Source organism: Dyella humicola (assembly GCF_026283945.1).
Lineage (GTDB): Bacteria > Pseudomonadota > Gammaproteobacteria > Xanthomonadales > Rhodanobacteraceae > Dyella > Dyella humicola.
The window spans coordinates 57,274-113,711 of the sequence record NZ_JAPDPC010000005.1 but is presented as its reverse complement, the minus strand read 5'-3'; the positions used below and the strand labels follow the sequence as shown (position 1 = coordinate 113,711).

Annotated in this window: 53 protein-coding genes (2 of these 53 only partly in view); 36 read left to right on the top strand and 17 right to left on the bottom strand. The window is 63.0% G+C overall.

The genetic code is table 11. From position 1 onward, the window contains the following. From gyrB to OUZ30_RS19960, 6 genes are all read left to right on the top strand, one after another. Window positions 1–106, top strand: the final stretch of a protein-coding gene (gyrB, locus tag OUZ30_RS19985) for a DNA topoisomerase (ATP-hydrolyzing) subunit B (RefSeq protein WP_266184221.1). 2,309 nt of this gene lie to the left of the window's left edge; 106 of the gene's 2,415 nt are visible here — the last part of the coding sequence; its start codon lies beyond the left edge, outside the window; the stop codon is at window positions 104–106. Between the two features lie 317 nt (window positions 107–423). Continuing rightward, window positions 424–1,716 (top strand): tetratricopeptide repeat protein, encoded by a 1,293-nt coding sequence (locus tag OUZ30_RS19980; RefSeq protein ID WP_266184220.1) that lies wholly within the window; start codon window positions 424–426, stop codon window positions 1,714–1,716. A gap of 202 nt (window positions 1,717–1,918) precedes the next feature. Further along, entirely contained in the window at window positions 1,919–2,578 is a 660-nt protein-coding gene (locus tag OUZ30_RS19975; protein WP_266152018.1) for an energy transducer TonB, read from the top strand. Window positions 2,579–2,627: 49 nt separating this feature from the next. Continuing rightward, window positions 2,628–3,380 (top strand): MotA/TolQ/ExbB proton channel family protein, encoded by a 753-nt coding sequence (locus OUZ30_RS19970; protein ID WP_266184219.1) that lies wholly within the window; start codon window positions 2,628–2,630, stop codon window positions 3,378–3,380. 11 nt (window positions 3,381–3,391) lie between these two features. After that, a complete protein-coding gene (locus OUZ30_RS19965) occupies window positions 3,392–3,805 on the top strand; it encodes an ExbD/TolR family protein (RefSeq protein WP_266184217.1) in 414 nt (137 codons plus the stop codon). A gap of 5 nt (window positions 3,806–3,810) precedes the next feature. Continuing rightward, window positions 3,811–4,218 carry an ExbD/TolR family protein gene (locus OUZ30_RS19960; RefSeq protein WP_131411130.1) on the top strand — a complete coding sequence of 136 codons (408 nt, stop codon included), beginning with the start codon at window positions 3,811–3,813 and terminating at the stop codon, window positions 4,216–4,218. Window positions 4,219–4,343: 125 nt separating this feature from the next. Here OUZ30_RS19960 and OUZ30_RS19955 read toward each other — a convergent pair whose 3' ends face one another. Both OUZ30_RS19955 and OUZ30_RS19950 read right to left on the bottom strand, forming a co-directional pair. Next, window positions 4,344–5,087, bottom strand: coding sequence for a pyridoxine 5'-phosphate synthase (locus tag OUZ30_RS19955; RefSeq protein ID WP_266184216.1), 744 nt, complete (start codon window positions 5,085–5,087; stop codon window positions 4,344–4,346). Window positions 5,088–5,158: 71 nt separating this feature from the next. After that, window positions 5,159–5,803 (bottom strand): 4'-phosphopantetheinyl transferase family protein, encoded by a 645-nt coding sequence (locus tag OUZ30_RS19950; RefSeq protein ID WP_266184215.1) that lies wholly within the window; start codon window positions 5,801–5,803, stop codon window positions 5,159–5,161. A 117-nt stretch (window positions 5,804–5,920) separates the two neighbouring features. Between OUZ30_RS19950 and OUZ30_RS19945 the strand changes: the two genes are divergently transcribed. After that, window positions 5,921–9,379, top strand: a complete 3,459-nt coding sequence (locus tag OUZ30_RS19945) for a hybrid sensor histidine kinase/response regulator (protein ID WP_266184214.1) — start codon at window positions 5,921–5,923, stop codon at window positions 9,377–9,379. Between the two features lie 114 nt (window positions 9,380–9,493). Here OUZ30_RS19945 and OUZ30_RS19940 read toward each other — a convergent pair whose 3' ends face one another. Then, window positions 9,494–10,168, bottom strand: a complete 675-nt coding sequence (locus OUZ30_RS19940; RefSeq protein ID WP_266184212.1) for a response regulator transcription factor — start codon at window positions 10,166–10,168, stop codon at window positions 9,494–9,496. Between the two features lie 103 nt (window positions 10,169–10,271). Then, window positions 10,272–12,212 (bottom strand): acetate--CoA ligase, encoded by a 1,941-nt coding sequence (gene acs, locus OUZ30_RS19935; protein ID WP_266184211.1) that lies wholly within the window; start codon window positions 12,210–12,212, stop codon window positions 10,272–10,274. A gap of 215 nt (window positions 12,213–12,427) precedes the next feature. On the opposite strand from acs, the gene OUZ30_RS19930 reads away from it, so the two are divergent. Together OUZ30_RS19930 and OUZ30_RS19925 are read left to right on the top strand one after the other, a co-directional pair. Further along, window positions 12,428–13,912: a hypothetical protein gene (locus tag OUZ30_RS19930; protein ID WP_266184210.1), complete on the top strand. Its 1,485-nt coding sequence runs from the start codon at window positions 12,428–12,430 to the stop codon at window positions 13,910–13,912. A 177-nt stretch (window positions 13,913–14,089) separates the two neighbouring features. After that, window positions 14,090–15,748 carry an MFS transporter gene (locus OUZ30_RS19925; protein WP_266184209.1) on the top strand — a complete coding sequence of 553 codons (1,659 nt, stop codon included), beginning with the start codon at window positions 14,090–14,092 and terminating at the stop codon, window positions 15,746–15,748. A 61-nt stretch (window positions 15,749–15,809) separates the two neighbouring features. Here the strand turns inward: OUZ30_RS19925 and OUZ30_RS19920 are convergent, their stop codons facing one another. Next, the gene (locus OUZ30_RS19920) at window positions 15,810–16,064 is read right to left on the bottom strand and encodes a GlsB/YeaQ/YmgE family stress response membrane protein (protein WP_266184208.1); all 255 of its coding nucleotides are present in this window, start codon (window positions 16,062–16,064) and stop codon (window positions 15,810–15,812) included. 191 nt (window positions 16,065–16,255) lie between these two features. Here OUZ30_RS19920 and OUZ30_RS19915 point away from each other — a divergent pair, with 191 nt between their 5' ends. The 4 genes from OUZ30_RS19915 (at window position 16,256) to OUZ30_RS19900 (ending at window position 21,102) form a co-directional block, all read left to right on the top strand. Further along, window positions 16,256–18,478, top strand: a complete 2,223-nt coding sequence (locus OUZ30_RS19915; RefSeq protein ID WP_266184207.1) for a hypothetical protein — start codon at window positions 16,256–16,258, stop codon at window positions 18,476–18,478. Window positions 18,479–18,524: 46 nt separating this feature from the next. Next, on the top strand, window positions 18,525–19,616 hold the full coding sequence (locus tag OUZ30_RS19910; RefSeq protein WP_266184232.1) for a PA0069 family radical SAM protein: 1,092 nt from the start codon (window positions 18,525–18,527) through the stop codon (window positions 19,614–19,616). Window positions 19,617–19,764: 148 nt separating this feature from the next. Further along, a complete protein-coding gene (locus OUZ30_RS19905; protein WP_266184206.1) occupies window positions 19,765–20,430 on the top strand; it encodes a hypothetical protein in 666 nt (221 codons plus the stop codon). Between the two features lie 3 nt (window positions 20,431–20,433). Continuing rightward, window positions 20,434–21,102 (top strand): helix-turn-helix transcriptional regulator, encoded by a 669-nt coding sequence (locus OUZ30_RS19900; protein ID WP_266184205.1) that lies wholly within the window; start codon window positions 20,434–20,436, stop codon window positions 21,100–21,102. Window positions 21,103–21,175: 73 nt separating this feature from the next. Here the strand turns inward: OUZ30_RS19900 and OUZ30_RS19895 are convergent, their stop codons facing one another. The 3 genes from OUZ30_RS19895 to OUZ30_RS19885 all read right to left on the bottom strand — a co-directional run bounded on the left by OUZ30_RS19895 (window position 21,176) and on the right by OUZ30_RS19885 (window position 25,423). Beyond that, a complete protein-coding gene (locus OUZ30_RS19895; RefSeq protein ID WP_266184203.1) occupies window positions 21,176–23,206 on the bottom strand; it encodes a S9 family peptidase in 2,031 nt (676 codons plus the stop codon). Between the two features lie 66 nt (window positions 23,207–23,272). Next, window positions 23,273–24,214, bottom strand: coding sequence for a patatin-like phospholipase family protein (locus OUZ30_RS19890; protein ID WP_266184202.1), 942 nt, complete (start codon window positions 24,212–24,214; stop codon window positions 23,273–23,275). Between the two features lie 195 nt (window positions 24,215–24,409). Beyond that, window positions 24,410–25,423, bottom strand: a complete 1,014-nt coding sequence (locus OUZ30_RS19885) for a class 1 fructose-bisphosphatase (RefSeq protein ID WP_266184201.1) — start codon at window positions 25,421–25,423, stop codon at window positions 24,410–24,412. Window positions 25,424–25,584: 161 nt separating this feature from the next. Between OUZ30_RS19885 and OUZ30_RS19880 the strand changes: the two genes are divergently transcribed. The 6 genes from OUZ30_RS19880 to OUZ30_RS19855 all read left to right on the top strand — a co-directional run bounded on the left by OUZ30_RS19880 (window position 25,585) and on the right by OUZ30_RS19855 (window position 31,531). Beyond that, window positions 25,585–26,208 (top strand): DJ-1/PfpI family protein, encoded by a 624-nt coding sequence (locus OUZ30_RS19880; protein ID WP_266184200.1) that lies wholly within the window; start codon window positions 25,585–25,587, stop codon window positions 26,206–26,208. Window positions 26,209–26,218: 10 nt separating this feature from the next. Continuing rightward, the gene (locus OUZ30_RS19875; protein ID WP_266184198.1) at window positions 26,219–26,422 is read left to right on the top strand and encodes a hypothetical protein; all 204 of its coding nucleotides are present in this window, start codon (window positions 26,219–26,221) and stop codon (window positions 26,420–26,422) included. Window positions 26,423–26,498: 76 nt separating this feature from the next. Beyond that, a complete protein-coding gene (locus tag OUZ30_RS19870; protein WP_266184197.1) occupies window positions 26,499–27,128 on the top strand; it encodes a glutathione S-transferase family protein in 630 nt (209 codons plus the stop codon). Between the two features lie 170 nt (window positions 27,129–27,298). Beyond that, a complete protein-coding gene (locus OUZ30_RS19865; protein WP_266184196.1) occupies window positions 27,299–28,003 on the top strand; it encodes a helix-turn-helix transcriptional regulator in 705 nt (234 codons plus the stop codon). An 82-nt stretch (window positions 28,004–28,085) separates the two neighbouring features. After that, complete coding sequence (locus OUZ30_RS19860) at window positions 28,086–29,747, top strand: SulP family inorganic anion transporter (protein ID WP_266184195.1); 1,662 nt, start codon at window positions 28,086–28,088, stop codon at window positions 29,745–29,747. Window positions 29,748–29,764: 17 nt separating this feature from the next. Next, complete coding sequence (locus OUZ30_RS19855) at window positions 29,765–31,531, top strand: DUF885 domain-containing protein (protein ID WP_266184231.1); 1,767 nt, start codon at window positions 29,765–29,767, stop codon at window positions 31,529–31,531. Between the two features lie 138 nt (window positions 31,532–31,669). Here the strand turns inward: OUZ30_RS19855 and OUZ30_RS19850 are convergent, their stop codons facing one another. Then, a complete protein-coding gene (locus tag OUZ30_RS19850) occupies window positions 31,670–32,206 on the bottom strand; it encodes an SRPBCC family protein (protein WP_266184194.1) in 537 nt (178 codons plus the stop codon). Window positions 32,207–32,358: 152 nt separating this feature from the next. Between OUZ30_RS19850 and OUZ30_RS19845 the strand changes: the two genes are divergently transcribed. Both OUZ30_RS19845 and OUZ30_RS19840 read left to right on the top strand, forming a co-directional pair. Further along, the gene (locus OUZ30_RS19845) at window positions 32,359–32,757 is read left to right on the top strand and encodes an MbcA/ParS/Xre antitoxin family protein (protein ID WP_266184193.1); all 399 of its coding nucleotides are present in this window, start codon (window positions 32,359–32,361) and stop codon (window positions 32,755–32,757) included. Between the two features lie 103 nt (window positions 32,758–32,860). After that, window positions 32,861–33,544 carry an RES family NAD+ phosphorylase gene (locus OUZ30_RS19840; RefSeq protein WP_266184192.1) on the top strand — a complete coding sequence of 228 codons (684 nt, stop codon included), beginning with the start codon at window positions 32,861–32,863 and terminating at the stop codon, window positions 33,542–33,544. A gap of 78 nt (window positions 33,545–33,622) precedes the next feature. Here OUZ30_RS19840 and OUZ30_RS19835 read toward each other — a convergent pair whose 3' ends face one another. Then, complete coding sequence (locus OUZ30_RS19835) at window positions 33,623–34,240, bottom strand: OmpW/AlkL family protein (protein ID WP_266184191.1); 618 nt, start codon at window positions 34,238–34,240, stop codon at window positions 33,623–33,625. 174 nt (window positions 34,241–34,414) lie between these two features. After that, window positions 34,415–35,305: a phenylalanine 4-monooxygenase gene (gene phhA / locus OUZ30_RS19830; protein ID WP_266184190.1), complete on the bottom strand. Its 891-nt coding sequence runs from the start codon at window positions 35,303–35,305 to the stop codon at window positions 34,415–34,417. A 150-nt stretch (window positions 35,306–35,455) separates the two neighbouring features. Here phhA and OUZ30_RS19825 point away from each other — a divergent pair, with 150 nt between their 5' ends. The 12 genes from OUZ30_RS19825 to OUZ30_RS19770 all read left to right on the top strand — a co-directional run bounded on the left by OUZ30_RS19825 (window position 35,456) and on the right by OUZ30_RS19770 (window position 43,345). Next, the gene (locus OUZ30_RS19825) at window positions 35,456–35,932 is read left to right on the top strand and encodes an Lrp/AsnC family transcriptional regulator (RefSeq protein ID WP_266184230.1); all 477 of its coding nucleotides are present in this window, start codon (window positions 35,456–35,458) and stop codon (window positions 35,930–35,932) included. 53 nt (window positions 35,933–35,985) lie between these two features. Further along, complete coding sequence (locus OUZ30_RS19820) at window positions 35,986–36,804, top strand: lysophospholipid acyltransferase family protein (protein ID WP_266184189.1); 819 nt, start codon at window positions 35,986–35,988, stop codon at window positions 36,802–36,804. Next, window positions 36,801–37,805: a YheT family hydrolase gene (locus OUZ30_RS19815; RefSeq protein WP_266184188.1), complete on the top strand. Its 1,005-nt coding sequence runs from the start codon at window positions 36,801–36,803 to the stop codon at window positions 37,803–37,805. Before OUZ30_RS19820 ends, OUZ30_RS19815 begins: the two co-directional genes overlap by 4 nt. A gap of 129 nt (window positions 37,806–37,934) precedes the next feature. Next, window positions 37,935–38,339 carry a DUF3224 domain-containing protein gene (locus OUZ30_RS19810; protein WP_266184187.1) on the top strand — a complete coding sequence of 135 codons (405 nt, stop codon included), beginning with the start codon at window positions 37,935–37,937 and terminating at the stop codon, window positions 38,337–38,339. Window positions 38,340–38,400: 61 nt separating this feature from the next. Beyond that, on the top strand, window positions 38,401–39,495 hold the full coding sequence (locus OUZ30_RS19805; RefSeq protein WP_266184186.1) for a PQQ-dependent sugar dehydrogenase: 1,095 nt from the start codon (window positions 38,401–38,403) through the stop codon (window positions 39,493–39,495). 58 nt (window positions 39,496–39,553) lie between these two features. Beyond that, on the top strand, window positions 39,554–40,174 hold the full coding sequence (locus tag OUZ30_RS19800; protein WP_266184185.1) for a YbhB/YbcL family Raf kinase inhibitor-like protein: 621 nt from the start codon (window positions 39,554–39,556) through the stop codon (window positions 40,172–40,174). 130 nt (window positions 40,175–40,304) lie between these two features. Beyond that, window positions 40,305–40,460: a DUF1328 domain-containing protein gene (locus OUZ30_RS19795; RefSeq protein ID WP_114240942.1), complete on the top strand. Its 156-nt coding sequence runs from the start codon at window positions 40,305–40,307 to the stop codon at window positions 40,458–40,460. Between the two features lie 90 nt (window positions 40,461–40,550). After that, a complete protein-coding gene (locus tag OUZ30_RS19790; RefSeq protein ID WP_266184184.1) occupies window positions 40,551–40,916 on the top strand; it encodes an ElaB/YgaM/YqjD family protein in 366 nt (121 codons plus the stop codon). 27 nt (window positions 40,917–40,943) lie between these two features. Beyond that, window positions 40,944–41,411 (top strand): ABC transporter ATP-binding protein, encoded by a 468-nt coding sequence (locus tag OUZ30_RS19785; protein WP_266184183.1) that lies wholly within the window; start codon window positions 40,944–40,946, stop codon window positions 41,409–41,411. Then, on the top strand, window positions 41,408–41,698 hold the full coding sequence (locus OUZ30_RS19780; RefSeq protein WP_266184182.1) for a hypothetical protein: 291 nt from the start codon (window positions 41,408–41,410) through the stop codon (window positions 41,696–41,698). The genes OUZ30_RS19785 and OUZ30_RS19780 overlap by 4 nt, the downstream gene beginning before the upstream one ends. Then, entirely contained in the window at window positions 41,695–42,867 is a 1,173-nt protein-coding gene (locus OUZ30_RS19775) for an AI-2E family transporter (RefSeq protein ID WP_425601544.1), read from the top strand. Before OUZ30_RS19780 ends, OUZ30_RS19775 begins: the two co-directional genes overlap by 4 nt. A gap of 16 nt (window positions 42,868–42,883) precedes the next feature. Further along, entirely contained in the window at window positions 42,884–43,345 is a 462-nt protein-coding gene (locus tag OUZ30_RS19770) for a GNAT family N-acetyltransferase (protein ID WP_266184181.1), read from the top strand. 21 nt (window positions 43,346–43,366) lie between these two features. On the opposite strand, the gene OUZ30_RS19765 is transcribed toward OUZ30_RS19770, so the two are convergent. The 4 genes from OUZ30_RS19765 to OUZ30_RS19750 all read right to left on the bottom strand — a co-directional run bounded on the left by OUZ30_RS19765 (window position 43,367) and on the right by OUZ30_RS19750 (window position 50,191). Continuing rightward, on the bottom strand, window positions 43,367–44,131 hold the full coding sequence (locus OUZ30_RS19765) for an SDR family oxidoreductase (RefSeq protein WP_266184180.1): 765 nt from the start codon (window positions 44,129–44,131) through the stop codon (window positions 43,367–43,369). After that, complete coding sequence (locus OUZ30_RS19760) at window positions 44,128–45,552, bottom strand: efflux transporter outer membrane subunit (RefSeq protein ID WP_266184179.1); 1,425 nt, start codon at window positions 45,550–45,552, stop codon at window positions 44,128–44,130. Before OUZ30_RS19760 ends, OUZ30_RS19765 begins: the two co-directional genes overlap by 4 nt. Beyond that, a complete protein-coding gene (locus OUZ30_RS19755) occupies window positions 45,552–48,752 on the bottom strand; it encodes an efflux RND transporter permease subunit (RefSeq protein WP_266184178.1) in 3,201 nt (1,066 codons plus the stop codon). The genes OUZ30_RS19760 and OUZ30_RS19755 overlap by 1 nt, the downstream gene beginning before the upstream one ends. Before the next feature lie 239 nt (window positions 48,753–48,991). After that, entirely contained in the window at window positions 48,992–50,191 is a 1,200-nt protein-coding gene (locus OUZ30_RS19750; RefSeq protein ID WP_266184177.1) for an efflux RND transporter periplasmic adaptor subunit, read from the bottom strand. Between the two features lie 145 nt (window positions 50,192–50,336). On the opposite strand from OUZ30_RS19750, the gene OUZ30_RS19745 reads away from it, so the two are divergent. Further along, window positions 50,337–51,290, top strand: coding sequence for a LysR family transcriptional regulator (locus tag OUZ30_RS19745; protein WP_266184228.1), 954 nt, complete (start codon window positions 50,337–50,339; stop codon window positions 51,288–51,290). A gap of 33 nt (window positions 51,291–51,323) precedes the next feature. Here the strand turns inward: OUZ30_RS19745 and OUZ30_RS19740 are convergent, their stop codons facing one another. Further along, complete coding sequence (locus tag OUZ30_RS19740) at window positions 51,324–52,118, bottom strand: undecaprenyl-diphosphate phosphatase (protein WP_266184176.1); 795 nt, start codon at window positions 52,116–52,118, stop codon at window positions 51,324–51,326. Window positions 52,119–52,447: 329 nt separating this feature from the next. Between OUZ30_RS19740 and glnA the strand changes: the two genes are divergently transcribed. Further along, entirely contained in the window at window positions 52,448–53,863 is a 1,416-nt protein-coding gene (gene glnA / locus OUZ30_RS19735) for a type I glutamate--ammonia ligase (protein WP_266184175.1), read from the top strand. Between the two features lie 206 nt (window positions 53,864–54,069). Then, entirely contained in the window at window positions 54,070–54,933 is an 864-nt protein-coding gene (locus OUZ30_RS19730) for a DNA ligase (RefSeq protein ID WP_266184174.1), read from the top strand. 66 nt (window positions 54,934–54,999) lie between these two features. Here the strand turns inward: OUZ30_RS19730 and OUZ30_RS19725 are convergent, their stop codons facing one another. Continuing rightward, window positions 55,000–56,438: the 3' portion of a sensor domain-containing diguanylate cyclase gene (locus OUZ30_RS19725; RefSeq protein ID WP_266184173.1), read on the bottom strand. It continues 187 nt past the right edge of the window; the window shows 1,439 of its 1,626 coding nt (coding positions 188–1,626); its start codon lies off the right edge, out of view — the gene reads right to left on this strand; its stop codon occupies window positions 55,000–55,002.

The following is a 56,438-nucleotide window of genomic DNA, read 5'->3' as shown; positions in this document are numbered from 1 at the left end:
GTTCGCGGCCGACCAGATGTTCTCCATGCTGATGGGCGAAGCGGTCGAACCACGTCGCGAGTTCATCGAAGCCAACGCGCTGAAGGTTGCCAACCTGGATGTCTGATCCAACGATCGATGGTCGCGAAGCCCCTGGGCATCGCGGCCATCGATCGTTTTTTAAGCCAGCGTGTACTAATGCGTTAACACATTCGACTAAAGTCGAATACGACGAGGCCGATAGCGCATTTCCAGGCCAAAAAGTCATGCGCTGTATGGCTCTCGCGGAGGGGAATTACATCCAGACCGCAGCGTATGGTTCAACTTATTGATTTTTAACAATCTTTGTTGTGGCGCTGCAACTTGTTATCTGCTGCCGAGTCAGGTTACGCTCAGCGATCCCCCGCGCCGTCGGCGCGTGAATACCCAAGACTGAGGATTGCCATGAAGCGTGTGACCCTGATCAAGATGCTCGCCAGTACCGCGCTTGCGCTGGCTGTCGTGAGCAGCCCGGTCATCGCCCATGACAACACCTCGTCCAAGGACAAGAAGGAAGCGCTTTACCCGAACGCGACCCGCACTGAGCCGAAGCTGGACCTCACCAGCGAGAAGGATCAGAAGGCCATCAACGAAGGCCTGGACGCTGTCAACAATCAGGACAAGGAACAGGCCGAGAAGCTGCTGCAGCCGGTCGTCGACGGCAGCAAGAGCAAGTATGCCCAGGCGCTCGCTCTGCAAGGCCTGGCCAACGTGCACTACCAGGACGGCGACATCAAGGGCGCCATCGACCTGCTGAAGCGCGCGCTCGACAACGGCGTGCTGCCGAACGACACCTACTTCCAGCTCCAGTACATGCTGGCCCAGTTCTACCTGGCCAGTGAGCAGTACCAGCTTGCGCTCGACACCATCGCCAAGTGGCGCGCCGACGGTCGCAAGGAAACCGCCGAGTCTTATGCCCTCGAAGGCAACGCCTATTACCGCCTCGAGAAGTACCCGGAGGCGATCGCTGCGATCAAGAAGGCCCAGTCGCTGACCGACAAGCCGAATGACAGCTGGAACCAGCTCCTGCTGGCCGCCTATTCCGAGTCGGGCCAGTCGGACCAGGCCGCCGAGATCGCGCAGAAGCAGATCGCCGCCAACCCGAACGACCCGACCGCGATGAACAACGCCGTCTCGCTGCTGATGCAGCAGCAGAAGTACCCGGAGGCGATTGCGCTGATGGAGAAGGGCAAGGCCGCCGGCGCCTTCAAGGACGAAAAGCAGTACACCAACCTGGCCAAGCTGTACCTGATGACCGGCCAGCAGAGCGGCGACCAGAAGGGTCCAGCGACCAAGGCTGTGGCAACGCTCGAAGAAGGCATGAGCAAGGGCGTGGTCACCTCCAGCGCGGATAACTACACGCTGCTGGGTACGGCCGCCTATATGGCCGAGGACACCAACAAGGCGCTCGCTTCGTACCAGAAGGCGATTCCGCTGGCCAAAGACGGCGAGGCGAACATCCGCGCCGGGCAGCTGCTGCTCGAAGGCAACAAGTTCACCGAGGCGAAGAGCCTCATCCAACAGGGCATCGACAAAGGCGTGCAGCACAAGGGCACGGCCTACATGTTGCTGGCCGAAGCAAACCGCGGCTTGAAGGACAAGCCCGGTACGATCGCAGCCATGGAAAAGGCAGCACAGGATCCCGAAACCTCCGCCAAGGCCAAGGCCTGGTTGAAGGCTCAGGGAGCTAGCAAGTAAGGCGTGGCGGTATAGGGATTGCGGGGCAGATGGACGTCTATATCAATGCCTCACAAGACCTATACAAATGCCATGTGCTGTTGTACCGTTGAAATCTTTCCGTGCTCGCGTCCAGTGGCAAATGTCATCCCCTTTTGGATCGATATTGCCGCTAGGTGCCGTGACCACGTCTCACCGATCAATTAGCTTCAGATAGTGACAGATGGCCTCAAGTAACGAAGCAACCGGCTCCGTGCCGTTCAATTGGAGGCGTACCTGGGCGCTGGCAGTTGCCATCGCGCTGCATGCGTTCGCGTTCCTGTTGCTGGTGGCGCCTATGGCCCCACCGAAGCAGGCGCAGAAGGAAAAGGAACGCACTGTCCAGGTGAACTTCATCGAGCCCCCGCCGCCGCCGCCGCCACCGCCGCCGCCGCCGCCGGAGCCGCCGAAGCAGCCTCCGCCGAAAATCATCACCCAGGTGAAGCCGCCGCCGACGCCGCCGCCTCCGACACCGCCGCCGGCGGTGGAAGAAGCGTCGAACAATGCGCGTCCGTCTGCTCCGCCCGCGCCGCCTGCCCCGCCAGCTCCTCCGGCGGACATCACGGCCAGTCAGGACATCAGCTACAACAGCCGTATCCAGCCCAAGTATCCGCCGCAGGCCATTCGCCAGCGTCACGAGGGCACTGTTACGCTGATGATCCTGGTGGATGTCGACGGCACGCCTAAGGACATCAAGGTGGAATCGTCCAGCGGTTATCGCGAGCTGGATCAGGCCGCGATTGAAACGGCACGCAAGTGGCGCTTCAATCCGAACATCAGGAACGGGCAAAAGACGGAAGGTTACGTCCGTGTTCCGATCAACTTTAATCTCAATACGCTGTAACTTCGGTTACGGTTAATCAGTTCACGCTTGACTTTCCAAGGGTAGCGTTATGTTCCAACAAACTCCTTCTCCGACCCCGGGCGCGGGTGGCACCACCAACGCCGAAGCCATGAAGTCGATGGGCTTCGACCACCTTATCCACAACTTTGACTTCCTTGGCTGGATCGTCTTCGTTGTGCTGACGGTGATGTCGTTCGCCTCCTGGTACTTCATCATCGCCAACGCGATCCGCAACGCCATGGTTCGCGGCCGCGCTGACAAAGTCATCAACGGTTTCTGGGCCAATGGTTCGACCCAGGACGCCATCCGTGAGCTGGAAGCCCAGCCCAAGGGTGAACCGTTCTCCAAGATCGCCCTGGACGCCGCTTCCGCGGTGGCCCATCACCAGCAGGCTTCGGCCGGCGGCGGCCGTCTGGCTGAGTCGCTGAGCCGTTCGGAGTTCATCGACCGCGCCCTGCGTCAGGCCGTGGCTCGCGAGAGCCTGCGTCTGGAAGGCGGCTTGACCCTGCTCGCCACCGTCGGTTCCTCGGCACCGTTCATCGGTCTGCTCGGTACCGTGTGGGGCATCTACCACGCCCTGATCTCGATCTCGGCTTCTGGTAATGCATCGATGGAAGCAGTGGCAGGTCCGGTGGGTGAAGCTCTGATCATGACCGCGTTCGGTCTGTTCACCGCTATCCCGGCCGTGCTCGCCTACAACTTCTTCAACCGTTCGAATCGCCTGACCTACGCTCAGTTCGACGAGTTCGCGCACGACCTGCACGACTTCTTCGCCACCGGCGCACGCGTCGAAGGCAAGTGAGGGATTGACCCATGGCAATGAGCACCGGAGGCAATGCCGGCGGTCCGATGTCGGAGATCAACGTCACGCCACTCGTTGACGTGATGCTGGTGCTGCTGATCATCTTCATGATCACGGCTCCGCTGATGTCCCATCGAATCACGGTCGCACTGCCGACTGCCAATCCGAAAGTCGCGGATTCGGAGCCGGTGGAGCCCATGGATCTGGCCGTGAAGGCGGATGGCACGATGTACCTCAGTGACGTCGAAGTCACCGAGGCTGAACTGAAGGCCCAGTTTGCGGTTGCGGCGGCGAAAGCCCCGCAGCCGGAACTCCAGATTCGCGCGGACAAGACCACGGAATACAAGATCGTGAAGAAGGTCCTCGGCGACGCCAAGGATCAAGGCATGGTCCATGTCGGTTTCATCACGACCGGCAAGGAGTAACAGTCATGGCATTCAGTTCTGGAAGTGGCAAGGGCCCGATGGCTGACATCAACGTCACGCCGCTGGTCGACGTGATGTTGGTGCTGCTGATCATTTTCATGATCACGGCTCCGATGCTTACCCATAAGGTGAAGATCGATCTTCCGCAGCCGAACCCGAATGTGGTTCAGCCGGAAAATCCGCCGGATCCGATCCGTTTGAAGATCGACCAGTCGGGTGCGTTGTACTGGAACGATACGCCGGTCGACGAACTGGGCCTCAAGGCGCAGATCGCGGTGATCGCTTCGCAGAGCAACCAGCCTGAGCTGCAGATCAATGCGGACGATGGTGTGGCTTACGAACATGTGGCCCGCGTGTTGGCCGATGCGAAGAGCTACGGTCTGACCAAGATTGGTTTTACCGAAGGTCAGTGATTCCGCGAGGAATCACCGTAACACTACCCGGAGAACCCCCGCCTTGTGCGGGGGTTTTCTTTTGGCTTAGTGCCAGCGGTGCCGAGCGTCATTTAGACGTCTAGACGTCTGTAGTGGTGGCATGTTCAGCGCAAAATCTGCAGATATTTCCGCACGGTCGTCGACAGCCCTTCGTACAGCGCCTCGCCTATCAGCGCGTGCCCGATGGACACTTCGGCGAGACCGGGGATGGCGGCCTTGAACGTGCCCAGATTCGCCTGACTTAGATCGTGGCCGGCGTTCACGGCGAGTCCCGCATGTTGTGCGCGGCGGGCGGTGTCGGCGCAACGTTCGAGTTCTTCATGTACGTTGCCCTCGGCGAACGCGTGCGCGTAAGGGCCGGTATAGATCTCGATGCGCTGCACGCCAATGGCTACGGCCGCCTCGAAACCGGTGGCGCCGGAGTCGACGAACAGACTCACGCGGCAACCGATATCGCGCAACTCAGCGACGATCGGGCGCAGCGTGTCGATATCGCGCTCCAGATCGAAACCATGGTCCGAGGTTATCTGGCCGTCGCTGTCGGGCACCAGGGTGACCTGTGCCGGGCGTACCTCGCGAGCGAGGGCGATCAATCCCGGATAGCTGCCCCGGGCGCCAGCAAAAGGATTCCCTTCGATGTTGTACTCGACGCGGCCACGAAGCGTGGTTGCGAGGTTGCGAACGTCATCGGGTCGTACATGACGCTGGTCAGGTCGCGGGTGCACGGTAATGCCGCCGCATCCAGCATCGATGCAGGTATGCGCGGCGCGCGTGATATCGGGTTCAGTGTCGCCGCGTGAATTGCGCAGGACGGCGATCTTGTTGAGGTTGACGCTGAGCAGGGTCATGGATGAGACGGTACGTGTAGACAAGCCAATCGAGGGACCGCGTTATCGGCGGGCTGCAAACAGTGCGCCGATCAGCGTTTATCGGCAAGTGTCCACAGCCTGATGCGGCGCGGCTCGCCGTGCCATGCGAGTGAGCCCACGTGATGATCGTCGAGGGCGAGCCGGTGCAACTGCCATTGATCCGCTTCGTGGCCTTCGAGACGCCCCAGTACGGGCGCCTCCGGCGAACCGCTGATGCTTAGCCGGTGAAGGCCAAAGGCCAGGCCACGGCCGAGCGCTTTAAGCACGGCTTCCTTGGCGGTCCATAATTCGAGGAAGGCGCGGTCGCGTTGCTCGTCGGGCAGGGCTTCCAGGCCAGCCGCCTCCTCCGGGCTGAAATAGCGTCGCGCGATGGGCAAGGCGCGTGGATGCGCGCGAAGTCGCTCCAGGTCGACGCCTGGAACAATGCCCCGGGCGATCGCGATCAGGGCCTGATCGTTGCTGTGCGACCAATTGAAGGCGAAGGCGTTGGCGTGATGTGCGAGGGCGAGGAGTGGCCGGCCGTGGTCCGATTCCTCCAGCCGAATGGCCTCCGCCGGCAGCCCCAGATACGCGCCCAGCATGGCGAGCAGCGGCGCCCGCCCCTGATGGTGATCGTAGGCAAGCCGCCATACGTGTATCTCGTCATCACCCAGCCGCTCTGCTACTTTCGTTGGCGTCTGGCTGTGCGTCGTCATCATTCGTCCATGGTGCCGGGTGTGTGGTGATACTTACAAGCATGCGGCCGCGCGTTGCCGCCACGTGCCTTGGACCTTTCGCCATGGCAGGGATGCCTTCATCACGGAGTACCGAGCTTGATCGCCGGCTGGGTGTTGCTACTGGTTTCGTTGCTCTACTTAGGCCTGCTCTTCGTAGTGGCCTATGCCGGCGACCGACGGCCACTGTATCCCCGCCAGCCTCGATTGAGACCCGTGGTTTACAGCCTCGCACTGGCCGTGTACTGCTCCTCGTGGACGTTCTTCGGTGCGGTCGGTACGGCGGCGCGCGAGGGCCTGAACTACCTACCGATCTACCTGGGCCCCATCCTGCTGTTCGTCTTTGGCTTCGGACTGTTGCGCCGCCTGGTGCTGGTGGCGCGCCAGCGCAATATCACGTCGATCGCCGACTTCATCGGCGCGCGTTTTGGCAAGTCGCATGGCTTGGCAGCTCTCGTCGCCATCATCGCCGTGATCGCCGTGGTGCCTTACCTTGCGCTGCAGTTCAAGGCGGTGGCGATGTCCTATGCCGTGCTTGGTGGGCCAGGCGTGCCACAGTTCGGCGACAGTGCGTTGTGGTGCGCCATCCTGTTGGCGACGTTTGCGATCCTGTTCGGCACGCGCACCATCGACGCCACCGAGCATCATCACGGCATGATGCTGGCGATTGCCGTGGAATCGCTGATCAAGCTGATCGTCTTCATCGCGCTGGCGTGTTATGCGCTGTGGCGCGGGCCTGGACTGCAGGCCACCATGCAATTGCCACTGCAGGCGTTCTCCGAGGGTGTGTCGCCAGGCTTTCTCGCACAGACGCTGCTGGCGTTCTGCGCCATGTTCTGTCTCCCCCGGCAGTTCCAGATCGGCGTGGTGGAATGCGAAGACCCGCGCGACCTGACCCGGGCGCGCTGGTTGTTTCCCATCTACATGGCGATCGTCTGCCTTGCGGTGCTGCCCATTCTCGCTGCAGGCCTGCATCTGCCGCAGGTGCAAATGGGACTGAAGGATGCGTGGGTATTGAACCTGCCGATCGCGCACGGCGACCGCGGCATGGCGCTGCTGGCTTTCCTGGGTGGATTCTCGGCAGCCACCGGCATGGTCATCGTGTCGTGCGTGGCGCTATCGACCATGATCAGCAATGACCTGATCATGCCGATGTTGCTGCGCATCCATCGCTTCAAGCTCGACCAGCGGTCGGATCTGTCACAGCTCGTCCTTCTCGTGCGTCGCATCGCGATCATCGCGTTGGCCGCGATGGCCTATGTGTATTACCGCGTCGTGGCCGATACGACCAATCTTGCCGCTACCGGTCTGTTGGCGTTTGCGGCGGTGGCGCAATTTGCGCCGGCGATCGTGGCGGCGTTGTATTGGCGCAGCGCGAGTCGCAAAGGCGTTGCGGTGGGTCTAGCTGCGGGCTTTCTGGTTTGGGTCTACACCTTGTTGATACCAGCAATGGAGCGCACGGCGCCGTGGCTGGAGACGGGCCCCTTGGGCCTCAGCTGGTTGCAGCCGCAGGCCTTGTTCCACCTGAGCGGTTGGGACCCGGTCATGCACGGTACGTTCTGGTCGCTGCTGCTCAACGTGGCCTGCCTGATCTTCGTCTCGCTGCGTTTTCGCCCCAGCCTGGAAGAGCGCCTGCACGCGGCGATGTTTGTCGATCCCTACGCCATCGATAGCCGTGGTGCCGGTGATTGGCGCGGTCGGGTGGCGGTTGGCGATCTGCGCACGATCGCCGAGCGCATTGTTGGCGAACGCAGTAGCCAGCGTGCCTTCGAGGAGTACGCGGAACGCCGCGGCCGTCCGCTGCAACCGGGCGAAGCCGCCGATCGCGCGTTGATCCAGTACACCGAACGCCTCCTCGCATCGGCCGTCGGTGCGGCGAGCGCGCGTCGCATCCTGATGGGCGCGTTATCCGGCTCGGGCCTGGATATCGCTGAGGCGATGGCGTTGATGGATGAAGCATCGCAAGAGCTTCGCTTCAATCGCGAGCTACTTTCCACGACGTTGGAAAACGTGTCCCAGGGCATCAGCGTGGTTGACGTCGGCATGCGCCTGGTGGCGTGGAACCGCCGCTACCTGGAACTTTTCGACTATCCCGATGGCATGGTCTACGTCGGCGTGCCGGTGGCCGACCTGATCCACTGGAACGCCGAGCATGGTGAATGCGGCCCGGGCGAAGTCGAAGCGCATGTCGCCAAACGCATCGGCCATATGCATGCTGGTTCACCCCATTTGTTCCAGCGTGTTCGTCCGGACGGTACCGTGATCGAGATGCGTGGCCGCGCGCTGCCGGGAGGAGGCTATGTCACGACGTATACCGATGTCACCGCCTACGCACACGCGGAGCAGGCGTTGATCGAAGCGAATGAAACGCTGGAGCAACGCGTGGAGCAACGTACCGCGGAATTGAGCGAGGCGCTTTCCGCGACAGCCCATGCACGCCGCGAAGCGGAAACGGCCAATGCCTCGAAGACACGCTTTCTCGCCGCCGCGAGCCACGACCTGTTGCAGCCCCTCAATGCTGCGCGATTGTTCACTTCTGCCCTGCGCCAGCATCCCGGACTGGACGCCGAGGCTGGACAACTGGCCGAACGCATCGATGCATCCTTTCGTGCCGCGGAGGACTTGCTTGATGCGTTGCTGGACACGTCGCGCCTCGATGCGGGAAGTTATCGCGCCGACATCGGCAACTTCGCCCTGGCCGATGTGTTTGACTCGCTGAAAGAGCAGTTTGCCGTCATCGCGGAACAACGCGGTTTGCGCTTCCGCGTCGCGCCGACGCGCCTGGCCGTGCGTAGTGATCCGCAATTGCTGCGCCGCATTCTGCAGAACTTCATTTCCAACGCATTGCGCTATACGCGTGAGGGAGGCGTTCTGCTCGGCGCCCGTCGTATCGGCCATGAGGTACGCATCGAGGTGTGGGATACCGGACCGGGTATTGCACCGGGCCAACGCGCGCGCATTTTCGGTGAATTCCAGCGGCTGGATCGACCCTCGCCATGGGGTGAGAAAGGCTTGGGCCTGGGCTTGTCGATCTGCGATCGCATCGCTGGCATTCTCGACCATCGACTCGAGCTGGATTCGCGTGAGGGTAACGGCAGCCGTTTTGCCGTTCGCGTGCCGCGCGTAGAGGCAAGCGTGCCGCGACGGCGCACGGTCGTGCATCAGATATCCAGCGAACAATTGCCGTTGACCGTGCTGTGCCTGGACAACGACGCGTCGATCCTCGATGGTATGCGTGCACTGCTGCAGCGCTGGGGTGTCGACTGCCGCACGGCACTCGATGTGGCGCAGGCGGAACAGGAGTTGCGACGTGGCCGCATCGATCTGGTCCTGGCCGACTACCACCTGAGCGACGATATGGATGGCCTGCAGGCCCTGCAGCATCTGCATGCCACCCTTGGTGAATTGCCGCCGGTGGCGATGATTACGGCCGATGGCAGCAGCGAGTTGAAACAACGTGCCCGCGCACTTGGCTATCCGTTGCTGCACAAGCCCGTGCGCCCCGCTGCCTTGCGCGCGCTGCTGACTGCCCTGGTACGCCGGCAGACTCCGGCCTAGCTCTTTCTTACGCTCCCGCCCTGCAGCGGAGGGCGGGGGAGAGCTGCCGCTCGCCAGCGCAGGTCATCACCCCCTCTCAGCCTCCCTCTGCAAGCAGCGAAAGTAGCCAAGAGCCTAGCCCTCTTCGTCCTCGGGCATCGGCGGCATGGTCTCCTGATCCAGCGCGAGATGACTGGCGGCCAGCGCGACCTGGGTGCGGTTGTTGACGCCCAGCTTGCGCATGATCGAGGTCATGTGGGCTTTCACGGTGGCTTCGGAGACGCCCAGGTCGTAAGCGATCTGCTTGTTGAGTTGACCCTCGGCGATCATCGTGAGCACTCGGAATTGCTGCGGTGTCAGCGTGGCGACCCGTTCGGCGACCGCGGCTTCATCGGGCTTCAGTTCCGCGCCACCGCCGAGCAACTGAGGCGGCAACCAGACATCGCCATCGAGCACTTTGCGGATGGCGGTGATGATGTCCTCGCCGGCCGTCGACTTGGGGATATACGCTGATGCGCCATGCGCCACCGCGCGTCGCGCCACCGAAGCGTCCTCATGGCCGGATACCACGATCGTCGGCAAACCAGGAAACTGCCCCCGGATATGCACCAGCGCGGAATAACCGCGTGCGCCAGGCATATGCAGATCCAGCAAGAGCAATTCAGCGTCAGGGAATTGGTCGATCAGGCCGAGCAGGTTGTACACGCTGTCGGCGCTGTGCACCCGTGCATCAGGCACGGCGGCAAGCACCGCGCGTTGCAGCGCGTCGCGGAACAGCGGATGGTCGTCGGCGATCAGTACGTCAGGCATGACCCGTTGGTGTCTTTGCAGGAGCGCATCCTGTGCGCGATTGGCATGGCGGCGAGACCGCTTCGTGGGCGCTCGCGTACGGGCTGAGCTCCTACATCATGAATCATTTGATCAAGCGCTCCTCGACCAGGCTCTTCACCACGCCAGGATCGGCCAGCGTGGAGATGTCGCCGAGCTGATCGGGCAGGTTCTCGCCGATCTTGCGCAGGATGCGGCGCATGATTTTCCCGGAGCGCGTCTTCGGCAGGCTCGGCGCCCACTGCAGATAATCCGGCGTGGCGATCGGGCCAATCTCCTTGCGCACCCAGGCGATGAGTTCCTTGCGCAGCTCGTCCGTGCCGGTCTCGCCAGCGATCAGCGTGACATACGCATAGATGCCCTGGCCCTTGATCTCGTGTGGACAACCCACCACGGCCGCTTCGGCCACCTTGGGATGCGACACGAGGGCGCTTTCCACTTCGGCGGTGCCGATGCGGTGGCCGCTCACGTTGATGACGTCATCAACGCGGCCGGTGATCCAGTAGTAGCCGTCTTCGTCGCGGCGCACACCGTCGCCGGTGAAATAGTTGCCTGGATAGGCGCTGAAATAGGTGTCGATGAAGCGCTGGTGATCGCCATAGACCGTACGCATCTGGCCCGGCCAGGAATCGGTGATGACCAGGTTGCCTTCCGTGGCGCCCTTGAGCACGTTGCCGCCGGCGTCGACCACGGCCGGGACGATGCCGAAGAACGGCAAGGTGGCCGAACCCGGCTTGGCGTCGATGGCGCCCGGCAGCGGCGTAATCAGGATGCCGCCGGTTTCGGTCTGCCACCAGGTATCCACGATCGGGCAACGCTCGTCGCCAACCACGCGGTAGTACCACTCCCAGGCTTCCGGGTTGATCGGTTCGCCCACCGAGCCGAGTACACGCAGCGACGCGCGCGAAGCCTTTTTCACCGGCGCTTCGCCTTCTCGCATCAGTGCGCGGATCGCGGTGGGCGCGGTGTAGAACAAGGTGACCTTGTGCTTGTCCACCACGTTCCAGAAGCGGCTGGTATCGGGGTAGTTCGGCACGCCGTCGAACATCAGCGTGGTCGCGCCGTTGGCCAGCGGCCCATACACCACGTAGCTGTGTCCGGTGACCCAGCCTACGTCGGCGGTGCACCAGTACACGTCGTCTTCACGCAGGTCGAACACCAGTTCGTGGGTATAGCTGGCAAATACCAGGTAGCCGCCCGAGGTGTGCAGCACGCCCTTCGGTTTGCCGGTGGAACCGGAGGTATAAAGGATGAACAGCGGGTGCTCGGCATCGACCGGCGCGGGCGGGCAGTCGGCGGACTGACCCTCCATCAGCGTGTGGTAATAGCGGTCACGCGGCGACTGCATCGGCACGGCAGAGCCGGTGCGGCGGACCACGATGACGGTTTCCACGCTGTTGGTGCCGGGTCGCTCCAGCGCCGCGTCGACGTTGGTCTTGAGCGGAATATGCTTGCCGCCGCGCAAGCCTTCATCAGCGGTGACCACCACCTTGGCGGTGGAGTCAGCGATCCGCCCGGCCAGTGAATCGGGCGAGAAACCGCCAAAGACCACCGAGTGGATGGCGCCGATGCGCGCACAGGCCAGCATGGCCACCGCGGCTTCCGGGATCATCGGCAGATAGATGGCTACACGATCGCCCTTGGTAACGCCAAGGTGCTTGAGCGTGTTGGCGAACTTGCACACTTCTTCATGCAACTGGCGGTAGCTGATGTGGCGCGATTCGTTCGGGTCGTCACCTTCGAAGATGATGGCGGTCTTGTCGCCGCGCTCGGCCAGGTGACGGTCGAGGCAGTTGGCGGATACGTTGAGCTCGCCGTCCTCATACCAGCGGATATGCAGGTTGTTCGGGTCGTAGGAGACGTTCTTGATCCGGGTGGGTGCCTTGCTCCACGCCAGCCGCTGACCCACCTTGCCCCAGAAGCCCTCTGGATCGCGGATGGATTCGTCGTACATCCGTTCGTAATCCTCCTTGCGAATCCGCGCCTTGGCGGCGAAATCGGGCTTGACGGGGTAGAGCTTGGTCATCGTGAGGCTCCTGCGGCCGGCGCTACCGGCTGCCATGTCGGTGGGGGACCGCTGCAGCAACCTTGCCGGCGGTGGCGGTCGAGTGTAGCCGTTGCCCAGTGATCCGGATGTTGCTGCCGCATGTCGACTTTGGTCGAGTTTCGACCAATGGGGAATAGGCGTCCGCGATGCAGCATGGACATGCTCGGCTGGTCATCGACCTGGGGAGGCACGCCATGACATCACCGACCACCGTACGCCGCAGCCGGATACTCGCGCTGAGCATTGCCTGCGCGCTGGGCTTACCGCTAGGGGTACATGCGCAAAGCACCAGTCACGAGAAGCAGCTTGAACAGCGGGTCAACCAGTTGGAGAAGGAACTGGCCGAACTCAAGGCCATGATCCAGGAGCAGAAGGCGGCGACCACGCAGGCCACGCAGACGGCCCAGGCGGCACAGGCCACGGCCGAGCAGGCCAACACCACCGCGACCAAGGTCGCGGCGGCACCCGCCGAGAAGCCGCAATTCACCACCGCGCCAGGCCTCTCGGTGGCCTTGCATGGTTTCATCAACGCGACGACGTTTGGGCAGGACAAGACCTTCATCAACTATGGCAACGGCCAGAACGCCATGATTCCGGCCCCGCAAACACCTGCCAACAAGGCGCTTGGCTATAACGGATCGCTCAGTGGCGTGGACGTGCGCAACACGCGCTTCTGGCTCGACTTCACCGGCGCCAAGTTCAATGAAAACTGGAACGGCAGCGGCCGCCTGGAAATGGACTTCTTCGGTGGCTTCAACGGCACCGGTGCCTATTCCCAGCAGCAGCCGGTACCGCGGCTGCGCCAAGCGTATATGGATATCAGCAATCCGAGCATCGGCAGCACCGTCCGCATCGGCCAGATGTGGGACCTGCTGTTCCCCTTGGAAAACACCCCCACGTCGTTGTCGCATATCGCCTTTCCGCTCGGTTACGGCGCCGGCATCATCGGCTGGCGTTATCCCGGAGCGATCTGGATGCAGGATCTCAACCACGGCACCACCGGCGTGAAGTGGCGCGTTGACCTGGCCGTGTTGGAGGGCAACTGGAACGGTCCACAGCCGCCGGCGCCGGCCGCGGCCAACAACAACATCAACTACCTGACCGCAGGCAACGCGAACTTCAGGCCACAGGTGGAAGCACGCCTGCATGCGCAGGGCAGCAACTGGCTCGGCTACTTTACGGCGCACTACTCCGAAATCGACCTGAGGGGCGTCGGCAACACCGTCGAGCATCCCATCAGGGACAGCCTCAATAGCATTGCCTATGAATTGGGCGGCCAATGGAAGCCCGATGTGTGGACCCTCAAGGGGCTGGTTTATACCGGCCGGGCATTGGGCCAGTTGTTTGGCGCCATGTCGCAGTTCGGCGACATCAAGGAAACGGGCGGCTTTGTGCAGGTGGGCTACAACTTCACTCCGAAGTGGAGCGTCAACGGCTTCTACGCGGCGGCCCGGCCAGACCAGGACGATGTCGTCCGCTGGACCACCACCAGCCACACCGCCGGCCAGGCCCTGCTAAGGAACGACCAGTCTGCACTGAGTCTGCAGTACGCCTCGGGCAACTACGAGCTCGGCGTCGAGTGGATCTACGACACCGTGCGCTATCAGCTGGGCTCGGAAGGCGCGCGCAAGAATACCAGCGGCAATCAGGTCAGCCTGAGTGCCTTGTATCGCTTCTGATCACCATGGCAGCGGCGCAGGACCTGCCGCTGCCTTTTCAACCGGGAAGCGGCCGTGGAACGAGCCTCGACCCCGCAACGGCGAGAGAGACCCAGGGTGGCCAGGCCGCCCGAGCCACTTGCAGCCTGACATTTGATCTACCTTTTCGACCGGGCAGTTCACACGAGGGGAAACAGCATGGCAACGACTGCATACGATGCGCCGGGGGCGCTCAACACCGGTCACCGACGAGTGATCCTGGCGTCAAGCCTGGGCACGGTGTTCGAATGGTATGACTTCTATCTTTATGGATCGCTCGCCGCGCTGATTGGCAAGCATTTCTTCACCGGCCTCAACGAGACGAGCCAGTTCATCTTTGCGCTGCTCGCGTTCGCCGCCGGTTTCGCGGTGCGCCCGTTCGGCGCCATCGTGTTCGGTCGCCTCGGCGACATGATCGGACGCAAACACACCTTCCTCATCACCATCATCATCATGGGTTCGTCGACGTTTCTTGTCGGCGCATTGCCCGGTTACAACACGATCGGCGTTGCCGCTCCGGTCATCCTGATTGCACTGCGCCTGTTGCAAGGCCTTGCACTCGGTGGCGAGTACGGTGGCGCCGCTACGTATGTCGCCGAGCATGCGCCACAGGGCAAGCGCGGCCTCTACACGAGTTTTATCCAGATCACCGCAACCTTCGGACTGTTCCTGTCGTTGCTGGTGATCCTGGGTACGCGTCTTGGCCTGGGCACAGAGACGTTTGATAGCGTGGGCTGGCGCATCCCGTTCCTGCTCTCGGCGATCTTGCTGATTGTGTCGGTGTATATCCGACTGCAGTTGGCCGAATCGCCGGTGTTCCAGCAGATGAAGGCCGAGGGCAAGCACTCCAAGGCGCCGCTGACGGAAGCGTTTGGACAATGGAAGAATTTGAAGCTGGTGATCCTGGCCTTGCTCGGCGCCACGGCGGGCCAGGCGGTGGTTTGGTACACAGGCCAGTTCTACGCGCTGTATTTCCTCACCCAGAGCCTGAAGATCGACGGCACCACCGCTAACCTGCTGATCGCCGCGGCACTTGCCATCGGCACGCCGTTCTTCGTGTTCTTCGGCTGGCTGTCCGATCGCATCGGCCGCAAGAGCATCGTCCTGGCGGGCTGCTTGCTGGCGGCGCTGACCTATTTTCCGATCTTCAGGGGCTTGACCCACTTCGGCAATCCGGCGATCGAGCAGGCGGCTGCCACCTCGCCCGTCAAGGTTGTGGCCGATCCCAGGGCATGTCGTTTTCAGTTCGACCCGGTGGGCAAGGCCCGTTTCACCAGCTCGTGCGATGTCGCCAAGAGCGCGCTGGCGAAGCGGGGTATCCCCTATTCGAATGTCGCGGGTGAGCCCGGCAGCGTGGCCGAGGTGAAGATTGGCGATGTCACCCTCAGCTCGTTTGAAGGCGGTGCCTTGGACAACAAGGCTTTTGCCGAACAGAGCAAGGCATTCGGTACACAGCTGGGTGCCGCGCTGAAGGCGGCCGGCTATCCGGAAAAGGCCGATCCATCACAAACCAATAACGGCATGTTGATCGTGTTGCTGGCGATCCTGGTGTTCTACGTCACCATGGTCTACGGACCGATCGCAGCGTGGCTGGTGGAAATGTTCCCCACGCGCATCCGCTACACCTCGATGAGTCTGCCGTATCACATCGGCAACGGCTGGTTCGGCGGCTTTGTGCCCACCATCGGCTTCATGCTGGTGGCATGGAAGGGCGATATCTACTACGGCCTGTGGTATCCGATCATTGTCGCCATCGGCACCTTCTTCATCGGTCTGCTGTTCTTGCGTGAGACCAAGGACGTCGATATCCGCCACTGAGACATCGCGAGGCAAAAGAAAGGCGCGGCGGTTTACCGCCGCGCCTTTTCATTTTCGAGCCTCATGCTCTTTTGAACACACCGATGATGGCCAGCAGGATGATCGCGCCGATCATGGCGTAGACAATGCTGGTGACCAGGGGACTGATCAGCACGAAGCTCACGCCAAGGCGGGGCAATAGCCAACCCGCCAGCAATGCGCCGATGATGCCGACCACGATATTGCCGATCAGACCGAAGCCGAAGCCACGGACGATCAAACCGGCCAGCCAACCGGCAATCGCACCCACGAGTAGGAAAATCAGCAAACCAGTCATCTTGCGCTCCTTCCAGGTTGTGGAGAAACATGGTCAGCCGTGCACTTCAGTATTCGAGCGATGGTGTGGTGGCTTTGTGACGTAGGGGTGATCGGTCCCGCTGTTCATTCAGCTGATGCGTCGTGCACCTGGGCACCGACAACGCTCTAAGATGGCCGCGCCGTGGGGAAGCGGCCTCGAAGGGGAAGGGCATGCCGACCACAGAGCAGGTAACGGGTAAGCGCAAGCGGCACCTTCGTCGCCACTGGCGGCGCATGATCGGATGGACCGCGCTGCTGCTCGATCACCTCAAGCCCGTGCGCGTCTCGCTGCTGGTGCTGGCCATCGCCATCGGGGTGACGTTTGGCGTGGATCAGGCGGCCGAGCTGTTCCTGATCGCGCTGTGGACGGATCCAAGTGGCGCTCGCTACGTAGGCTTGCTGCTCGCCAGCGCGCTGGCTGGCCTTTCCATCTGGTACGCGGGACGCAACGCGTATCGCTTGCGCTACCCACGTTGGCCCGCGTTGCAGGAACGACGCGCCGCGCGACTGCGCGACTGGCTGCCGCGGCTCCTCGGTGCTGCGGTGCCGATTCTTGTATCTCTTGGCTACGTGCTGGCGCTAGTCAGATTGCCGCACGGTCCATGTGGCATCACCGGTCACTGCGAGCAGCGCAGTTGGCGGGCGATCGGCTTGTTGCTTGAGTCCATGGCGATGGTGGTGTTCTTCGTCACGCGTCGTCGTCTGTGGAACGCACTGTCGCGTCGCAAGCCTTCCTTGGTGCCGTTAAGCAGTGATCCATCGCACGAACAGCGTGTGTGGCGTGTGCGCGATCTTGGCGCGGCTCCCTGCACTTTCTTTGTCGTCGTGGTGCTGCTCAACATCATCGCGACCATCGTGATCGCGTTTCGACCGGAAGCGCTGGATGGCATCGGCCCGCTCGCCATCATGCTGATCGCCCAGGCGTTCCTGTGTGCCAGCGGAAGCCTGCTTTGCATGATCGGCGACCGGCGCGGGGTGCCCTTGCTAAGCATGATGTTGTTGTTGAGTGCCTCGCTGCATTGGATGCACCTCAACGACAACCACAAGGTGCGTCAGTACCCTTCCATGAGCACGCACCAGCAACCCACGCCGCCGCCCCCCGAGACGCGCCCGAGCTTCGATGCGTACGCGAATGCATGGCTGGACGATCGATGCGCCAGCCGCACGCCATGCCCGGTCATCCTGGTCTCGGCGGAAGGTGGCGGTATTCGTGGTGCAGCATGGACGGCCATGGTGCTGAGTCGTCTGACTGCCGAAATGGACGCCGACCGGCCATCGAGCCATGGTCCGCTGTTTGCCCGTTATCTGTTTGCCGCCAGCGGCGTTTCGGGAGGCAGCCTTGGCCTGGCTACGTACGTGAGCATGCTTCATCAGCCCGCATCGGGCGGTGCCGCTGCCCTGGTCTCACGTGCGCAAGTGATGCTCGGCCACGACTTTCTCGCACCCACGCTGGCCAATACGTTCTTCGTCGATTTCACGCAACGCTGGCTGCCTGGTGCCTGGTTGAATGATCGCGCCCGCGCGCTGACTCGCGCGTGGGAATCGGCGGCACGCAAGCAAGGCCTGGAATCGTTCGCTCAGCCGTTTAGCATGCTCTACCAAAAGCCGGGTGGCGACGTCTCGGTGTCGTTGCCAGCGCTCTTTCTCAACAGCACCACGGTGGTCGAAGGGCGGCGTTTCGTGCAGCATCCCTTCCAGCCCATAGCCACGCCGGAACGGCAACCGTGGACGGCGGGCCTCGATGGCTCAAGCTGGCTGGATCCGCGCGTGCCACTGAGCGAAGTCGTGCTCAATAGCGCACGCTTCACCTATATCAGCCCGGCAGGAACCTTGGACACAGCCTCTGCCAACCCTCCCGTACCTGACCGCCTCCAGTTGGTCGACGGTGGCTACTTCGAAAATTCCGGCACGACCACCTTGCTGGAACTCATGCGCCTGTTGCGCGCCAAGGCGACGCAGCGCGGGCAGTTGCTGCGCTTCATCGTTATCCATATCAGCAACGACCCGCTGATGAGCGACTTCGTCGATCAACACGATCCGCGACATCCGTTGCCGCTCTATTCCGCAACCTGCCCCTCGGTGCCCGGTCGACTGCGCGACAGCGTGCGCGGCGAAGTGACGGCACCGTTCAACGCGTTGCTTGCCACACGCGGCGCACGGGGCGAATACGCACGCGTGCAGTTGCTACGATCGCTGGATCTGGATGCTGCCGATCCTTCGCACGGCGACATGCTCTGGCATTTTCGCCTCTGCCCCGGCGACTATCCCATTCCGTTGGGCTGGACGATCTCCACGCCCGTCTTCGCCGAGCTCGGCCATCAGCTCGACCAGCATTACCCGCTCGCCGCCATGACCAGAGCGCTCGAACAGCAACTCCCGCCGAACCCGCCCTAGGCAAGGTGTCGCGGTGGTTGAGACGTGGCCGGTGCAGACTTCGTCGATGGACGAGCCCTTTCTCCCTCTCAAGGCCCTGAAGGGTCGCGGCGCCGCTTCCAACCCGGAGGGGCGCTTCGAATCGATTCGCCATCACGCCGAGGACGACGGTTGGCAAAGCCTGTTGCTGGACGAACAGGCGCCTCGCCCGCGCACGGAAGTCACCGAGGAACGTGCGCGCAGCGTCATCACGCGCAACGACTCACCAGACATCCATTTCACCCAGGCGTTGAATCCCTATCGTGGTTGCGAACACGGATGCATCTATTGTTTCGCACGCCCATCGCACAGCTATATCAATCTGTCACCCGGTCTCGATTTCGAAACCAAGCTTCGGGCCAAGAGCAATCTTGCCGAGGTGTTGCGGCTTGAGCTGTCTCGCCCCGGCTATGCTGTCAGCCCCATCAATATTGGCAGCAATACCGATCCGTACCAGCCGATCGAGCGGCGTTGGCGTTTGACGCGTGCCGCGCTGGAGCTACTCGTCGAATGCCATCACCCATGCACCATCGTCACCAAGAACGCCATGGTCGAACGCGACCTGGACATCCTGGTGCCGATGGCACGCGAGCGATTGGTGCAGGTGTTTGTATCGGTCAATTCGCTGGACAATCATCTCGCCGCGAAACTTGAGCCTCGGGCGAGCGCACCGCACCGACGCATCAAGGCCATTCGCACACTTGCCGAAGCCGGCGTGCCGGTGGGCGTGCTGGTGGCGCCAATCATTCCCGCACTAAACGACAGCGATATGGAAGCGGTGTTGGAGCAGGCAGCAGATGCCGGTGCACGCTGCGCCGGCTACACCACCTTGCGCCTGCCGTATGAATTGAAAGCGCTATTCCGTGAATGGCTGGCCTTGCATGCGCCCCAGCGCGCTGCGCATGTGATGAGTCTGGTGCAGCAAATGCATGGCGGCCGAGACTACGACAGCGATTTCACCACGCGCATGCGCGGACAAGGCGTATTCGCCGAACTCATTCGCCGTCGCTTCGATGTGGCGTGTCGCAAGCACGGCTTCGGCCGCGCGCGTGAGTTATGGCTGGACACCACGCGTTTTATGCCACCGCGCAAACAGTCGCCGCAGGGCGAGCTATTTTGAGGCTGACCAGCGGTATGGGCCGCACCGTTGCTCCCGTGGTGGCGTGTAAAGCTTTGGTGTATGGGCTTTACACATAGATCTATTGCGCGAAAATGGGGGGTGCCCAGACTGTCCGGAGTCGCTCTTGGCGACCTACCGGAGATACCCCATGAAGACTCGAACCTTGTTGTTTACCCTCGCCGGCGTGTGCTGCGCCAGCGCAGGTCTGGTGCAGGCGGCGCCGTTGTCGTATGACATGGCTGCCATGACCCAGGAAGCCCCGGCCGCCACGCCGGTGGCCGCACCGAAATTGCAGGCGGCCATGCGTTCGCTATGGCATGGCCATGTGGTGCACACGCGCGAATACGCCATGGCCGTACATGCGCACGATGCGGCCAAAGCGAAGGCGGCCGCGGACGCTGTCGTCGCCAACGCCAAACAGATTGCCGATGCGGTGGCTGGCTTCTATGGCAAGCCAGCGGGCGATCAGACCCTGCAATTGCTCGCCGGCCACTGGGGTGGCGTGAAGGCACTGACGGACGCAAGCGCTGCCAACGACAGCGCGGCCGAACAAAAGGCCATGGTCGATCTCAATGCCAATGTCACCGCCATTGCCAAGTTCTTTTCCAGCGCGAATCCCAACTTGCCAGAGAACGCCGTACAAAGCCTGTTTGCCGCGCACGTGGCGCATCACGCCAGCCAGATCCAGCAAATCATGAGTGGCAACGGCAAGGACGAGCAGGCCACCTGGACCGCGATGCAGGTGCACATGAACGCCATTGCCGATGCGTTGGCCGGCGGTATCGCCAAGCAGTTTCCGGACAAGGCGAGCTGAGCGATGGCTGCGCTCGGTCAACTCGGGGCCACCCAGCAGCGCCTTTTACGGCAACTGCTGTTGGCCAGCGCGGGCGGTACGGTGGAGACGTTATGCGCGCAGTTGGGTATCAGCCATAACGCCGTGCGCCAGCACCTGAGCGCCTTGATCGCACGCGGCTACGTGGAACGGACACAGTCACGCCCAAGCGGAGGCCGACCGTTGGCCTGCTACCGTCTCACCGAGGCGGGGCAGGCCTTGTTTCCGCGCAACTACGGCACCATCGCCACCGCCTTGCTGACGCAACTGAGCGCCCGTTTCGGCGCCACCGAGGTCGAGCATCTCTTGCGCGATCTCGGCCATGGCCTCGGCAGTCGTGAGGTGGCACCGGCTGCGGCCACACCCGTGGTGGAGGTCGTACAGGGTCTGGCCCAGAAGCTTGACGCCATGGGTTACGAAGCGATCGCCGCACGGCATGGCGAGGAGTGGCAGGTCGAGGCCTTCAACTGCGTCTTCCACGCGCTCGCCCAGCAGCATCCGCAGGTGTGCAAGTTCGACCTGGCCTTCATGGAAGCCGCCAGCGGGCGCCGTATCCATCACATGGAATGCATCGTGCGCGGCGGACATGCGTGCCGCTTCCGCGTCGGCGCGCTGCTGTCATCGGAGGAGCCACAGGACGACCCCAAGATCTAACCGCGAGCCGAACTAAAAGGCCGCCGATGAATCCATCGGCGGCCCAGGGTCGCGGTGGATGGAACGAAGGCGTTTAGCCGGCTGGCGGCAAATACCTTTCAAACCACATCAACGCACGCTGCAGCACATCACGCTGATGGTCGGGATCGACGAAGTGATGGCCTTCGTTCGGATACACCACCAGCGAAGTCGGCACGCCTTGCGCGCGCAGCGCATGCCAGTACTCGAATGACTGGGGCGCCGGGCATTCGGCATCGCGATCGCCGACCACGACCAAGGTGGGCGTCTTCACCTGCTTGATGAAGTTGATCGCCGAGCTCTTTGCATAGGCTGCCGGGTCGTCATAAACAGACGCACCGAAGAACGGAACCATCCACTGGTCGATCAGGTTCTGGCCGTAGTAGCTCTGCCAGTTGGCGATGCCGGCACCCGCCACCACGGCGCGGAAGCGCTGGGTCTGGGTGGGGACGAACATGCTCATGAAGCCACCGTAGCTCCAGCCGGTCAGGCCAAGGCGCTTGTCGTCCACCGGCAGTTTCTTTTCGATGGTGTCGATACCAGCGAGGATGTCGCGCAAGTCACCGTGGCCGAAGTCCTTGCGATTGGCCTGCACATAAGCTTCGCCCTGGCCAAAGCTGCCGCGCGGGTTTGGCATGAAGACGAAATAGCCGAGCGAGGAGAACGGTGAGCCGCCGAAGCCCACACTCGGCCAGTGGGGAATCACGGCGCTGGACGGACCGCCGTGCACGGTGACGATCATCGGATACGCCTTCTTGGCGTCGTAATTGGCCGGATACAGCAGCCAACCCTGTACATGGCGACCCTCGTTATCCCACTCCACCGACTCGGCCTTGCCCCAGCCGGGCTTCAGGCCTGCATTGATGGTGGTCACCGCAGCGGGGGCGGTTTCGCCCAGCGTACCCGCGTGAACTTCGGGCGCGTTGGCATAGGAGCTCTGCACAAACGCGACGCGCGTGTGGTCGCCGGACAGGGACAGCGCCATCTCGGCGCTGCCATCGCTGATTTCGGCGGGCAGCGAGAACAACGTGCGATCCAGGCTGGCCTTATCCGCGGTCACCGAGTACTCGGCGACCTGACTCTGGCCATTGCTGACCTGGGCGACGAGCAGTTGCTGTGGACTGTTCCAGGCCAGCCACGACGGCGTGACTTGGATGCCCGGCGTGAGATTGATCGGTTCGCCGCCCTTGGATGGCACCGCATAGATATCACCGCCGGTGGCACCCTGGTCGCTCATCAGGCCGCCGATGAAGGCAATCCGCTCGCCATCGGGTGACCATCGCGGCAGCGCCATCTGCAAGCCGTGCAGCGAACCCGTGACGGTCGATGGATCGAGCACGACTTGAGCGGAAGCACCCGGCTGTGCGTTTTGCACGTAGAGCTTGGCCAGCCACCAGTTGTTGTCGCCCGGCGGCAGCGCAGCCGTGTAGGTAATCCGCTTGCCGTCCGGCGACCAGGCAAATTCGTAGGCATAGGTTTCGGCCGGGGTAAGCAGTTGCACGGCGCCGCCGGTGGCATCGACAGCGGCGACGCGCTGTACTTCCATCCCGTCCACGCCGATCTCACCGGCTGCCGGCTTGGCCGCAAATACTGCGCTGGCGCGGCGCGTGCCATTGGGTACGTAGAGGAAGCCGAGCGTCTTGCCGTCCGCCGACCAGCTCAGGCCTTGCGCCACACCGGTCAGTGCCGCCAGCTTCTTCGGCGCTGCCTTCGACTGGGTGTCGACGAGGAACAGTTCTTTCTGATTGCCGCCGGTGGCGCAATCGGAGAGGAAGGCGAGGTGATGCGAGTCCGGCGCCCAGGCAACATCGCTCTCGCTGCACTTACCGGGTTTTTCGGTACCGATACGATGCGCGCCGCTGCCATCTGCCTTGGCGACTTCAACGCTGTCCTTGCCCTGCGTGCGGACTACCCAGGCCAGCTGGCTACCGTCAGGCGACAGCTGTACGGCTTCGATCTGGCGAACCTTGCCCAGCTCGCCGAGCAGTTTCTCGATGCGCGGATCGACGCTGGCGGACGTGGCGAAGCAGGCAGGTACGAAGGCTGCTGCGACTAAGGGCAGCAACAGGCGAGCAGGGCGGGTCATCACAAAGCCTAATCAGGGCGGAAAGACCGCACGCTATCAGGCCCCACGGTCACTCGCCAACAGGCCCTAGTGAGCGGCGATCGCCGCCGCGGCTGGAGCGACCGCTTGCCGGGACGCTTGCAGCGCCGCGATCTTCGCCTTGATCGTCGGGATCGCCGCCAGCGCCGCGCGCTCGCCTTCGAGGATGGCCTGGTTTTTCTGTTCGAAATCCGCCGCACCGATCTGGCCGACCTTCGGACGGATCACGATGTCGGCGCGCGCCAGCTCCTGCTCGCCGAGTTTCTGGCCCATGATGCTGATCGACTGGCCGACGATATTGATCATGCCGACCGGATTGGTGCCGCTGGCCTTGGTCGAGATATCCACCGCGATCACCACGTCGGCACCGAGCTGGCGCGCCGCGTCGACCGGCACCGGGCTCACTACGCCGCCGTCGACATAGTGCTTGCCGTTGATCTCCACCGGCTCGAACACGCCCGGAATGCTGCTCGACGCTCGTACCGCTTGGCCGGTATTGCCGCGCACGAAGACCGTGCGCTGGCCGGTTTCCAGCTGGGTCGACACCGCCGCAAACGGAATCTTCATCTGATCCAGCGGGCGATTGGCGACCAGCTGATTCACGTAGTCCTGCAGCTTCTGGCCCTGCACCACGCCGCCGGAAAACAACCGCACATCGCGGATGCGGGTTTCATCCAGTGAGAACGCCGTTTCCTGCAGCTGGAACGGATCCATGCCGCTCGCATACAGCGCGCCGACCACGCTGCCGGCACTGGTGCCGGCGACCACGTCGGGATGGATGCCGTTGGCTTCCAGCATCTTGATCACGCCGATATGCGCAAAGCCCTTCGCGGCACCGCCACCCAGCGCCAGGCCGATGCGCAGCTTCGCCGGTGCCGGTGGCACGACGACAACAGGTGGCGGCGTGGGCTTGCTGTTACCGAAGCAGGCGCAAAGCATCGCGCTGGCGAGCAGTGGCAGGAGCGGTCGGAAACGGCGGAAGGAGGGCATGTGGGCGGCAGCTGAGGGTTAGGGTGTCGCCATGCGCGGTTCGCGCGGTGGTGACTGGCGAGCGAGTGTAAGGCCGCCGCGGGGCGCCGCGATGTCGGAACAAGGCGCTTGGTTGGGCAGCGGTCAGGTCATCCCGGCGTTTGCCGGGACAACATGGAGGGAAAGGAATCCCCGGCTTCGAATGGAACCGAGGCCTTAAACCGCCGCGTCCGCCTCGACGTGGTAGTGCGTCGCCACTTCCACTTCCTTCTTCGAGCCGAGGAACACCGGCACGCGCTGGTGCAGGCCGGTGGGCTGCAGGCCCATGATGGGTTCGCGACCGGTGGTGGCGGCACCGCCGGCCTGCTCGATGATGAAGGCCATCGGGTTGGCCTCGTACATCAGGCGCAGCTTGCCGCCCTTGGACTTGATTTTGGCGTCCAGCGGATAGAAGAACACACCGCCGCGGGTGATGATGCGATGCACGTCGGCCACCATCGAGGCGACCCAGCGCATGTTGAAGTCCTTGCCGCGCGGACCGTCCTTGCCGGCCAGCAGCTCGCCGATATAGCGCTGCATCGGCGCTTCCCAGTGGCGCTGGTTGGACATGTTGATGGCGAACTCGGCGGTCTCTTCCGGGATGCGGATGTCGCGGCGGCTGAGGACGAAGCTGCCGACTTCGCGGTCCAGCGTGAATTCGTGCGTGCCATGGCCGAAGGTCAGCACCAACACGGTGGCCGGGCCGTACACCACGTAACCGGCGGCCAGCTGGGTGGTGCCCGGCTGCAGGAAATGCTCGGCCTTCGGTTCGGTGACGTCGTCCGGGCAGCGCAGCACCGAGAAGATCGTGCCGACCGAGATGTTCACGTCGATGTTCGAGCTGCCGTCCAGGGGATCAAACAGCAACAGGTGATGGCCCTTCGGGTACATGTCGGGGATCGGCTGCGGATCTTCCATTTCCTCCGACGCGCATGCGGCGAGCTGGCCACCCCAGGCATTCGCCTCCAGCAGGATCTCGTTGGAGATCACGTCCAGCTTCTTCTGAGCCTCGCCCTGGATGTTGCCGGTGCCGGCCTCACCCAGCACGCCACCCAGCGCGCCCTTGTTGGTCGCCACGGCGATGCGCTTGCAGGCGCGCGCAACGACCTCGATCAGCAGGGAGAGCTCCGCGTTCATGCGGCCGGCGCGGCGTTCCTCGATGAGGAACTGGATGAGCGAGATGGACTTCATGACAAACCCAGGGAAAAAGGTGTGTCCATTGTCCCGGCTCGGGCCTGGCGGCGCCAGCGGCTTGCCTGACTGCCGGTTCATGCTGATCGGGGCAGGGCTGCTGACAACACGTTGGCAGTAGGGGGCCTGCAGACTGGGGTTCATCACAAGGAGGGATGCTCATGCGCGATACGGTGTATTTCCTGGCGTTCGATGGCTTTGCCGACTGGCACGCGGCGCAAGCCCTGTGCGAAATCCGCCGCCCAGGCGATTGGCGGCTGCAGACCGTCGGGTTCTCGTTACAGCCCGTGCTGTCGATGGGCGGTTTGCGGGTGTTGCCCGAACTGACCCTGGCTGACATGGATCTAGATCGCGCGGCGCTGCTGATCGTGCCCGGCGGCTATGCATGGGAGCGCGGAGAGGGCGAAGAGGTCGTGGAAGCTGCGCGTCGCGTCTATACGGCCGGCGCTCCGGTGGCTGCCGTCGATAGCGGTGTACTGGTGTTGGCCCGGGCCGGTCTGCTGGATGCCTGCCGTCATACCGGCAGCTGGCCTGGCCACATCGGTACGCATGTGCCCACGTACACCGGCGCCGATCAGTTCGACGCCAGCGTGCTGGCGGTCAGCGATGGCGGTGTGATCACCGCCAGCCAGCTGGGCAGCGTGGAATTCGCGCGCGAGGTGATTCGCACGCTGGATCTCTACAGCCCCAGCGACCGCGAGCACTGGTTCCGCCTGTTCAAGCACGCCCTGCCGCCGCCTTGGTGTGCAGCCGCGATGGCCACTGTTGCGGCCGAAGCCGCATGAGGAGGATGTCATGCCCTTCCCGCTCGAGCGGATTCTCATGGCCTACCGGCCGCTGTACTTGCGCGGCCTGCTGATGGATGGCCAATACAAGCTGCCCGCACGTCCGGCGCCTGCACCTGCACCTGCCAACGAATCGATATCCACCAGCACCGAGGTCGTTGCCGAGCGCATGCCCGCCGTAGCCCGCAAAGCACTTCACGGAACGGCCACATGAGCAGGATTTATGTCGCTTGCCTGGGCGACCACGCTGGGTGGCCGTCGCCTCCCTCCAGAGCTACGAGGTAGCCATCATGTCCACGCCACGCGTCACCTTCTATCACGCACCCAACAGTCGCTCCGGTGGCACGCGCGCGCTGCTCGAGGAACTGGGCGTCGATTACGACATGCACGTGCTCAACTTCAGCAAGAACGAACAGCGCCAGCCGGAGTACATGGCCGTCAATCCGATGGGCAAGGTGCCGGCGATCTGGCACCGGGGTGAACTGGTCACCGAGCAGCCGGCGGTCTTCATCTACCTCGCCGATCTCTATCCAGAGAAAGGACTGGCACCGGGTCTCGATGATCCGCTGCGCGGGCCGTATCTGCGTTGGATGGTGTTCTACGGTTCGTGTTTCGAGCCGGCCTTGGTCGACCGTTCGATGCAGCGTGATCCGCCCAAGCCGTCGACTTGTCCTTACGGTGATTTCGACACCATGTACAACACGCTGGTGTCGCAGCTGGAGCGCGGCCCCTACATGCTGGGAGAGCGCTTCAGCGCGCTCGACGTGCTGTGGGGCAATGCGCTGTACTGGATGACCATGTTCAAGCTGGCGCCGGAGTTGCCGGTGATCCGCGCCTATATCGACCGGGTCATCTCGCGCCCCGCCATGCAACGCGCGGCGGCGAAAGACGCCGAGCTGGCGGCGGCGCTGGCGGCGTGAGGCGGCCATTGCCAGCAACTCCCCTCATCGTCATCCCAGCTTGACCAGCTTTCGGCTGTTGAAAGCCGCTGGGATGACGGACAAGAGCTAGCGGCGGTACCCGGCACCATGACCTCTAACCGTGACTACCGACGCTGGCCCCACCTCGACGAGTCGGCCATCATTGGCCGATGCGTCGCGCCGACCGGCTCTTTCTCATCATTCATGCCCTGCGCGGCCGCCGAACGGCGCTGCAGGCGCGTCAGCTGGCGGGCACGCTGGGTGTCTCGCTGCGGACGGTCTACCGTGACGTGGCCGATCTGCAGCTGTCCGGCGTCCCGATCGAAGGCGAGGCCGGCGTCGGTTACGTCCTGCGCAAAGGCTCGGATATCCCGCCGCTGATGTTCACGGCCGACGAGCTCGAATCGCTGGTGGTCGGTACGCGTTTCGTGCGCGCCTTCGCCGGGCAGAAGCTGGCGGAAAGCGCCCAGGCCGCCTTGCTGAAGATCGAGGCTGTGCTGCCCCCGGAATTGCGCGAGCGCGCGGCACGCACGCGTATCTATGCACCGATCTGGCGCGACCAGAGCAAGACCGATTTCTCCGCGCTGATCGATCGACTCAATGCGTCGATCACCGACGGCCAGGTCCTGCGACTTGAATACAGCGACGAGGCGGGCCGCACCAGCACGCGTGAGGTCGAGCCGCTATGCCTGTCGTTCTGGGGTGGGGCGTGGACGCTAGGCACCTGGTGCCGGCTGCGCGTCGGCTTCCGCAATTTCCGTCCGGACCGCATCGCCAGTTGCACGATTACCGGCGAACGCTTTGGCGAAACGGAAGGCCGTGACCTGAAGGCCTATCTGCAGGCCATGCGTGGCTATTACGAAGGCATGGAGTAGGGGCCAGCCAGGCCTGACGGGGGCGCCCTGGCCGCGTCGATTCCGCTACCCTCGGGCATACCTCTCGCCGAAGGAGTCGCCGATGTCCGTGCCAGCGAACGCCGTCTTGGCTCGAAGCACGACGGGCACCGACGTCCTGGCTGGGCTATCCATTGCCGGCCTGTTGCTGCCAGAGGCCGTCGCGTACTCCGGCATTGCCGGCTTGCCTCCGCAGGCAGGCGTCATCGCCTTGTTTGTTGGCCTGGCCTGTTATGGCCTGCTCGGGCGCAGTCGCTTTGCCATCGTGTCGGCCACCTCGTCATCGGCGGCGGTGTTGGCTGCCGGCACCCTGGCACTGGCGGGTGGCGACCAGGTTTCGCGCGCGGCGATAGCGGCCACGCTGGTGTTGCTTACCGGCGGCTGCTTTCTGGTCGCCAGCATCGCTCGCCTGGGTGGACTCTCGCAACTCATCGCACGGCCCGTGTTGCGTGGCTACACCTTTGGCCTGGCCTGCGTGATCGCGCTGAAGCAGCTGCCGCACCTGTTTGGCGTGCCGGAATTGCATGGCGATTTCGTCCCCCTGTTGCTGGCCAGGCTGTTGCGCGACCTGACCCAATTGCATGGGGTAACGCTTGGCTGTGGTCTCACGGCGCTGGCGTTGTTGTTCATCAGCGAACGCCTGCGGCGCGTGCCGGGCAGCCTGGTGGTCATCGCGCTGGGTGTCGCGGTAGCGGGCTGGCTCGTGCAGCGCGGCGTTCCACTCACCGGCGAAATCCTGCTGACGCCGCAGTGGGCGTTGCCCACCTGGCCAAGCAGCGGGCAATGGCTGCCCAGCATCGAGCTGGCGGCGGCTCTCCTGCTGATTCTTTATGCCGAGTCGTACAGTTCCATCCGCGGCTTCGCCCTCAAGCATGGCGACAGCGTGAACCCGAACCGCGATCTCGCCGTACTGGGCCTCGCGAATGCGATCTCGGGCCTGCTGCATGGCATGCCGGTGGGCGCGGGCTACTCAGGCACGTCGGCCAACGAGGCGGCAGGCGCCCGGTCGCGCCTCTCCGGCCTGGTCGCCGCAGCTACCGTGTTGCTGATGGTGTGCCTGCTTTTGCGCTGGATCGAGCGGATTCCCCAACCGGTACTCGCCGCGATCGTGATCCATGCGGTGAGCAAATCGCTGCGCCTGTCGACCTTCACGCCCTACCTGCGCTGGCACCGGGATCGCCTGGTGGCGCTGGCTTCGGTGCTGGCGGTTTTGTCACTGGGCATCCTCAATGGCTTGCTGTTCGCCATTGCCTTCAGCCTGATCATGCTGTTGCGCCAACTGGCCACGCCGCGCGTGAGCGTGCTTGGCCGCCTGGCGGAGGGTCACGATTTCGTGGACATCGCGCAGCACCCCGAAGCCGTGCCGCCGCCCGGGATGTTGATCGTACGGCCGGAGGAGCCCCTGTTCTTCGTCAACGCCGAAGCGGTGCTCGCCCAGGCGCGACACCGGGTCGACGCAGGCCAGGGTCTGCGCAGGCTGATTCTGAGCCTGGAAGAGTCGCCGGACCTCGACGGCACGGCACTCGAGGCGCTCGGCGATTTCGCCGCGTGGCTTAGCGCTCGTGGCATCGAGCTGCGCGTGGCACGATTGAAGGACGCTGCCCGCGACGCACTGTCGCGTCTGGCGATACCCCAGCTTTCGCCACAGGCGCTGAACTACTGGAGCGTGGAGGATGCTGTTCTGGCGACGTCACCCACCTCAACTTCGGCCAAGGGAAATCCTTAGTGAACAAAGCAATGCGCATGACCTGGCTGGCTGCTGCCGCTCTTACGCTGACCGCACCGGTCTGGGCCGATCAAACTACCGACGCCCGCTTCAAGCAGATCTACGATCAGGAATGGGCCTGGCGCAATGGACAATCCGGCATCAACACGTCGGGCGAGGCGCAGCCCAACGGTTCGCGCCTGGACAACGTGGATGCGGCCAACCAGCAGAAGCGGCTCGATTACTGGCAGAAGGTGCTGACCAGCCTTGACGGCGTCGACCCCAAGCAGCTGTCGGCCGAAGAACAGGTCAATTACGCGATCTATCGCGCGCAGATCCAGAACCTGCTCGCCGCCCAACAGTTCAAGCAATGGCAGATGCCGTTCAACAGCGACTCGGCGTTCTGGAGCGATCTCAACTACGTGCTCGAGGGCGACAACCTGCGTACGGAGAAGGACTATCGCCGTTACCTCGATCGCCTCGGCCAGGTCCCTTCCTATTTCCAGCAGCAGATCGCCAATATGCGCGATGGCCTGGCACGTGGCTTTACCGTGCCTCGCGCGGTCCTGGACGGCCGTGATGTATCGATTGCCTCCGTCGCCGAGCTGAAAGACCCCACGCAGAGCAGCTTCTACAAGCCGTTCGAAAAGATGCCGACCTCGATCGCACCTGCGGATGCGGCGAAGATGCAGGAAGAAGCGCGCCAGGCCATTGCCAGCAAGGTGATTCCCGCCTACGGCAACCTGCTGACCTTCTTCCGCAACGAATATATGCCCAAGGCACGCACGACGCTGGCGGCGGAAGCGATGCCGGATGGCAAGGCCTGGTATCACCAGCAGATCGTCGAATACACCACGCTCGACCTCAGCCCCGACCAGATCCACCAGATTGGCCTCGACCAGGTGGCGAAGATCCACGCCGAGATGGTCAAGACGATGCAGGAGACCGGCTTCAAGGGCAGCTTTGCCGACTTCCTGCATTTCCTGCGCACCGACCCCCAGTTCTACGCCAAGACCCCCGATGAACTGCTGATGCGCACCGCCTGGGTCGCCAAGCAGGTCGACGCGCAGCTGGGCAAGGAATTCGGCCGCCTGCCGCGCCAGCGCTTCGCCATCGTGCCGGTATCGCCTGATATCGCGCCTTACTACACCTCCGGCCGTGGCGGCGCGAACAGCTACCTGGTCAACACCTACGACCTGCCGTCGCGTCCGCTCTACAACATGCCGGCCTTGACCCTGCACGAGTCGGCTCCCGGTCACTCCCTGCAGTTGGCCCTGGCGGCCGAGCAGAAGGGCCAGCCAGCGTTCCGTCGGGAGGGCTACATCTCCGCCTACGGCGAAGGTTGGGGGCTTTATTCCGAGTATCTCGGCAACGAGATGGGCATCTACAAGACGCCGTACGACCGCTTTGGCTATCTCACCTATCAGATGTGGCGTGCGGCTCGCCTGGTGGTCGATACCGGCATCCACCATCTGGGTTGGACGCGCCAGCAGTCCATCGACTTCATGACCCAAAACACCGCGCTGTCCGACCGTGAAATCGCCAACGAAGTGGATCGTTACATCAGCTGGCCGGGTCAGGCGCTGTCGTACGAGCTGGGTTACCTGAAGATCCTCGAACTGCGCCAGAAAGCCGAGCAGGCGCTGGGCAGCAAGTTCGACATCCGCCACTTCCACGACACCGTGCTGCAGATCGGCTCGGTGCCGCTGCCCGTACTCGAACAGCGCATCGATCGATTCATTGCCGAGGGCGGTCCGGAGCCGGATTTCGGCGGCGACTGTGCGAAGCAAACCAAGGCACCGTAACCCACTTTGCTCCCTCTCCCCAATGGGGAGAGGGTTAGGGTGAGGGGTCAATCTTGCGGTGGAGTTGCTTCCAGGCGAGTTCTCGGTGAGCTTCAGAGCGACACACTGCGGTGTGCCAAGAGGGACAAGTAGGCAGAATTACGGTTTAACCGCATCCGCCTTGCCCGTCTCCGCATAACGCTGCAGCCGCTGCAGCTGCTCCATCATCACGCCATCGATATCGGGTGCGAGCTTGTCCAGGCCGCTTTGACTGGCTCCGTTGACCCGATATTCGAATTGCAGCGTGGTGCCATCGGCGGCCGGCTTGAGCGCAAACGTCATCACACCTTGTACGGCCATGTTCTGCAGCGGACCAAGCGCCGTATCCAGGCGCAGCAGATGGCTCGGGTTGGCCCAGATCACGTGGCCGTGTGCGACGCTTTGATCGTTCCAACGCTCGCAGAAGCAACCACCGGCCTCGGCCTGGAGACTCAGGTGCCCGGCCTCGCCGGAGAAGGTGTGCTTGCTGCTCCACCAATGCCCGACGTCGACAAGCGCTGCATAGAGCTTGGCAGGCGGTGCATGCACCACGCGGCTGTCCTGCAGCAGCAGGTGATCGGCGTTGGTTTCCTTCACTTCGGCATGGGTGGCGCAAGAGAGCCCCATAAGCAGGGCCACGATGACGCTGATGCGCATGGCGATTCCTCCTTCGGACGTGCGCGGAGTATGCGACCAGGCCGGCGCTTATGGCATGGGCCGGATGGTTGATGGGGCGTCGAAGTTCGTCGCTGGCAATATATGCACCAGTAAAGTACAATTGGCCCGCACTTCACTGGGAGAGTCAAGCCATGGCAGCTCATCTCCAGCCTGAAACCATCCCTGCCGCCGATCTGGGCGGTCCTGCGCTGCGGGCTTTCTTCAACCTCGCGGAACGCTGGGACCTGCGCATTGCAGATCAGCGACGCCTGCTCGGTGATCCACCCGAGTCCACGTTCTACAAGTGGAAGCGCCTGCAGAGCGGTACGCTCAGCCGCGACGTACTTGAGCGCATCAGCTATCTGCTGGGCATCTTCAAGAACCTGCAGATCCTGTTTCCCGACCCGCAGCAAGCCGATAGCTGGGTGCACCGGGCTAACCAGTCGCCGTTGTTCGGTGGACAGTCCGCGTTGCAGCGCATGTTGTCGGGCAACGTGGCCGACCTGTATGTGGTCCGCCAATACCTGGATGCCCAGCGCGGCTGGAACTGAAGCTTGCCGCCCCTAATGACGTGTTGCGGGACACGTCGCAGCTGGCGATACGCCGGTCCTGCATACTCATCTCTCCAGCCGATCGCCTGGGACACGACACGTCATGGCCGACATTCCCCCGCTCAAACGCATCCGCTGGAGCCAGGCCTATCGCATCGTGCCCAGTCGGTTTCCACCGGTGGGTGTATTCGATCGGATTGCCGAGCCGGGCGATCTCGACGCGCTCTACGCGATTGAAGCGATGACCAATCCGCGCTTGCGCGACGAGCTCGGCGAGCTGCGTCTGGTGCCCTCGGAACGGCGCATCAGCGGACCGGGCACCACGCCGGTGATGGCCGCATTCACGCATCTCAATCCGGAAGGAAGCCGTTTTTCGGACGGTACCTGGGGCGTGTTCTACGCCGCGCACAGCGTGGCGACTGCGGTCGAGGAAACGGTGTATCACCGCGAACTGTTTCTTGCCGCCACCTCGGAGCCGGCATGCGATATCGAAATGCGCTGCTATCGCACCAGCATCCAGGCCAGGTTGCATGATCTGCGTGGCGGCTGGAAAGCCGAGCACGCTCCTGATAGCTACGCTGCCGGCATCACATTGGCGCGTCGGCTGCGCAGCCAGGGTTCCGATGGCCTGGTCTACGACAGCGTGCGTCATCAAGGCGGCGAATGCGTTGCTGTGTTCTATCCGGACCGGGTGGCGCCTTGCGTGCAGACGCAGCACCTGATGTATCGCTGGGATGGCAAGCGTATCGCCCAGGTACTCACGGTCGACGAATGGAAGCGCAGTTGATGCGGCCACTTCTCCCAAAGAACACGGGCCTCCCGTGGGGGAGACCCGTCTGGCATCCATGCCACCAAACGTTTGCCATCAGAAGCGATAGCCGAGGCTGATGCCGTAGACCATCGGATTGATCGTGGCCGTGCCGACCTTGGTGCCCCCCACTTTGACGTCGCTCTTGATGTTTATCCAGCGAAGGTCGGCCGTGACGATCCACTTGGGATTGATGGTGACGTCGATACCCGCGTGCGCGGCCACACCCCAGCTGTTGGCAATGCTGACGCTGCTGCCCTGCAGCGCACCGGCCCCCTTGGTGTCGAAGAAGTTGGTGTAGTTCACGCCGAGGCCCAGGAACGGCGACCAGGTGTTGTTCGGCATGAAGTGATAATTCAGACCAACGGTTGGCGGCAGCTGCTTGGTCTGCGCGACTTTGCCGAGACCGGACAGTCGCACATCGTGCTCGAACGGCCACGCAGCGAGCACGTCCACACCCAGGTTCGGGGTAATCATGTATTCGAGGCTGGCGCTGGGGCGCACGCTGCTGTCGACGCTGGCACGTGCACCGGCGAGCGTGCCGTTGTTGCTCTTGGGATCGACCACGTGGGCGCCGAAGCGTACGACCCAGTTGTCATTGGTATCTGCGTGAGCGGCGGGTGCGGCGACGGCGCCCAAAGCTGTGGCGATGAACAGGGGAAGTAGTGCTTTCATGGGGAATTCCGCTCTTTTGTCTATCGGGACGGATCCATGGTCGTTAGGATCACGTTGAGCGGTTCTGACCTAGGTCATGCCGACCTGGGGCATACGGACGCAGCTGGCGAAAACCAAAAAACGAAGCGGCCCGCCAAGAGGCGGGCCGCTTTTAGCCGTCCATCCGTGCAGCGATCAGGTATCGGCGTCGGTCGCCCAGCCTTCACGATTGCCGCGCGTGAATACACGGTCGCCGTACAGAACCTCGCCAGCAGCGTGGGCCGGCTGCTCCCGCAGCTTGGCGTAGATCGGCGTGAAATCCGGTCGCGTGGCTTCGAACAGCTGCTCGAAGCTGTCGATGACGAAATAGGTCTGCTGGTAGGTGTCGATGCGGTAACGCGCGCTCATCACGCGCTCCAAGCCGAAGCCGATGCGATTGGGCGAAGGCGAGTCCAGCGAGTAGATCGACTCACCCTTGGAGCTGACGATGCCGGCACCGTAGATGCGCATGCCGTCCTTGGTGTTGATCAGGCCGAATTCGACCGTGTACCAATACAGGCGCGTGAGGTTCATCAACGCTTCGGGACCGATCGCGAATGCCTTCATGCCACCCCGGCCGTAGGCCTCCATGTAGTCGGCGAAGACCGGATTGAGCAACAGCGGCACATGGCCGAACAGGTCGTGGAACAGATCGGGTTCGCTGAGATAGTCGAGCTGGTCCGGTTTGCGGATCCACCAGCTGACCGGGAAGCGGCGATGAGCCAGATGGTCGAAGAACACCTCGTCAGGCAGCAGTCCCTCAACCGCCACCAGCTCCCAGCCAGTGGCCGCACCCAGCACCTTGTTCAAGTCGGCGAATTTCGGGATACCGCCGTCGCCAAGGCCGAAGCGGGCCACGCCGTCCATGAATTCCTGGCAGGCGCGTCCCGGCAACAAGTCGCGCTGGCGTTGGTACAGGGTGTCCCAGACCTCATGGTCGGTGCGGGAATAGTCCGCCCAGGGCTGCTCCACGACGCCGGTGGCGTATACCGGCACATAGCCCCGGTCGGTCTGCTGGTGTTCGACACGGCGTGGCGCGGTGTTCATGGAGCGGCTCCGGATGGCGCTGGCCATCATGTTTCGGGGATGGCACAGCATATGGCCGAAACCGCGCACGATGATTGTTTTATTGCTTCAATTCAGCTTGTTTGCACAATAATCGGCACGCCCATCGGGGCATTGCGGGATTTTATTGCCATGACGACCCTGGATCGCACCGATCTGCGCATTCTCGCCGTGTTGCAGGGCGAAGGGCGCATTACCAATGCCGAGCTCGCTGAACGAGTCAGCCTGTCGCCATCGGCCTGCCTGCGCCGTCTTCAGCGCCTCGAGGCGGAGGGCATTCTCACCGGTTACACCGCACAGGTTGACCCGCAGGCGATCGGGCTCGGCCTGCAGGCCTTCGTGCGCGTTCAACTGACCAAGCATGAAAGCGCGGCAGTGGAGCACTTCGTGGGGCTGGTGAATGGCTGGGATGAAGTCGTGGCGTGTTACGCGCTGACTGGCGACATGGACTATCTGCTGCACGTCTACGTGACCGATCTCCAGGACTTCTCACGCTTCCTGCTCGACCGTTTGCTGAACGCCGCCGGGGTCGCTGATGTCAATTCGAGTTTCGTCCTTCGCACAGTCAAGCGATCGGCGGCTTTACCCTTGGCCCAACTTGAGCATTGAAGATGCCGGAGTAGGTCGCAGGGGCTTCAACTAACGGTAAACTAACCAGACTGATGAACACCGACACCGTTTCCGCCCCGGATCGCCGCGACCTGATTCGACCCCTGCGTTACGCCTGGCGCGTACCGTTGTTGCTGCTGCACGCGATCCTGGGCGTCCTGCTGTGTTCGTTCGTGCTCAGCTGGGGCCGCAACGCGGTGATGAAAAACGGCCGCGAACCGTTCCCGCACCGCACCATCCGCTGGTGGTCCACGGCGCTATTGCGCATTTTCGGCTTGCGCTCGGTACGCGTGGGCAAGCCGCTCGCCGATCCGGTGCTGTTCGTGGCCAACCACACCTCCTGGCTCGACATCGAGCTGCTGCACAGCCAGCGTGCGGCCTGCTTCGTCGCCAAGGCGGAGATCGCCCGCTGGCCACTGGTGGGCTGGATGGCGGCCGCGGGCGGCACGATCTTTCACCGCCGCGGTAGCAACCATTCGCTGGCGGCCGTGATGCAGGTGATGGTGGACCGCTTGCGTGGCGGTCGTTCGGTGGCGGCATTCCCCGAGGGCGGCACTGGCCATAACGGCGTACTACGGGTGTTCCACGCGCGCATTTTCCAGGCCGCGCTCGATGCCGAGGTTCCCGTACAGCCCGTTGCGCTGCGTTTTGCGCGTGACGGCCGCCGGGTGATCGAAGCCGGCTTTCGCGAACACGAGAATTTCTTGCAGAACTTCCTGCGTTTGCTCGGCGACGCGCCGCTCGATGTCGAGGTGCATTTCCTCGAGCCCGTGCCGGCCACGCCGGATGCACGTCGCCGCATGGCCGAGCTGTCGCGTGAGCGCATCGCGCTGGCGCTGGAAGACAAGTCGACCCACGATAGCCGCGCATGAGCCTGCCGAAAGGAAAGGATTTCCTGCCGCCGTGGCCGCTACGCAGCGGCCACATCCAGACCATGCTGTCGTCAAGCGGCGTGCGTCGCGTGCTGTTGCCCAGGGCCGCGCAGACCGTGTTGAACGGTGCCGAGCAGGTGACGGTGGACGGTGGCGACGGCGTAAGACTGACCGGCGCGTACACAGCCCAGAACACGCAGGCAAAATCACGTGGCCTGGCGGTGCTGTTCCACGGCTGGGAAGGCAGCGTCGATTCCACCTATGTGCTGCAGACGGGCAGTCGCCTGCTGGCGGAAGGCTGGGACATTTTCCGCCTCAATTTTCGCGATCACGGCGATAGCCACAACCTCAACGAAGCGCTGTTCCATTCGTGTCGCATCGATGAGGTGGTCAACGCGCTGCTGGACATCGCGCGGCGTTACCCGAACCGGCCGATGGCGCTCGCGGGCTTCTCGCTCGGTGGCAATTTCGCCCTGCGCGCGGCCTTGCGCGCGCCTGCCGTGGGCTTGCCGCTGAGTTATGCGCTAGCGGTTTGTCCCATCATCGATCCCAGCGAAGGCCTGTTTTCGCTGGAGGAAGCCGCGCCGTGGTTTTACCAGGCGTATTTCATGCACAAATGGCGGCGCTCCCTGCAGGCCAAGCAGGCCGCGTTCCCGCACCGGGAATACTTCGAGCTGTCCGAGCTGAAGCAGAGCCTGCGCGGACTGACTGCCTCGCTGGTGATGCGGCACACCGATTTCGATACGCTCGAAGCCTATTTGGATGGCTATTCGGTCGCGGGCCAGGCACTTGCAGACCTGCATGTGCCGGCAACCATCCTCACGGCGCGCGACGATCCGGTGATTCCGGTGGACGCGTTCGAGAAGTTGCGGCTATCGGCCAATGTCGAGCTGGATATCTCCCCCTATGGCGGGCATTGCGGCTTTATCCGTGGCTGGGACATGACCAGTTTCACCGACGACTACATCGCCGCGCGTTTCAACGCGATCGCGGCGGCCTGAGCACGGCCAGCTACTGACACTGTTGGTGGAACATCGTTGACACTCCATAGGGTGGGTACGACGATGTTGCCTCGTGCGCCAAAGGAGGGTCGGTGGGGGCGCCTTCGGCAACTACGAGAGGACACGACCATGAGCAGGCACGCCAAAGGGACCTTCGACGTCAAAATGTCGCCGCAAACCGAACAAGAAGGTGTTGGTGATCCCAGCGTCGGGCGACTGGCCCTCCTCAAGCAATACCACGGCGACCTGGAAGGCTCCGGCAAGGGCCAGATGCTTGCCGTCGGCACGCCGATCGATGGTTCCGCCGGCTATGTGGCCATGGAACGCATCAGCGCGACGTTGCACGGGCGCAGCGGCAGTTTCGCGTTACAGCACACCGGTACCATGAATCGTGGAACGCCGCAGCTGTCGATCACGGTGGTGCCGGACTCGGGTACCGAGGCGCTGGGCGGGATCAGCGGCAAGCTCGATATCACCATGGCGAGCGGCGTGCACTCTTACGATTTCGAGTACTCGCTACCCGACGTGCCCTGAGCACTCACGGGTAGCCCTCGCCGGGTATACGCTTTCGATTTGCCGCCGCGGAGTTTCAACCATGCGCAACTTGATTTTCGCCCTGTTCGGGCTGTTGGCTACTCCTGCGATCCTTGCGGCCCCGTCCCTGGACAAGCTCACGCTTCCCAAGGGCTTCCACATCGCCGTGTATTCGGACGAAGTGCCCAATGCGCGTGAGATGGCATTGGGCGCCAAGGGCACCGTGTTTGTCGGTTCGAACGATGCGGGCAAGGTCTACGCGCTCACCGACAGCAAGGGTGATGGTCACGCCGACAAGGTACGTGTTGTTGCCAGTGGCCTGCAGTTGCCGGTGGGTGTGGCGTTCAAGAACGGCGACCTGTACATCTCGGCGGTGAGCAAGATCCTGGTGCTGCGCGATATCGAGAATCACCTCGATAATCCGCCGGCGCCTGAAGTCGTCTCCGACAAATTTCCCACCGATACCCACCACGGCTGGAAATTCATTGCGTTTGGCCCCGACAACAAGCTCTACGTGCCGATCGGCGCGCCATGCAACATCTGCGACAAGGGCCATGCCTACGCCAAGCTCACGCGCATGAACGCCGATGGCAGCGGCCTTGAGGATGTCGCTTATGGCATTCGCAATACGGTGGGCTTTACCTGGCGGCCTGGTTCCGGCCAGCTGTGGTTCACCGACAATGGCCGCGACCTGATGGGCGACGATATGCCCAGCGACGAACTCAACAAGCTCAGTCATGTCGGCGAGCACTTCGGTTATCCCTATTGTCACCAGGGCGACACGCTCGACCCGGAGTTCGGCCAGGGCAAGAACTGCAAGGACTACACGCCACCCGTGTTGAAGCTGGGAGCGCACGTGGCTTCGCTGGGTCTTCGTTTCTATGAAGGCAAGCAGTTCCCGGCCGACTACAAGGGAGCCCTGTTCATCGCCGAACACGGTTCGTGGAATCGCACGAAGAAATCCGGCTATCGCGTGATGACGGTGCGCCTCAACGGCGATAAGGTCGTGTCTTATGAGCCGCTGATCGAAGGGTTCCAGCAGGACGAAAAGGCGTGGGGTCGACCGGTCGACGTACAACCGCTGCCGGATGGCAGTCTGCTGGTGAGCGACGACCTCGCTGGCGCGGTCTATCGTGTGACCTACGAAAAGCCCTAAGGCCACACCGCCATGGCGGTGATGCATGAAACCCGATCAACGTTCCAGGAGAACAGCCTTGCAACTGCGCAGTGACAATTTCGAACATAGTCAGTCAATTCCGCCCAGACTCGCCTTTGGCAAGCGCGCAGCGCCGGTGGCGCTATCGGACAACCTGAGCCCTCATCTGGCCTGGAAGGAGGCGCCGCTGGCTACGCGCTCATTCGTGCTTACGTGCATCGACTTCGATGTGCCAAGCAAGCCCGATGACGTCAACAAGGAAGGTCATACCGTGCCGGCGGACCTGCCGCGGGTGGAGTTCGTGCATTGGCTGATGGCGAATATCCCGGTCGAATGCGGCGAGTTGGGGGAAGGTGCGTGTAGTGAGGGCATTGTGGCGCACGGCAAGCGTGCTCCCTACGGCCCGCCGGGCAGCGTCCAGGGCATCAATGACTACACCGGATGGTTCTCGGGCGATCCGGACATGCGTGGTGAATACCTCGGCTACGACGGCCCATGCCCGCCATGGAACGACTCGCTGGTGCATCACTATCACTTCCGCCTTTACGCCCTCGACGTGGAGCATCTCAAGCTCGCCGACGGCTTCACTGTCAGCGAGCTGCGTGCGGCGATGGACGGCCATGTGCTGGCCGAGGCGGAGTTGATGGGTACCTATTCCCTCAATCCGGCACTGGACTGATCGCAAGGCGAAGAAATCGTGAACGGGGCCCAACGTGATGACAGGATGGCGCCCTCTTCACGCGCGCAAGGCATGCGCTGTGGGTGAATGATGAAGGGGTTATCGGCTGCCCCGTCATGAGGAACGCCCCATGCTGCACTACGCCCTGGTCTTTCTGGTCATCGCCATCATCGCAGCTTTGTTCGGGTTTACCGGCATTGCTGGTACCGCTGCCGGTATCGCGAAGATCCTGTTCATCATTTTCCTGATCCTCGCGGTTATCGCCTTCTTTCGCCGCGCCAGCTGAGCGGCAGCACATCGGGCCGATCCGAACCCGGCGTGCGCCCGGCTCGCACCCGTGGGTTACAGTGAAACCACCGCCTCATCGGAGAAAGTTATGAACAAGCAAGTCCAGGCGCCCGAGGAACCCGGCGCGGCCGAGCGCATCGAGGAGCGCGCCGAGCGTGTCAAGCAGGCGACATCCAGCGCCGTTGCGGGTGCCAAGGAAGCCGTCGGCCGCGCCGCCGATCACGTCGAAGAGACCTTGCATCACGCCACCGATAAAGCGGCCGACGCCGCCACGCGCGCCAATGCCAAGGCCGGCGAATACCGTGAACGTGGCCGCGAGGCCTATGGAGAAGCGGTGGATCGTGCCGACGAATGGCTAGAGAAGGCTCGCGACTATGTGCGCGAGAAACCCGTGCAATCGGTGGCCATCGCCCTTGGCGCTGGCTGGCTGCTAGGCCGCATACTGCGACGCTAATACCAGGCAAGCCGACGAGGGCAGCGGATGGACCAGACCGGACGCGATGACGCGCCCGCCACACCCGATGAGGCGCCGGCACCGTCAGCACCGCCTGGCCTGCTGGACGATATCGGCCGCCTCGGGCGGGCGTTCCATCGATTGTTCGGCGCGCAGCTGCGATTGCTGGCCGCAGAACTCGGCCTCGCGCGCAGCGCCGTGCACTGGATACTTGCAGCGGCCCTGGTCGCCACCGTCGCCGGGGTGGGCCTTGGGTTGACCTTGCTGGGTTTGACCGGTTGGCTGCTGGCGCTGTGGTTCGGCTCGTGGACCTGGGCGTTGGTGGCGCTGGCCCTGTTGGAACTGGCTTTCCTGGTGGGCGCGGTGCTCCTGGTTCGCCGTTGCATGCACTGGATGAGCCTGCCCGCGACGCGGGGCGAGTGGAATGCGATGATGCGCGATGCCCTGCGTCGTCCCGACCCACAGGGTGAGTCTCGCCCAGAGGACGCACCATGAGCATCTTCAAACAGCTGCATGCCGTTCGTGTAGCGCAGGCGAGTTCGCGAGAGGCACGCCACGAATTGGCCGTACCCGCCCAAGCGCTGTTGTCGCGTGGGCAGCACTATCCGCTCACCACGGTGGGCGTGGCCGCTGGCGCTGGCTTCGTCTTGGGGCAGCTCAATGTGCATCCTTTGCGCGTGCCCGGACTGGGTGCGTTGCTCAGCGGCACGGTGGCTGAAGTCGTCGCCCAGGCGGCGCGGCTGATTGCCGAATTCACCCAAGGCGGCTTTGATCCCTCATGAACCGGCCCGAGCCGCCCGCCGCGCCAGCGTCCTTGGGTGACGTGGCGGGCACACCGATTCCCAGCGTACCGATGATGTCGTACCAGGAGCCGCGCGTGGTCGCGCATCGCCTGGCGCGGGCGCGCAACGCGCGTCGTCACCTGCGCGGCATTCGCGTCGCCCTCAACCTGCTGTTGCTGCTGGCCTTGATGTACACCATCACGCTGACCAAGGGGCTGTTGATTCCCCTGGTACTGGCGGCTTTCATCGGCTTGGCGCTGAACCCAATCGTGGCCAGCGGTGCGCGCCTGGGCTTGCCGCGCTGGCTGTGCGCCAGCGTGCTGATGATCGCGCTGATCGCCGGCATCGTCAGCGGCCTCGGCATGCTGACGACGCCGGCCTTGGGCTGGTTTCACGAGGCGCCCGCCGCGATCCGAAGCTTTGTGCCCAAGCTCAAGTCGATCATCCAACCCCTGGAAGCGGCCAATCGAGCCACCCAAAGCCTGGTCACCGGGCAGGCCTCACGCGCACCGGCATCATCGCAGGCCTCGCTGGCGTTCAATGCGTGGGATGTGGTCGCCACCACGCCCAAGGTGCTCGCGGCGATACTGACCGTGGTGCTGCTGGTATTTTTCTTCCTGGTGTATGGCGACCTGCTGTTGCGCCGGCTGGTGGAGGCGGCGCCAAGCTTCAGTTACAAGCGCCACGCGGTGCGGATCGTGCGCAGCATTCAGACCGAAGTGTCGCGCTACATCCTCACCACTACGTTGATCAACTTCATGCTGGGCACCATCACCGCGGGTATGCTGTGGCTGTATCACATGCCCGATCCGCTGCTGTGGGGCGCGGTCGCCATGTTGGCCAATTTCATTCCCTACGTCGGCGCCATCACGACGACGACGGTGCTGGCTCTGGTTGGCCTGATGAACTTCAACGATGCCGGCTCGGCCCTGTTGCCTGCACTGACCTTTGCGGGCATTACGGCGGTCGAAGGCAACCTGATAACGCCGATGATCCAGGGTCGCCGCATGCGCTTGAGTCCCGTCGCCATCCTGCTATGGCTGCTGATATGGGGCTGGCTGTGGGGCATTCCTGGAGCCTTGCTCGCCGTGCCCATGCTCACCAGCACCAAACTCGTGGCCGAACGGATTCGTAGTTGGCGCTGGTTTGCCTTGATGGTCCAGCGTTGATGCGTCAGAGGGGCGCGTGAGGGCTCCGTTCGCGATCAGGCCGGTGATAGATCAGGACTACGCCGCCTGGAAGCCGCTGTGGGACGGCTATAACGCGTTTTACGGCCGCAGCGGAGCGACCGCGCTAGCGGAAGCGATCACTTGCTCGACATGGCGGCGTTTTCTCGATCGTGACGAACCCGTGCACGCACTCATCGCCGAGCGCGATGGCGAACTGCTGGGCCTGGTGCACTACCTGTTCCATCGCAGTACGACCAGCGCAGGCAATAGTTGCTATCTGCAGGATCTGTTTACGGTGGAGGCGGCGCGCGGTATCGGCGTCGGGCGTGCGCTGATCGAAGCCGTCTATCTGCAGGCGCACCAGGCGGGCTCGCCGCGCGTCCACTGGCAGACCCACGAAAGCAACGCGACCGCGATGCGGCTCTACGACAAAGTGGCCGAGAAATCCGGCTTTGTCGTGTATCGCAAAATGCTGTGACTGCGTTCTCCGCGTCGGCGATTACCAATCGATGCGCATGCGATCGCGAAAGAAGCCGCCATTGAGCGCAGGTCGCGAGGGAAGTGTGGCCGCCCACACGATGCCGGCGGCGCCTTCGGCAACGGGGCGTCCTCCATGGCCACCCATGTCGGTGGCGACCCAGCCGGGGCAAACGGCGTTGACCAGGATGCCGCTGCCGCCCAGCTCCATCGCCAGCATGCGCGTATGGCTGTTCAAGGCAGCCTTGGACACGCGATAGGCCGGGCTGCTCGCACACTCGCTGTCGATGGCGCCGCAGCCGCTGGACACGTTGACGATGCGGCCATAGTCGTGGCGCCGCATCAGCGGAAGCATCGCCTCGGTGAGCTGCCAGGCGCCGAGCAAATTGATCTCCAACGCCTGCCGCACGATCGTCATGTCGACGGAGGACGCTTCGTTGCCGGCATCGAAACAGGCACCGGCGTTGTTCACCAGGATATCCAGGCGTCCGTAGTCGCGTTCGATACGCTTGGCGAGCGCGTAAACGTCGGCGGGCGACGTCACATCCAGCGGCGCCACGAAAACGTTGCCCCCTTCGCTACGAAGCTGCCGCGCAGCTCGTTCACCCGCTGATGCGTCCCGCGAGCCCAGCAGCACGGTCATGCCGCTGGCCGCCAGCTGCCGCGTCACCTCGAGTCCCAGGCCGCGGTTTGCACCGCTGACTAGGGCGACGCGCTGCGCCAGTTCGGGCTCGACCAGCGTCGATGGCCGCCGCGTCCACCTCGCGGGAAACGCCACGGTGTTCATGGAGCGGCGGCCAACTGATCGCAACGCTCGTTGGCGCAGGCCTGCCAGCCACCACCCAGCGCCTTGTACACCGAGACGGCGCGCAGATTGATCGATGCCTGCGCATCCGCCAGCGCATCTTCCGCCGCCAGCTGGGTGCGCTCGGCATCCAGCAACTGCAGGAAGTCGGCCGCGCCTTCGTCGTAACGCACGCGGGCCAGTTCCGCCGCGCGTCGGCTCTGCGCCACTTGATCGATCAATTTCTGCACGCGGTCGCGCTGCAGGTTGTAGCTGACGAGTGAGTTGTCCACGTCTTCCAGGGCCTGCAACACGGTGCGCTGATAATTCGCCAGCGCGGCGTCGGCACGTGCCTCGTTGGCCTTCACGTTGGAGCGTACGCGCTGCACGTTGAGGCCAGACCACGAGATGCTCGGTGCGAGCGACCAGGCACGCGTCGAAGGGCCGCCAAAATTGTTGCTGCGGCCAGACAGGAAACCGAGGAAACCACCCAACGTGATATGCGGGTAGTAATCGGCCTTGGCGACGCCAATGCGGGCATTGGCGGCGGCCAGCTCGCGTTCCGCGATACGGATATCCGGGCGGCGCGTGAGCACGTCGCCGGCGTTGCCGATCGGTAGCGCGACGTCGATCGGTTGGAACTTCTGCAGCGAGAGATCGATGTCCAGTTCACCGGGGCGCTCGCCCAGCAGCACGGCCAGATGCGACGTATCGGTCTGCGCCAGCGTCTGCAATACCGGCAACTGTGCTTCCACCGAACTGAGACGAGCGCTGGCGCTGGCGACGTCCTGCTCCTGGCCTGTGCCGATATCGGCACGAGCGCGGATCAGCCGCAGCGACTCGCGCTGGTTCTCGATATCGCGGTTCGCTACATCGATGCGCAGCTGCGCGCCGCGCAGATCGAAGTAAAAGCGCGCCACTTCGGCGAACAGCGTGACCTGTGCGTCCTGCAACGATGCCTCGCTGGCGCCGGCGTCTGCGCGCGCCGCCTCCACCGAGCGGCGCACGCCGCCAAACAGATCGATCTCCCAGCTGGCATCGAAGCCCGCCTGATAGCTGGTGACCGTGGTGCGCTGATCGGTGAAGCCCGGCTGCTGCCCGCGGCTACGCGAATAGTTCGCCACCGTTTCCACGTCGGGGATCTGTTGTGACTTGGCCACGCCGAGCAAGGCGCGTGATTCACGCAGGCGGGCGAACGCGATCTTCAGATCCGGGCTGTTCAGCGCGGCGCGCTGAATCAGCGCGTCGAGCGTCGGGTCGTTGAACTGCTTCCACCAGTTCGCCTGGAAATCCTGGGTCAATTCCCGCTGGCCATCCACACCCTGCACGGCGACCGGCTTTTCCACGGGCGCATGGTAGTCGGGCCCCACGCTGGCGCAGCCGGCCAGGATCAACGAGGCGGCAAGTGCGGTGAGCATTTTCATCAGTGATTCTCCAGGGCAGGTGCCGGCTGGCTCGCGTGAGCGGCCTTGCGGGCGCGGCGGCGTTCGCTCATGCGTTCGCTCCAGCCACGTACCAGCACATAGAACAAGGGGGTGAAGATCAGGCCGAAGAAGGTGACGCCCAACATGCCGGCGAACACCGCCACACCCATGGCATGGCGCATCTCCGCACCGGCGCCGTGGGAAGTGACCAGCGGCACCACGCCCATGATGAAAGCGAACGACGTCATCAGGATCGGACGCAGTCGCAAGCGAGCAGCCTCCAGCACGGCCTGGGTGCGATCCATCCCCTCGATGATCTGTGCTTCGCGAGCAAACTCCACGATCAGGATCGCGTTCTTGCAAGCCAGGCCAACCAGTACGATCAGGCCGATCTGGGTGAAGATGTTGTTGTCGCCCCCGGACAGCCACACGCCGGAGATGGCGGACAGCAGCACCATCGGCACGATCAGGATCACCGCCAGCGGCAGCAACAGGCTTTCATACAGCGAGGCCAGCACCAGGAACACCAGCAACACGCACAACGGGAACACCAGGATCGCGGTGTTGCCGGCGAGGATTTGCTGATAGGTCAGCTCGGTCCACTCGAAGGTCATGCCGTTGGGCAGGTTCTCGCGCGCGAGTTTCTCAATGGCAGCTTGTGCCTGACCGCTGCTGAAGCCTGGTGCCGGTCCACCGTTGATCTCGGCAGTTGGGTAACCGTTGTAATGCTGCACGCGATCGGGACCGACACTCTGGCGAATGGTCACGAACGAACCCAGTGGAATCGCCTCGCCCGTGGCGCTGCGCGTCTTCAGGCGCAGGATGTCTTCCGGCTCATGACGGAAGCTGGGCTCGGCGGACACATTCACCTGATAGGTGCGACCAAAGCGGTTGAAGTCGTTGACGTAGAGCGAGCCCAAGTAGGCCTGCATGGTCTGGTACACATCGGCCAGATCCACACCTTCGGCCTTCGCCTTTTCGCGATCCACGTCAGCATCGATTTGCGGCACGCTGACCTGATAGCTGGAGAACAGGCCGGCCAGGGTCGGCACTTTCGCGCTCGCCTGGATCAAGCCTTGAGTCTGCTTGTACAGCTCTTCGAAGCCGGCATCGGAACGGTCCTCCACCTGCAAGCGGAAACCACCAATCGTGCCCAGGCCCATCACCGGTGGCGGCGGGAACACGGCGATATACGCATCCTGGATCGCCGCGTATTTCTGGTTGAGCGCGCCGGCGATGGCACCCGCCGACAGCGACGCGTCGCGCCGCTCCTCGAACGGCTTGAGCGTGACGAACACGATGCCCGAGTTGGTGCTGTTGGTGAAGCCGTTGATCGACAGGCCCGGGAACGCCACCGCGCTTTCCACGCCCGGCTGCTTAAGCGCGATGTCGCTCATGCGACGAATCACGTCTTCGGAACGATCCAGTGAGGCGGCGTCCGGCAACTGCGCGAACGACACCAGGTACTGCTTGTCCTGCGCCGGCACGAAACCGGTCGGCACATGGGCAAAGCCGAACAGACCCAGCAGCACCAGGCCGCCATAGATCACCAGCGCGATGGAACCCGAACGCAGGATGCGCTTCACGCCACCCACATAGCGGTTTGCGCTGGATTCGAACAGGCGATTGAACGGGCGGAACAGCCAGCCGAACGCACGATCGATGAAGAGGCTGAGCTTGTCCTTCGGTGCACCGCGTTCCTGCAGCAGCAGGGCGGCGAGCGCAGGGCTGAGGGTGAGCGAGTTGAACGCCGAGATCACCGTGGAGATCGCGATGGTCAGCGCGAACTGGCGATAGAACTGACCCGTAAGGCCGCTGATGAACGCAGCCGGCACAAACACCGCACACAGCACCAGCGCCGTAGCCACGATGGGCCCGGTCACTTCGTTCATCGCCTTGCGGGTCGCTTCCTTGGGCGACAAACCATGCTCGATGTGCCGCTCGACGTTCTCCACCACCACGATGGCGTCATCCACCACGATGCCAATCGCCAGCACCAGGCCAAACAGCGACAGCGCGTTGAGCGAAAAGCCCACCAGCAACATCACTGCGAAGGTGCCGATCAACGAGACCGGGACCGCCACCAACGGAATGATCGATGCGCGCCATGTCTGCAGGAACAGGATCACCACCAGCACGACCAGCGCGATCGCCTCGAACAGGGTATGCACCACGGCTTCGATCGAGCCACGCACAAACACGGTCGGGTCGTAGACGATCTGATAGTCCACGCCCTGCGGGAAATCCTTCTTGAGGTCTGCCATCTGCTTGCGGACTTCGTCGGAGATCTGGATCGCATTGGAGCCAGGGCGAGCAAAGATCGGCAGTGCTACCGCGGGTTGGTTGTTGAGCAGGCTGCGCAGGGCGTAGTTGTTCGAGCCCAGTTCCACGCGCGCCACGTCGCGCAGGTGGGTCACGCCGCCGTTGGCATCGGTGCGCACGATGATGTTGAGGAAGTCTTCCTCGTTGATCAGACGTCCTTGTGTGTTGATATTGAGCTGAAACGCGGCGCTGTTCGGACCTGGCGGTGCATTCAGCGCACCGGCCGCCACGGCTACGTTCTGCTCTTCGATCGCATGCACCACGTCACCGGTGGTGAGCTGACGCACGGCCAGGCGCTGCGGATCCAGCCACACGCGCATGCTGTATTCGCCCGCGCCGAAGATCTGGACATCGCCGACGCCATCGAGACGGGCCAGCTGGTCCTTGATGTGCAGGCGCGCGTAGTTCGACAGGTAGAGCATGTCGTAGCGCTGATCCGGCGAGGTCAGATGCACCACCATGGTCAGGTCGGGCGAACTCTTCTGCGTGGTCACGCCAAGTCGCTGCACTTCCTGCGGCAGGCGCGGTTGCGCCTGCGCCACGCGGTTCTGCACCTGCACCTGGGCGTTGTCCAGATCGGTGCCCAGTGCGAACGTGACGGTCAGCGTCATCGCGCCATCACTGGTCGACTGCGAACTGGTGTAGAGCATGCCTTCCACGCCGTTGATCTGTTCTTCCAGCGGCGTGGCGACGGTTTCGGCGATCACCTTGGGGTTGGCGCCGGGATAGCTGGCGCGCACGACCACGGTGGGTGGCACTACTTCGGGGTATTCGCTGATCGGCAGCCGGAAAAGCGCGATGCCGCCGGCGATCACGATCAGCACCGAAAGGACGCCGGCCAGAATCGGCCTGTCCACGAAAAATTGGGCGATTTTCATTGCATTCGTCCTGGTTGCTCTGGGCACCATTCCCGCGTCGGGCGGGGACATTGAGTGCTTCGTTTCCGATGTGCGGAGACAAACCGTCCCCGGCCTTCTGCAAAAAGACAGAAGGCTTTCACTCATCGCTCATCACTTTCCTGAGCCGTCATCCCTGCGAAGGCAGGGATCCAGCGACTTTGTTTTCCGCGTTCAAGTCACTGGATTCCTGCCTTCGCAGGAATGACGAGCCATTGGCCCTACTTCTGCTGCGCGGCGTTCTGACCCGAACCGGCACCGGCCATCGCCAGCTGCTTGTTTGGATCAAGGCTGCGTGTCTCCATGGCCACCTTGGTCGGATTCACTTCCACGCCGGGACGCACGTGCTGAAGGCCGTTGACGATCACTACGTCCTTGGCATCGAGGCCTTCCGTGACCACACGCAGACCATCGAGCAGCGGGCCGGTAACCACGCGTCGGTATTCGACCTTGCGATCCTTGTCGATCACGTAGACGAACTTGTTGCCGAGGTCCGTAGCGACGGCGCGGTCGTCGACCAGTGCGCGCGGCTCGCGACGGTCGCTGCGCAATTGGATGCGTACATAGAGGCCGGGGGTGTAGCGAGCGTCGGCGTTGTCGAACACGGCGCGCAAGCGGATCGTGCCGCTAGCAGCGCGCAGCTGGTTGTCGACGAAATCGACTCGGCCCGTATGCGGAAACCCCTTCTCGTCGGCCAACGCCATGGTGATCTGCGGCGAGCTGCCATGTTCGCGGCGCTCGCGATCGAACTTCAGGTAGCTGTGTTCGTCCACATCGAAGTAGGCGTAGATCGGGTCGATGCTCACCACGCTGGTCAGCACATCGCTACTGGTGACGAGGTTGCCGGGTGTCACCAAGGCATTGCTCACGCGCCCATCGATCGGTGCGCGCACTTCGGTGAAGCCGAGATTGAGGCGGGCGGCATCCAGCGCGGCCGTGGTCGAGGCGACCTGGGCCTTGGCGCTTTCGGAGGCGGTAACCAGGCGATCGGCCTCTTCACGGGCGACGGCGTGCTGCTCCAGCAGTCGGCGTCCACGTTCCGCATTGGCCTGGGCGAGCACCTGTTCCGAGCGCGCCTGGCTCAGGTTTGCGCTGAGTCGATCCACTTCGGCCTGGTAAGGACGCGGATCGATACGGAACAGCAGCTGGCCCTTGCGCACGGCGGTACCTTCCTGGAAGTGCACCGAATCGACGTAACCACCGACGCGCGGGCGCAACTGAATGGTGTCGACCGCCTGCAGTCGACCGGTGAACTCGTCGGCGTCATCGACAGGACGAACCAGCACCTGGGATACCGTGACCGGCGGCGGCGCCCCGGCTGCTGCGGTTTGCGCCTGGGTGTCGCCGCTATGGCCCAGCAGGGCCCAGCTGCCGCCCACCACGGCCAGGGCAAGAATGGCGAGGATCCATCGTTTCTTCATGTCGCGCTCCCAGAATGATCTCGTCGGGGCAGGGGCACGCCGACGAACAGGGGCGAGAGATTAGGTGTACCATCTGGTTCAATAAATACCTCTTTGTGCAATGCAATAGTGACTGCCAGTCACGAATAGGGTGAAAATCGAAGCTATGGAAGACTTTGCCGCAATCTCCGCCTTTGTCCGCGTCGTCGAGGCCAAGAGCTTTGCCGCCGCTGCCGCCCAACTGGGCATGACGCCATCCGGGGTCAGTCGCGCCGTCTCGCGCCTGGAGGAGCAGCTGGGTGCACGGCTGTTGTTCCGTTCCACGCGATCGCTGCGATTGACCGACGATGGGGCCTCGTTCCATGCACGTTGCAAGGAGATCCTCGCCGATCTCACCGAGGCCACCGAGGCGCTCGGCTACGCCAGCCGCAAGCCCAGCGGCAAGCTGCGCATTGGTGCACCGGCTGCCGTGGGTCGTACCGTCATCATCCCCAGGCTGGCCGAATTCGAGCAGCGCTATCCGGATATTCGACTTGAGCTGTCGATGTGTGACTACGCCTACGACCTCAATGAGGAAGGCATCGACTGCGCCATCCGGGTCGGGCCGCTGGAGGATTCCAGCCTGATCGCCCGCAAGATCGGCTACCTGCGCAACGTCATGCTCGCCTCGCCGGATTATCTGGCGAAGTACGGGGCGCCGCAGAGCATCGAGGATCTGAAGGACCACCGCTGCATCAACTACGTCCAGCCCAACGGCCGCCCGCGCCAGTGGCAGTTCGACACGCCAAGCGGGCAGGTGGGGGTCGACATTGATGGACACCTGCTGATCAACGACGCCGAATCGGTGATCCAGGCCGTGGTCGCGGGGCTAGGCATCACCCAGGCGCCGCACGTCATTGCCGCCTGCATGCTCGACTTCGGCAAGCTCGAACTGGTGATGACGGACACCATCTCCACCGGCAAGCCGGTCTGGATCGTCTACCCGCAGAAGAAACACCTGTCTGCCCGCGTGCAGGCCTTCATCGAATGGGTACGCGAGGTGTTCGAGCAGAGCAACGAACCGGGTAAGCACAAGAAGCCCGTGGCGGTGCCAGCGCAGCCCGAGCGCATCCGCGCGTGACGAAAAGGGGCGCCAGGGCGCCCCTCAAAAGGTCTAGCCGCCCGCCGGCACCAGCAGCAACAAGGCAATGCCCAGCGCGATGCGGTAAATCGCGAACGGAGTAAAGCGATGGCTGCGGATATAGCCGAGCAGCCACTTCACCGCGATGAAGCCCACCACGCCGGAGACGATGAAGCCGACGATCAGCGCGGTCCAGTCCTCGTGCACGCCGCCTTCCTTGACCACCTTCAGCAACTCATAGCCGCTGGCGGCGTACATGGTGGGAATGCCGACCAGGAAGGCGAATTCGGTGGCCGCCGCGCGGTTGCTGGTGCCCGCCAGCATGGCGGTGAAGATCGTGGCCGCCGAGCGCGAGGTGCCCGGGAAGATGCCCGCCACCATCTGCGCGATGCCGACCAGGATGGCCACGCGCCAGGTTACGGTGGTGCGATCCGGCTGCCGAGCAGCCAGCCGTTCCGCCGCGAGCATCCAGACGCCGCCGATCACCAGCGCCCAGGCCACCGGCGTCACCGCCTCGGGCAGCTTGAAGCCGCGATTGACTGCAATGAAGCCCAGTACCGAAGTGATGAGGAACGCCACCAGCAATTTCGCTAGGTAATCGCGGTTGGCCGGCACACGCCATTGCGTGAACAGCTGCCAGATGCGGCTCCAGTAAATGAAGGTCACCGCCAGAATGGCGCCGGCCTGGATGCCGACGTTGAACAGGTCCGAGCGTTCGCCCAGGCCAAACTTCTCGGCAATCAGCAGATGTCCCGTGCTCGAGATCGGCAGGAACTCGGTGATGCCCTCGATGATGCCGAGCAGGATGACGTTGATCAGGTCACTCACGGAAAACGCACTCCGGACGGGTTGGGCGGGCGTCGGCGGCATGCCGGCGCAAAGCGGCATAGCTTACGGGAATGAGATGGGCTGGCGGTCGGGCGAAAGGGGGTGCAAGCTAGTTCGCTTGAGCCGGGCGCTTCACTTGCCGAGAGGGCACGCCCAAGGAAGTATTGCACCAGTATGGTGCGAGCTTGCGTTTCATTATTGTGCAACGTGATGGCGTCAAGATCGTTCGTATTGACCTAAGGCATTGATAAGCTTAGAACCAACGGCTTGGCACAAGCCTTGCTCAAGACACTGTCGTTTTCTTCACCTTTAGCCCGCCGAGGTTGTCCATGTCGTCCGCCGCCCAGAAAGTTCTCGATCTGATCCAGGAACACGAAGTCGAATTCGTCGACTTCCGCTTTGCCGACATGCTCGGCAAGCACCATCACGTCACGTTCCCGGCCCATGCCATCGACGAAGGCACCTTCGAGGACGGCAAGATGTTCGACGGCTCGTCGATCAGCGGCTGGAAGGGCATCAACGAGTCCGACATGATCCTGCTGCCGGATCCGGATACCGCCTATATCGATCCGTTCAGCGCGCACACCCAGATGGTCTTGCATTGCGACGTGCTCGAGCCGTCGACCATGCAGGCGTACGGTCGTGACCCCCGCTCCATCGCCAAGCGCGGCGAGGCGTACCTCAAGTCCACCGGCATCGCCGACACGGCCTTCTTCGGTCCGGAGCCGGAGTTCTTCATTTTCGATTCCGTGCGCTGGCAGAACGACATGGGCCGCGTGTTCTACGAAATCGGCTCGGAAGAGGCTGCATGGAGCTCGCGCTACAAGTACGAGGACAACAACACCGGTCATCGCCCGGGCGTGAAGGGTGGCTACTTCCCGGTCAGCCCAGTCGACTCGTTGGGTGACCTGCGCGCCGACATGTGCAAGGTGCTCGAGTCGCTGGGCCAGGTCGTCGAAGTGCATCACCACGAAGTGGCCAATGCCGGCCAGTGCGAGATCGGCGTGAGGTTCAACACGCTGGTGCAGAAGGCCGACGAGCTGATGACGATGAAGTACGTCATCAAGAACGTCGCCCACCAGAATGGCAAGACCGTCACCTTCATGCCCAAGCCGATCGTTGGCGACAACGGTAGCGGCATGCACGTGCACCAGTCGCTGTCCAAGGACGGCAACAACCTGTTCGCGGGTGATCTGTACGGCGGCCTGTCGCAGACCGCGCTGTGGTACATCGGCGGCATCTTCAAGCATGCCAAGGCCATCAACGCGTTCGCCAACTCCACCACCAACAGCTACAAGCGCCTGGTGCCGGGCTACGAAGCGCCGGTGATGCTGGCCTACTCGGCCCGCAACCGTTCGGCCAGCTGCCGCATTCCGTACGTGTCCAGCCCGAAGGGCCGTCGCATCGAAGTGCGCTTCCCCGACCCGATGAACTCCGGCTACCTGGTGTTCACCGCGCTGATGATGGCCGGCCTCGACGGCATCATCAACAAGATCGACCCGGGCGCGCCGGCCGACAAGGATCTGTACGACCTGCCGCCGGAAGAAGAGAAGAACATCCCGCAGGTATGCTCCAGCCTCGACCAGGCGCTGGAAGCGCTCGACAAGGACCGTGACTTCCTCAAGGCCGGTGGCGTGTTCACCGACGACTTCATCGACGCCTACATCGGCGTGAAGATGCAGGAAGTGACCCGCTACCGCGCCAGCACGCATCCGCTGGAGTTCCAGATGTACTACGCGCTCTGATCGCGTAGCGCTGAGAGTGGAAAGAAAAACGGGCGCTTCGGCGCCCGTTTTATTTCAGGGCGGAAAGCGCTCGGTCGTAGTGAACCGTGTTTCCTGGGCGCAGATTCCCGGAGAAAGGCGACATCATCGTGGGCAATGCACTGGCTCCCTCCTGCTAGCCCGAGGCTTACCTTCTGCATCTGGAACCGGGTGCACAAGGAAGCGTCATGCGACGAGATGCTCGCTCACGTAACCGCCTCAGCGCGTTATTCGTTTTGATCGGTCTTGTCGCTAGCTCGCCCGTCATGGCCGTGGAAATCGCGTCGCCCATCATGTTGGCGAACGTCTATCACTCCGGCATCGCGCTTGATGATTATTGGGTCAGCGAAAAATACGACGGCGTGCGCGGATATTGGGATGGCGAGAAGCTCCTCACGCGCAGTGGAGCCACCATCCATGCACCCATCTGGTTCACCGCCCGCTGGCCGAAGACGCCAATGGATGGCGAGCTTTGGGTAGGACGGGGGGAATTCGAGGTGGCGGCGGCCACCATTCGCCAACTGCCGGCCGATGATGCCGCGTGGCGCCGCGTTTATTACATGGTATTCGATCTGCCGGCGCATCCCGGTCCGTTTACCGAACGCATTCCGGCGTTGCAGCGGGTAGTGACCGCGCTGAACGTTCCCTGGGTGCAGCCCGTGCTGCAATACAAGGTAGCCAACGAATCCGTGCTCGAGGTGCAACTCGAGCGCGTGATTAAACAAGGCGGTGAAGGCTTGATGCTCCACCGCGGCGCATCGCTATACCGCGCTGGGCGCAACGACGATTTGTTAAAGCTCAAGCCTTATGACGACGCGGAGGCACGGGTGATCGCGCATCTCCCAGGCAAGGGTAAATACACCGGCATGCTGGGTGCATTGCTGGTCGAAACGCCGGACGGCATGCGCTTTCGCCTGGGCTCGGGTTTCACCGACGCGCAGCGCCGCAACCCACCAGCCATCGGGAGTCTGGTGACTTATCGATATCGCAGCCTGACCTCAAACGGCAAACCGCGATTTGCCACCTTCATGCGGGTTCGTGAAGAAGGGTGAGCACGACACCGCGAAGCGAGCGCGCTGATGCAACGGCCTCTATCGCCCTATCGCCGTTCACTTGGGTCACTGCAAAAAAGATAACGGCGTGGACAGACTGTTGTTCCCGATATCAGCCATGACGCGATTGCGCCCGGCGTGCTTGGCCCGATAAAGCGCTGCATCCGCTTCCATGTAAAGCCGCTGCAAGCCGTAGCCGGACGTATCGGTGCAGGCCAGGCCAAAGCTGGCGGAGAACGATACGACCGTACCGTCTCTATCCACTTCGGTAGCACCAATGGCCGTCCGAATGCGATCGGCGATAGCCATGCCCTGGTCGCGAGAGCAGTCGAGCAGCAGGATGCCGAACTCCTCGCCGCCCAGCCGTCCGAACAAGTCGACCGGGCGCAATTGCTGTTGGCAGATGGCAACGGTGCGTCTCAGCACGGCGTCGCCCATCGCATGCCCGTGGGTGTCGTTGACCTGCTTGAAATGATCCAGGTCGAGAGAGATCAGGCAGGCAGAGCCAAGTTTTCTCTCCAGCAGGTGCAGCGCGCGTTCGGCCTCACTGACAAAATGCTGGTGGTTGAAAATGCCGGTAAGACCGTCGTGGTTGGACAGCTTCTTGAAACGAAGTTGCGAGCGCTTGAGCCGGAACAGCCAGAAGGTGACGGATACCAGTACCAAGAGCAACAACAGGATATAGAGCCGGCTGTTCTCGACCGCCTTGGTGTCAAGTGTCTGTTGCAAGCGCAGGATGTCGTTCTGCTTGCTTAGCCCTTCCGTTTCGAGCTGTTGGACAAGCATGCGTTGCTGGGCCAATTCATAGGCCTGCGTCCTGGCACTGATGTCATTCAGATTGCCCTTGTCCTGGGCGACATAGTGCTCGTAGTTCGACAGTGCGGCGGCAGTGTTGCCCTGCTCTTTCTCGACCTTGTAGAGCACCTCGTAGGCATCCCGCAGCCACTCGCTGATGTCGCCCGGGTTGGCCATGGCCACGGCAGCAAGCGCAGCCTTTTTGGCCTCACTGGCGTTGCCCAGTTTCTCGTAGGCCTGTGCCCGCATGACCTGTCCCGACAACTTGTGCGGGTAGTAATGGTTGGTACGGATGCTGGAATCGATCCGGTCAAGCAGGGCTATAGCTTTGCGCGGTTGATCTTCATCCACGTAGAGACTGCCCAGGACGAGCCACATGGTGTTGGAGACGACCGGTTGCCGGGCGGCTATGCAGGTATCGATGGCCCGTTGCAGTTCCGGGCTGGACGAGCTCAGGCGTTTGCCGTTGTAGAGCGCAGCGGTTTGCAGGGAAAGGGGATAGCACAGGCTCTCCCCAGCAGCGGTCGCGCTGTCCAGCATGCCTGCGTACTTGATGGCCAAATCGGTTTGGCCGGCCAAATTCAGCATCTGCGACAGATTCATCAGGACCATGAAGCGGGCTAGTGGGTCCTTGACCTGGGGCAGGTCGGTGGTCAGCCGGTTCGCCAGCGCGAACGCCTCCTCGTAGCGTCGATTGATGCCCAGGTTGC

What these genes read in the sequence shown, in the direction of transcription:
- OUZ30_RS19930 (WP_266184210.1), top strand. Translation starts at nt 12,428, where the DNA reads ATGACATCACCGACCACCGTACGCCGCAGCCGGATACTCGCGCTGAGC.
- acs (WP_266184211.1), bottom strand. Translation starts at nt 12,212, where the DNA reads ATGACCAAGCTCTACCCCGTCAAGCCCGATTTCGCCGCCAAGGCGCGG.
- OUZ30_RS19795 (WP_114240942.1), top strand. Translation starts at nt 40,305, where the DNA reads ATGCTGCACTACGCCCTGGTCTTTCTGGTCATCGCCATCATCGCAGCT.
- OUZ30_RS19915 (WP_266184207.1), top strand. Translation starts at nt 16,256, where the DNA reads ATGCCGACCACAGAGCAGGTAACGGGTAAGCGCAAGCGGCACCTTCGT.
- OUZ30_RS19980 (WP_266184220.1), top strand. Translation starts at nt 424, where the DNA reads ATGAAGCGTGTGACCCTGATCAAGATGCTCGCCAGTACCGCGCTTGCG.
- OUZ30_RS19925 (WP_266184209.1), top strand. Translation starts at nt 14,090, where the DNA reads ATGGCAACGACTGCATACGATGCGCCGGGGGCGCTCAACACCGGTCAC.
- OUZ30_RS19760 (WP_266184179.1), bottom strand. Translation starts at nt 45,552, where the DNA reads ATGAAAATGCTCACCGCACTTGCCGCCTCGTTGATCCTGGCCGGCTGC.
- OUZ30_RS19895 (WP_266184203.1), bottom strand. Translation starts at nt 23,206, where the DNA reads ATGACCCGCCCTGCTCGCCTGTTGCTGCCCTTAGTCGCAGCAGCCTTC.
- OUZ30_RS19745 (WP_266184228.1), top strand. Translation starts at nt 50,337, where the DNA reads ATGGAAGACTTTGCCGCAATCTCCGCCTTTGTCCGCGTCGTCGAGGCC.
- OUZ30_RS19965 (WP_266184217.1), top strand. Translation starts at nt 3,392, where the DNA reads ATGGCAATGAGCACCGGAGGCAATGCCGGCGGTCCGATGTCGGAGATC.
- OUZ30_RS19840 (WP_266184192.1), top strand. Translation starts at nt 32,861, where the DNA reads ATGGCCGACATTCCCCCGCTCAAACGCATCCGCTGGAGCCAGGCCTAT.
- OUZ30_RS19880 (WP_266184200.1), top strand. Translation starts at nt 25,585, where the DNA reads ATGCGCGATACGGTGTATTTCCTGGCGTTCGATGGCTTTGCCGACTGG.
- OUZ30_RS19845 (WP_266184193.1), top strand. Translation starts at nt 32,359, where the DNA reads ATGGCAGCTCATCTCCAGCCTGAAACCATCCCTGCCGCCGATCTGGGC.
- OUZ30_RS19970 (WP_266184219.1), top strand. Translation starts at nt 2,628, where the DNA reads ATGTTCCAACAAACTCCTTCTCCGACCCCGGGCGCGGGTGGCACCACC.
- OUZ30_RS19815 (WP_266184188.1), top strand. Translation starts at nt 36,801, where the DNA reads ATGAGCCTGCCGAAAGGAAAGGATTTCCTGCCGCCGTGGCCGCTACGC.
- OUZ30_RS19960 (WP_131411130.1), top strand. Translation starts at nt 3,811, where the DNA reads ATGGCATTCAGTTCTGGAAGTGGCAAGGGCCCGATGGCTGACATCAAC.
- OUZ30_RS19870 (WP_266184197.1), top strand. Translation starts at nt 26,499, where the DNA reads ATGTCCACGCCACGCGTCACCTTCTATCACGCACCCAACAGTCGCTCC.
- OUZ30_RS19755 (WP_266184178.1), bottom strand. Translation starts at nt 48,752, where the DNA reads ATGAAAATCGCCCAATTTTTCGTGGACAGGCCGATTCTGGCCGGCGTC.
- OUZ30_RS19780 (WP_266184182.1), top strand. Translation starts at nt 41,408, where the DNA reads ATGAGCATCTTCAAACAGCTGCATGCCGTTCGTGTAGCGCAGGCGAGT.
- OUZ30_RS19955 (WP_266184216.1), bottom strand. Translation starts at nt 5,087, where the DNA reads ATGACCCTGCTCAGCGTCAACCTCAACAAGATCGCCGTCCTGCGCAAT.
- OUZ30_RS19820 (WP_266184189.1), top strand. Translation starts at nt 35,986, where the DNA reads ATGAACACCGACACCGTTTCCGCCCCGGATCGCCGCGACCTGATTCGA.
- OUZ30_RS19750 (WP_266184177.1), bottom strand. Translation starts at nt 50,191, where the DNA reads ATGAAGAAACGATGGATCCTCGCCATTCTTGCCCTGGCCGTGGTGGGC.
- OUZ30_RS19885 (WP_266184201.1), bottom strand. Translation starts at nt 25,423, where the DNA reads ATGAAGTCCATCTCGCTCATCCAGTTCCTCATCGAGGAACGCCGCGCC.
- phhA (WP_266184190.1), bottom strand. Translation starts at nt 35,305, where the DNA reads ATGAACACCGCGCCACGCCGTGTCGAACACCAGCAGACCGACCGGGGC.
- OUZ30_RS19765 (WP_266184180.1), bottom strand. Translation starts at nt 44,131, where the DNA reads ATGAACACCGTGGCGTTTCCCGCGAGGTGGACGCGGCGGCCATCGACG.
- OUZ30_RS19825 (WP_266184230.1), top strand. Translation starts at nt 35,456, where the DNA reads ATGACGACCCTGGATCGCACCGATCTGCGCATTCTCGCCGTGTTGCAG.
- OUZ30_RS19835 (WP_266184191.1), bottom strand. Translation starts at nt 34,240, where the DNA reads ATGAAAGCACTACTTCCCCTGTTCATCGCCACAGCTTTGGGCGCCGTC.
- OUZ30_RS19775 (WP_425601544.1), top strand. Translation starts at nt 41,695, where the DNA reads ATGAACCGGCCCGAGCCGCCCGCCGCGCCAGCGTCCTTGGGTGACGTG.
- OUZ30_RS19950 (WP_266184215.1), bottom strand. Translation starts at nt 5,803, where the DNA reads ATGACGACGCACAGCCAGACGCCAACGAAAGTAGCAGAGCGGCTGGGT.
- OUZ30_RS19865 (WP_266184196.1), top strand. Translation starts at nt 27,299, where the DNA reads ATGCGTCGCGCCGACCGGCTCTTTCTCATCATTCATGCCCTGCGCGGC.
- OUZ30_RS19940 (WP_266184212.1), bottom strand. Translation starts at nt 10,168, where the DNA reads ATGCCTGACGTACTGATCGCCGACGACCATCCGCTGTTCCGCGACGCG.
- OUZ30_RS19810 (WP_266184187.1), top strand. Translation starts at nt 37,935, where the DNA reads ATGAGCAGGCACGCCAAAGGGACCTTCGACGTCAAAATGTCGCCGCAA.
- OUZ30_RS19905 (WP_266184206.1), top strand. Translation starts at nt 19,765, where the DNA reads ATGAAGACTCGAACCTTGTTGTTTACCCTCGCCGGCGTGTGCTGCGCC.
- OUZ30_RS19855 (WP_266184231.1), top strand. Translation starts at nt 29,765, where the DNA reads ATGACCTGGCTGGCTGCTGCCGCTCTTACGCTGACCGCACCGGTCTGG.
- OUZ30_RS19975 (WP_266152018.1), top strand. Translation starts at nt 1,919, where the DNA reads ATGGCCTCAAGTAACGAAGCAACCGGCTCCGTGCCGTTCAATTGGAGG.
- OUZ30_RS19875 (WP_266184198.1), top strand. Translation starts at nt 26,219, where the DNA reads ATGCCCTTCCCGCTCGAGCGGATTCTCATGGCCTACCGGCCGCTGTAC.
- OUZ30_RS19790 (WP_266184184.1), top strand. Translation starts at nt 40,551, where the DNA reads ATGAACAAGCAAGTCCAGGCGCCCGAGGAACCCGGCGCGGCCGAGCGC.
- OUZ30_RS19890 (WP_266184202.1), bottom strand. Translation starts at nt 24,214, where the DNA reads ATGCCCTCCTTCCGCCGTTTCCGACCGCTCCTGCCACTGCTCGCCAGC.
- OUZ30_RS19860 (WP_266184195.1), top strand. Translation starts at nt 28,086, where the DNA reads ATGTCCGTGCCAGCGAACGCCGTCTTGGCTCGAAGCACGACGGGCACC.
- OUZ30_RS19910 (WP_266184232.1), top strand. Translation starts at nt 18,525, where the DNA reads ATGGACGAGCCCTTTCTCCCTCTCAAGGCCCTGAAGGGTCGCGGCGCC.
- OUZ30_RS19730 (WP_266184174.1), top strand. Translation starts at nt 54,070, where the DNA reads ATGCGACGAGATGCTCGCTCACGTAACCGCCTCAGCGCGTTATTCGTT.
- OUZ30_RS19785 (WP_266184183.1), top strand. Translation starts at nt 40,944, where the DNA reads ATGGACCAGACCGGACGCGATGACGCGCCCGCCACACCCGATGAGGCG.
- OUZ30_RS19900 (WP_266184205.1), top strand. Translation starts at nt 20,434, where the DNA reads ATGGCTGCGCTCGGTCAACTCGGGGCCACCCAGCAGCGCCTTTTACGG.
- OUZ30_RS19850 (WP_266184194.1), bottom strand. Translation starts at nt 32,206, where the DNA reads ATGCGCATCAGCGTCATCGTGGCCCTGCTTATGGGGCTCTCTTGCGCC.
- OUZ30_RS19805 (WP_266184186.1), top strand. Translation starts at nt 38,401, where the DNA reads ATGCGCAACTTGATTTTCGCCCTGTTCGGGCTGTTGGCTACTCCTGCG.
- OUZ30_RS19920 (WP_266184208.1), bottom strand. Translation starts at nt 16,064, where the DNA reads ATGACTGGTTTGCTGATTTTCCTACTCGTGGGTGCGATTGCCGGTTGG.
- glnA (WP_266184175.1), top strand. Translation starts at nt 52,448, where the DNA reads ATGTCGTCCGCCGCCCAGAAAGTTCTCGATCTGATCCAGGAACACGAA.